General features: G+C 71.2%; 55 protein-coding genes and 2 pseudogenes (1 of these 57 running past the window's edge). 39 read left to right on the top strand and 18 right to left on the bottom strand.

Going from position 1 to position 56,036, the window contains the following annotated elements; genetic code table 11:
• A protein-coding gene (locus ACIG5F_RS42895; protein WP_396525981.1) for an RNA polymerase sigma factor crosses the window boundary here: on the bottom strand, nucleotides 1–533 show its 5' portion. The gene continues 31 nt to the left of window position 1, outside the view; 533 of the gene's 564 nt are visible here — the first part of the coding sequence; it begins with the start codon at nucleotides 531–533; its stop codon lies off the left edge, out of view.
• A gap of 119 nt (nucleotides 534–652) precedes the next feature.
• On the opposite strand from ACIG5F_RS42895, the gene ACIG5F_RS42890 reads away from it, so the two are divergent.
• The 14 genes from ACIG5F_RS42890 (at nucleotide 653) to ACIG5F_RS42825 (ending at nucleotide 15,347) form a co-directional block, all read left to right on the top strand.
• Entirely contained in the window at nucleotides 653–793 is a 141-nt protein-coding gene (locus ACIG5F_RS42890) for a hypothetical protein (RefSeq protein WP_396525980.1), read from the top strand.
• A 45-nt stretch (nucleotides 794–838) separates the two neighbouring features.
• The gene (gene def / locus ACIG5F_RS42885) at nucleotides 839–1,387 is read left to right on the top strand and encodes a peptide deformylase (RefSeq protein WP_396525979.1); all 549 of its coding nucleotides are present in this window, start codon (nucleotides 839–841) and stop codon (nucleotides 1,385–1,387) included.
• Nucleotides 1,387–2,316, top strand: a complete 930-nt coding sequence (fmt, locus tag ACIG5F_RS42880; protein ID WP_396525978.1) for a methionyl-tRNA formyltransferase — start codon at nucleotides 1,387–1,389, stop codon at nucleotides 2,314–2,316. The genes def and fmt overlap by 1 nt, the downstream gene beginning before the upstream one ends.
• Nucleotides 2,313–3,740 (top strand): RsmB/NOP family class I SAM-dependent RNA methyltransferase, encoded by a 1,428-nt coding sequence (locus ACIG5F_RS42875; protein ID WP_396525977.1) that lies wholly within the window; start codon nucleotides 2,313–2,315, stop codon nucleotides 3,738–3,740. The genes fmt and ACIG5F_RS42875 overlap by 4 nt, the downstream gene beginning before the upstream one ends.
• Nucleotides 3,741–3,843: 103 nt before the next feature.
• A complete protein-coding gene (locus ACIG5F_RS42870) occupies nucleotides 3,844–4,413 on the top strand; it encodes a hypothetical protein (RefSeq protein WP_396525976.1) in 570 nt (189 codons plus the stop codon).
• A gap of 21 nt (nucleotides 4,414–4,434) precedes the next feature.
• A complete protein-coding gene (locus ACIG5F_RS42865) occupies nucleotides 4,435–5,361 on the top strand; it encodes an ATP-binding cassette domain-containing protein (RefSeq protein WP_396525975.1) in 927 nt (308 codons plus the stop codon).
• Between the two features lie 4 nt (nucleotides 5,362–5,365).
• A complete protein-coding gene (locus ACIG5F_RS42860) occupies nucleotides 5,366–6,130 on the top strand; it encodes a hypothetical protein (RefSeq protein WP_396525974.1) in 765 nt (254 codons plus the stop codon).
• 94 nt (nucleotides 6,131–6,224) lie between these two features.
• On the top strand, nucleotides 6,225–6,869 hold the full coding sequence (gene rpe, locus ACIG5F_RS42855; RefSeq protein WP_396526015.1) for a ribulose-phosphate 3-epimerase: 645 nt from the start codon (nucleotides 6,225–6,227) through the stop codon (nucleotides 6,867–6,869).
• A complete protein-coding gene (gene ribD / locus ACIG5F_RS42850; RefSeq protein WP_396525973.1) occupies nucleotides 6,866–7,891 on the top strand; it encodes a bifunctional diaminohydroxyphosphoribosylaminopyrimidine deaminase/5-amino-6-(5-phosphoribosylamino)uracil reductase RibD in 1,026 nt (341 codons plus the stop codon). Before rpe ends, ribD begins: the two co-directional genes overlap by 4 nt.
• Nucleotides 7,892–7,904: 13 nt before the next feature.
• Nucleotides 7,905–8,522: a riboflavin synthase gene (locus tag ACIG5F_RS42845; protein ID WP_396525972.1), complete on the top strand. Its 618-nt coding sequence runs from the start codon at nucleotides 7,905–7,907 to the stop codon at nucleotides 8,520–8,522.
• Nucleotides 8,519–9,787 carry a bifunctional 3,4-dihydroxy-2-butanone-4-phosphate synthase/GTP cyclohydrolase II gene (locus ACIG5F_RS42840; RefSeq protein ID WP_396525971.1) on the top strand — a complete coding sequence of 423 codons (1,269 nt, stop codon included), beginning with the start codon at nucleotides 8,519–8,521 and terminating at the stop codon, nucleotides 9,785–9,787. The genes ACIG5F_RS42845 and ACIG5F_RS42840 overlap by 4 nt, the downstream gene beginning before the upstream one ends.
• Nucleotides 9,784–10,284, top strand: a complete 501-nt coding sequence (gene ribH, locus ACIG5F_RS42835; RefSeq protein WP_396525970.1) for a 6,7-dimethyl-8-ribityllumazine synthase — start codon at nucleotides 9,784–9,786, stop codon at nucleotides 10,282–10,284. Before ACIG5F_RS42840 ends, ribH begins: the two co-directional genes overlap by 4 nt.
• Nucleotides 10,281–10,754, top strand: a complete 474-nt coding sequence (locus ACIG5F_RS42830; RefSeq protein ID WP_396525969.1) for a PH domain-containing protein — start codon at nucleotides 10,281–10,283, stop codon at nucleotides 10,752–10,754. The genes ribH and ACIG5F_RS42830 overlap by 4 nt, the downstream gene beginning before the upstream one ends.
• Nucleotides 10,755–10,862: 108 nt before the next feature.
• Complete coding sequence (locus tag ACIG5F_RS42825) at nucleotides 10,863–15,347, top strand: tetratricopeptide repeat protein (protein WP_396525968.1); 4,485 nt, start codon at nucleotides 10,863–10,865, stop codon at nucleotides 15,345–15,347.
• A gap of 71 nt (nucleotides 15,348–15,418) precedes the next feature.
• Here the strand turns inward: ACIG5F_RS42825 and ACIG5F_RS42820 are convergent, their stop codons facing one another.
• Nucleotides 15,419–16,846, bottom strand: coding sequence for a helix-turn-helix domain-containing protein (locus tag ACIG5F_RS42820; RefSeq protein ID WP_396525967.1), 1,428 nt, complete (start codon nucleotides 16,844–16,846; stop codon nucleotides 15,419–15,421).
• A gap of 367 nt (nucleotides 16,847–17,213) precedes the next feature.
• On the opposite strand from ACIG5F_RS42820, the gene ACIG5F_RS42815 reads away from it, so the two are divergent.
• The 14 genes from ACIG5F_RS42815 (at nucleotide 17,214) to ACIG5F_RS42750 (ending at nucleotide 29,656) form a co-directional block, all read left to right on the top strand.
• Complete coding sequence (locus tag ACIG5F_RS42815) at nucleotides 17,214–17,714, top strand: hypothetical protein (RefSeq protein WP_396525966.1); 501 nt, start codon at nucleotides 17,214–17,216, stop codon at nucleotides 17,712–17,714.
• Nucleotides 17,715–17,935: 221 nt separating this feature from the next.
• On the top strand, nucleotides 17,936–18,403 hold the full coding sequence (locus ACIG5F_RS42810; protein ID WP_396525965.1) for a Rieske (2Fe-2S) protein: 468 nt from the start codon (nucleotides 17,936–17,938) through the stop codon (nucleotides 18,401–18,403).
• A gap of 68 nt (nucleotides 18,404–18,471) precedes the next feature.
• Nucleotides 18,472–20,418 (top strand): excinuclease ABC subunit UvrC, encoded by a 1,947-nt coding sequence (uvrC, locus tag ACIG5F_RS42805; protein ID WP_396525964.1) that lies wholly within the window; start codon nucleotides 18,472–18,474, stop codon nucleotides 20,416–20,418.
• A 29-nt stretch (nucleotides 20,419–20,447) separates the two neighbouring features.
• Nucleotides 20,448–21,305, top strand: a complete 858-nt coding sequence (gene rapZ / locus ACIG5F_RS42800) for an RNase adapter RapZ (RefSeq protein ID WP_396526014.1) — start codon at nucleotides 20,448–20,450, stop codon at nucleotides 21,303–21,305.
• Nucleotides 21,306–21,340: 35 nt separating this feature from the next.
• Nucleotides 21,341–22,300 (top strand): uridine diphosphate-N-acetylglucosamine-binding protein YvcK, encoded by a 960-nt coding sequence (yvcK, locus tag ACIG5F_RS42795; RefSeq protein WP_396526013.1) that lies wholly within the window; start codon nucleotides 21,341–21,343, stop codon nucleotides 22,298–22,300.
• A gap of 22 nt (nucleotides 22,301–22,322) precedes the next feature.
• Nucleotides 22,323–23,318, top strand: coding sequence for a DNA-binding protein WhiA (gene whiA, locus ACIG5F_RS42790; protein WP_396525963.1), 996 nt, complete (start codon nucleotides 22,323–22,325; stop codon nucleotides 23,316–23,318).
• 12 nt (nucleotides 23,319–23,330) lie between these two features.
• Nucleotides 23,331–23,843 carry an AAA family ATPase gene (locus ACIG5F_RS42785; protein ID WP_396525962.1) on the top strand — a complete coding sequence of 171 codons (513 nt, stop codon included), beginning with the start codon at nucleotides 23,331–23,333 and terminating at the stop codon, nucleotides 23,841–23,843.
• Nucleotides 23,844–23,926: 83 nt separating this feature from the next.
• Complete coding sequence (locus ACIG5F_RS42780) at nucleotides 23,927–24,670, top strand: Crp/Fnr family transcriptional regulator (protein ID WP_396525961.1); 744 nt, start codon at nucleotides 23,927–23,929, stop codon at nucleotides 24,668–24,670.
• Between the two features lie 23 nt (nucleotides 24,671–24,693).
• Nucleotides 24,694–25,458, top strand: coding sequence for a hypothetical protein (locus ACIG5F_RS42775; RefSeq protein WP_396525960.1), 765 nt, complete (start codon nucleotides 24,694–24,696; stop codon nucleotides 25,456–25,458).
• Between the two features lie 190 nt (nucleotides 25,459–25,648).
• A complete protein-coding gene (gene gap, locus ACIG5F_RS42770) occupies nucleotides 25,649–26,653 on the top strand; it encodes a type I glyceraldehyde-3-phosphate dehydrogenase (RefSeq protein WP_396525959.1) in 1,005 nt (334 codons plus the stop codon).
• A 14-nt stretch (nucleotides 26,654–26,667) separates the two neighbouring features.
• The gene (locus ACIG5F_RS42765; RefSeq protein WP_396525958.1) at nucleotides 26,668–27,873 is read left to right on the top strand and encodes a phosphoglycerate kinase; all 1,206 of its coding nucleotides are present in this window, start codon (nucleotides 26,668–26,670) and stop codon (nucleotides 27,871–27,873) included.
• Nucleotides 27,873–28,658 carry a triose-phosphate isomerase gene (gene tpiA / locus ACIG5F_RS42760; protein WP_396525957.1) on the top strand — a complete coding sequence of 262 codons (786 nt, stop codon included), beginning with the start codon at nucleotides 27,873–27,875 and terminating at the stop codon, nucleotides 28,656–28,658. The genes ACIG5F_RS42765 and tpiA overlap by 1 nt, the downstream gene beginning before the upstream one ends.
• Before the next feature lie 354 nt (nucleotides 28,659–29,012).
• A complete protein-coding gene (secG, locus tag ACIG5F_RS42755; protein WP_184858471.1) occupies nucleotides 29,013–29,249 on the top strand; it encodes a preprotein translocase subunit SecG in 237 nt (78 codons plus the stop codon).
• 59 nt (nucleotides 29,250–29,308) lie between these two features.
• Nucleotides 29,309–29,656 (top strand): RNA polymerase-binding protein RbpA, encoded by a 348-nt coding sequence (locus ACIG5F_RS42750; protein ID WP_396525956.1) that lies wholly within the window; start codon nucleotides 29,309–29,311, stop codon nucleotides 29,654–29,656.
• Nucleotides 29,657–29,916: 260 nt separating this feature from the next.
• Here the strand turns inward: ACIG5F_RS42750 and ACIG5F_RS42745 are convergent, their stop codons facing one another.
• Both ACIG5F_RS42745 and ACIG5F_RS42740 read right to left on the bottom strand, forming a co-directional pair.
• A complete protein-coding gene (locus tag ACIG5F_RS42745) occupies nucleotides 29,917–31,347 on the bottom strand; it encodes a sensor histidine kinase (protein ID WP_396525955.1) in 1,431 nt (476 codons plus the stop codon).
• 248 nt (nucleotides 31,348–31,595) lie between these two features.
• On the bottom strand, nucleotides 31,596–33,032 hold the full coding sequence (locus ACIG5F_RS42740) for an MFS transporter (RefSeq protein ID WP_396525954.1): 1,437 nt from the start codon (nucleotides 33,030–33,032) through the stop codon (nucleotides 31,596–31,598).
• A 54-nt stretch (nucleotides 33,033–33,086) separates the two neighbouring features.
• Here ACIG5F_RS42740 and ACIG5F_RS42735 point away from each other — a divergent pair, with 54 nt between their 5' ends.
• Entirely contained in the window at nucleotides 33,087–33,602 is a 516-nt protein-coding gene (locus tag ACIG5F_RS42735; RefSeq protein WP_396525953.1) for an ArsR/SmtB family transcription factor, read from the top strand.
• A 329-nt stretch (nucleotides 33,603–33,931) separates the two neighbouring features.
• Here the strand turns inward: ACIG5F_RS42735 and ACIG5F_RS42730 are convergent, their stop codons facing one another.
• A complete protein-coding gene (locus tag ACIG5F_RS42730; protein WP_396525952.1) occupies nucleotides 33,932–34,888 on the bottom strand; it encodes a carbon-nitrogen hydrolase family protein in 957 nt (318 codons plus the stop codon).
• Between the two features lie 492 nt (nucleotides 34,889–35,380).
• Nucleotides 35,381–35,464, bottom strand: a pseudogene (locus ACIG5F_RS42725) (helix-turn-helix transcriptional regulator); the annotation flags it as partial.
• 79 nt (nucleotides 35,465–35,543) lie between these two features.
• Between ACIG5F_RS42725 and ACIG5F_RS42720 the strand changes: the two are divergent.
• From ACIG5F_RS42720 to ACIG5F_RS42705, 4 genes and pseudogenes are all read left to right on the top strand, one after another.
• A pseudogene (locus ACIG5F_RS42720) lies at nucleotides 35,544–35,777 on the top strand (hypothetical protein); the annotation flags it as partial.
• A gap of 139 nt (nucleotides 35,778–35,916) precedes the next feature.
• Nucleotides 35,917–36,240: a helix-turn-helix transcriptional regulator gene (locus ACIG5F_RS42715; RefSeq protein WP_396525951.1), complete on the top strand. Its 324-nt coding sequence runs from the start codon at nucleotides 35,917–35,919 to the stop codon at nucleotides 36,238–36,240.
• A 128-nt stretch (nucleotides 36,241–36,368) separates the two neighbouring features.
• A complete protein-coding gene (locus ACIG5F_RS42710; RefSeq protein WP_396526012.1) occupies nucleotides 36,369–36,491 on the top strand; it encodes a hypothetical protein in 123 nt (40 codons plus the stop codon).
• 706 nt (nucleotides 36,492–37,197) lie between these two features.
• Nucleotides 37,198–37,560: an RNA-binding S4 domain-containing protein gene (locus ACIG5F_RS42705; RefSeq protein ID WP_396525950.1), complete on the top strand. Its 363-nt coding sequence runs from the start codon at nucleotides 37,198–37,200 to the stop codon at nucleotides 37,558–37,560.
• Between the two features lie 15 nt (nucleotides 37,561–37,575).
• Here the strand turns inward: ACIG5F_RS42705 and ACIG5F_RS42700 are convergent, their stop codons facing one another.
• A complete protein-coding gene (locus tag ACIG5F_RS42700) occupies nucleotides 37,576–38,325 on the bottom strand; it encodes an alpha/beta fold hydrolase (RefSeq protein ID WP_396525949.1) in 750 nt (249 codons plus the stop codon).
• Between the two features lie 405 nt (nucleotides 38,326–38,730).
• On the bottom strand, nucleotides 38,731–39,573 hold the full coding sequence (locus tag ACIG5F_RS42695) for a GNAT family N-acetyltransferase (protein WP_396525948.1): 843 nt from the start codon (nucleotides 39,571–39,573) through the stop codon (nucleotides 38,731–38,733).
• Nucleotides 39,574–39,641: 68 nt separating this feature from the next.
• On the opposite strand from ACIG5F_RS42695, the gene ACIG5F_RS42690 reads away from it, so the two are divergent.
• The 3 genes from ACIG5F_RS42690 to ACIG5F_RS42680 all read left to right on the top strand — a co-directional run bounded on the left by ACIG5F_RS42690 (nucleotide 39,642) and on the right by ACIG5F_RS42680 (nucleotide 42,789).
• Nucleotides 39,642–40,802, top strand: a complete 1,161-nt coding sequence (locus ACIG5F_RS42690; protein ID WP_396525947.1) for a glycosyltransferase — start codon at nucleotides 39,642–39,644, stop codon at nucleotides 40,800–40,802.
• 167 nt (nucleotides 40,803–40,969) lie between these two features.
• Nucleotides 40,970–41,878, top strand: coding sequence for an acetamidase/formamidase family protein (locus tag ACIG5F_RS42685; RefSeq protein WP_396525946.1), 909 nt, complete (start codon nucleotides 40,970–40,972; stop codon nucleotides 41,876–41,878).
• A gap of 119 nt (nucleotides 41,879–41,997) precedes the next feature.
• Nucleotides 41,998–42,789 carry an SGNH/GDSL hydrolase family protein gene (locus ACIG5F_RS42680; RefSeq protein ID WP_396525945.1) on the top strand — a complete coding sequence of 264 codons (792 nt, stop codon included), beginning with the start codon at nucleotides 41,998–42,000 and terminating at the stop codon, nucleotides 42,787–42,789.
• A gap of 149 nt (nucleotides 42,790–42,938) precedes the next feature.
• On the opposite strand, the gene ACIG5F_RS42675 is transcribed toward ACIG5F_RS42680, so the two are convergent.
• The 8 genes from ACIG5F_RS42675 to tkt all read right to left on the bottom strand — a co-directional run bounded on the left by ACIG5F_RS42675 (nucleotide 42,939) and on the right by tkt (nucleotide 52,517).
• Nucleotides 42,939–43,397, bottom strand: coding sequence for an AAA family ATPase (locus ACIG5F_RS42675; RefSeq protein WP_396525944.1), 459 nt, complete (start codon nucleotides 43,395–43,397; stop codon nucleotides 42,939–42,941).
• A gap of 90 nt (nucleotides 43,398–43,487) precedes the next feature.
• On the bottom strand, nucleotides 43,488–44,288 hold the full coding sequence (locus ACIG5F_RS42670; RefSeq protein ID WP_396525943.1) for an alpha/beta fold hydrolase: 801 nt from the start codon (nucleotides 44,286–44,288) through the stop codon (nucleotides 43,488–43,490).
• 53 nt (nucleotides 44,289–44,341) lie between these two features.
• A complete protein-coding gene (gene pgl / locus ACIG5F_RS42665; RefSeq protein WP_396525942.1) occupies nucleotides 44,342–45,073 on the bottom strand; it encodes a 6-phosphogluconolactonase in 732 nt (243 codons plus the stop codon).
• Nucleotides 45,070–46,164 carry a glucose-6-phosphate dehydrogenase assembly protein OpcA gene (gene opcA, locus ACIG5F_RS42660; protein WP_396525941.1) on the bottom strand — a complete coding sequence of 365 codons (1,095 nt, stop codon included), beginning with the start codon at nucleotides 46,162–46,164 and terminating at the stop codon, nucleotides 45,070–45,072. The genes pgl and opcA overlap by 4 nt, the downstream gene beginning before the upstream one ends.
• Nucleotides 46,161–47,687 carry a glucose-6-phosphate dehydrogenase gene (zwf, locus tag ACIG5F_RS42655; protein WP_396525940.1) on the bottom strand — a complete coding sequence of 509 codons (1,527 nt, stop codon included), beginning with the start codon at nucleotides 47,685–47,687 and terminating at the stop codon, nucleotides 46,161–46,163. The genes opcA and zwf overlap by 4 nt, the downstream gene beginning before the upstream one ends.
• Nucleotides 47,684–49,297 carry a glucose-6-phosphate isomerase gene (locus ACIG5F_RS42650; RefSeq protein ID WP_396525939.1) on the bottom strand — a complete coding sequence of 538 codons (1,614 nt, stop codon included), beginning with the start codon at nucleotides 49,295–49,297 and terminating at the stop codon, nucleotides 47,684–47,686. Before ACIG5F_RS42650 ends, zwf begins: the two co-directional genes overlap by 4 nt.
• A gap of 7 nt (nucleotides 49,298–49,304) precedes the next feature.
• A complete protein-coding gene (gene tal / locus ACIG5F_RS42645) occupies nucleotides 49,305–50,417 on the bottom strand; it encodes a transaldolase (protein WP_396525938.1) in 1,113 nt (370 codons plus the stop codon).
• A gap of 3 nt (nucleotides 50,418–50,420) precedes the next feature.
• Complete coding sequence (gene tkt, locus ACIG5F_RS42640; protein WP_396525937.1) at nucleotides 50,421–52,517, bottom strand: transketolase; 2,097 nt, start codon at nucleotides 52,515–52,517, stop codon at nucleotides 50,421–50,423.
• Between the two features lie 323 nt (nucleotides 52,518–52,840).
• Here tkt and ACIG5F_RS42635 point away from each other — a divergent pair, with 323 nt between their 5' ends.
• A complete protein-coding gene (locus ACIG5F_RS42635; RefSeq protein WP_396526011.1) occupies nucleotides 52,841–53,779 on the top strand; it encodes a heme o synthase in 939 nt (312 codons plus the stop codon).
• A 92-nt stretch (nucleotides 53,780–53,871) separates the two neighbouring features.
• Here ACIG5F_RS42635 and ACIG5F_RS42630 read toward each other — a convergent pair whose 3' ends face one another.
• Nucleotides 53,872–54,330, bottom strand: coding sequence for a hypothetical protein (locus ACIG5F_RS42630; RefSeq protein WP_396525936.1), 459 nt, complete (start codon nucleotides 54,328–54,330; stop codon nucleotides 53,872–53,874).
• Complete coding sequence (locus tag ACIG5F_RS42625; protein WP_396525935.1) at nucleotides 54,327–54,926, bottom strand: RNA polymerase sigma factor; 600 nt, start codon at nucleotides 54,924–54,926, stop codon at nucleotides 54,327–54,329. The genes ACIG5F_RS42630 and ACIG5F_RS42625 overlap by 4 nt, the downstream gene beginning before the upstream one ends.
• A gap of 137 nt (nucleotides 54,927–55,063) precedes the next feature.
• On the opposite strand from ACIG5F_RS42625, the gene ACIG5F_RS42620 reads away from it, so the two are divergent.
• Nucleotides 55,064–55,603, top strand: a complete 540-nt coding sequence (locus ACIG5F_RS42620; protein WP_396525934.1) for an FKBP-type peptidyl-prolyl cis-trans isomerase — start codon at nucleotides 55,064–55,066, stop codon at nucleotides 55,601–55,603.
• A gap of 59 nt (nucleotides 55,604–55,662) precedes the next feature.
• Nucleotides 55,663–55,872, top strand: coding sequence for a hypothetical protein (locus ACIG5F_RS42615; protein ID WP_396525933.1), 210 nt, complete (start codon nucleotides 55,663–55,665; stop codon nucleotides 55,870–55,872).
• Nucleotides 55,873–56,036: the final 164 nt, after the last annotated feature.

Genomic DNA, 56,036 nt, shown 5'->3' with positions numbered 1-56,036 from the left:
CGCGCGCGGGCACGGGACAGCCGGGAGCGGACGCTGACTTCGGTGACGCCGAGCACGGCGGCGGCGTCGGCGGTGGGGATCTCGCCGAGCAGGCACAGGCGCACGGCTTCCTGCTCGGCCCGGGGCAGCAGGTCGACGGCCCGCAGCACCCGGCTCATGCCCTGATCGGAGTCGACCTGGTCGGCGACCCGGTCGGCATGGTCGTCGACGTCCGGCCCCAGCGGCAGCCGCGCGACCAGGGCCTGGAACCGGGTGGCCCGGCGGAACTCGGTGCGGGCCAGGAAGCCGGCAACGGCGTACAGCCACGGCCGGGCGCTGTCGCGGACCAGGGTGAGCTCGGCCCGCCGCCGCCAGGCGGTCAGGAAGGTCATGGAGGTGAGGTCCTCGGCCAGCGTCCACGAGGCGGTGAGCCGGTAGGCGTGGTTCCACACGGCCTCGGCGTGCCGCTCGAACAGCTGGGTGAAGGCCTCATCACCACCGGCGGCCCACAGCTCGCCGTCGCTGGGACCAAGCACCCGTTCCCCCTGCCTCATGCCATGAGGTGGCCGGCACACCGCCGGTTGTTGCACCGGATTCTCATCCTCGGGGATGACCACGGGGACCAGACCGGGCGGCGACGCGGGATGACGGCCGGCGGGACGAACCTTGAGCCATGACCACACTGACCACCGCCACGAACCCGATCACCGTCCGCTGGCCGTCGCCGCTGATCACCGGGGCCCGGTTCGCCGGCCACTTCGTGCTGGCCCTGGCCACGGTGCTGTTCGTGGGCGCTGACCACGCAGAGTACTGATCTCCTAGACTGGGACGGCAAGGCTCGTCCAGCCCAGGGAGACCAGTGACAGTCCAGCCCATCCGCCTGTTCGGGGACCCGGTGCTGCGCACCCGCGCCGCCGAGGTCACCGACTTCGACAAGGAACTCCGCGGCCTGGTCGCCGACCTGTGGGAGACCATGGAGGACAAGGGCGGCGCCGGCCTGGCCGCGCCGCAGCTGGGCGTGGGGCTGCGGGTGTTCACGTATCACTGCGACGGCTTCGCGGGCCACCTGGTCAATCCCACCTTCGACGTCGTGGGCGAGGAGATGCAGGACGGCCCCGAGGGCTGTCTGTCCATCCCCGGCATGTCCTGGGACTGCAAGCGGCACCTGCACGTGGTGGCCAAGGGCTGGAACATGCACGGCGAGCCGATCGAGGTGGAGGGCAGCGAGCTGCTGGCCCGCTGCATCCAGCACGAGTCCGACCACCTGGACGGCGTGCTGTTCCTGGACCGGCTGGACCCGCAGACCCGCAAGGAGGCCATGAAGGCCATCCGCGAGGCGGAGTGGTTCGCCGGTTCGGTGCCCACGATCAAGCAGAGCCCGCACAGCCTGTTCGGCGGTGGCCACTGATGCGGCTGGTCTTCGCCGGCACGCCCGAGGTGGCGCTGCCGTCGCTGCGGGCCCTGATCGCGTCCGAACGGCACGAGGTGGCGGCGGTCGTGACCCGGCCGGACGCCCCGGCCGGCCGCGGCCGGCACCTGGTCCGCAGCCCCGTGGGCGCGCTGGCCGACGAGCACGGGATCGAGGTGCTGACGCCGGAGAAGGCGGGCGCGCCGGAGTTCCTGGAGCGGCTGCGGGAGATCGGCCCCGACTGCTGCCCGGTCGTCGCCTACGGCGCGCTGCTGCCGCAGCGGACGCTGGACGTGCCGCCGCAGGGCTGGGTGAACCTGCACTTCTCGCTGCTGCCGGCCTGGCGTGGCGCGGCCCCGGTGCAGGCCTCGATCCGGGCCGGCGACGAGATCACCGGCGCGAGCACGTTCCGCATCGTCAAGGAGCTGGACGCCGGCCCGGTGTTCGGCGCGCTGACGGTCGAGGTCGGCGAGCACGAGACGGCCGGCGAGCTGCTGGACCGGCTGGCGGTCGCCGGGGCGGACCTGCTGGTCGCGACCCTGGACGGCATCGAGGACGGCACGCTGGTGGCCCGCGAGCAGCCGGCCGACGACAGCGTCAGCTACGCGGGCAAGATCACCGTGGACGACGCGCACCTGGACTTCGCGCACCCCGCGGTCGCGGTGGACCGGCTGGCCCGGGCGGTGACGCCGGAGCCGGGGGCCTGGGCGCTGTTCCGGGGCGAGCGGCTGAAGCTGGGCCCGGTGCGGCCGTCCGATGTGGACGACCTGGCCGCCGGCGAGATCCGGGTGGAGCGCAAGCGCGTGCTGGTCGGCACCTCCACGGTTGCGGTGCAGCTGGGCGAGGTGCAGGCGCAGGGCAAGAAGCGGATGGCCGCGACCGACTGGGCGCGCGGCACCAGGATCGAAGCAGGGGAGCGGTTGGCGTGACGGAGCGAAGCGGCGGACCGGGCAGGCGTCCGTCGAGGCCGCAACGCCAGCACCCGCCGGCGAGGCGGCAGGGTCCGCGCCGGCCGCCGGAGGACGACCCGGCCCGCCAGGCGGCCTGGGACACGCTCAAGGCGATCCGCGAGCGGGACGCCTACGCCAACCTGGTGCTGCCGAAGCTGTTGCGGGAGCGGCGGATCAGCGGCCGGGACGCGGCGCTGGCCACCGAGCTGGCCTACGGCGCGGCCCGGGCCAAGGGGCTGCTGGACGAGATCATCGCCGCCTGCTCGGACCGCCCGCTGTCCGAAATAGACGGACCGTTCCTGGACGCGATGCGGCTGGGCGCCTACCAGCTGCTGCGCACCAGGATTCCCTCGCACGCCGCGGTGGCGTCCACTGTGGACCTGGTGCGGTCGGCGCACGGCTCGGGGCCGGCCGGCTTCGTCAACGCCGTGCTGCGCCGGATCGGCGAGCAGGACGAGGCGGCCTGGGTGGACAAGCTGGCCCCAGAGGACCCGATCGGCCGGCTGGCGCTGGCCAACGCCCACCCCAAGTGGATCGCGCAAGCGTTTGCCGATGCCTTGGGGGACAAGGGAGACGACCTCGCCGCCGCGCTCAAGGCCGACGACGCCCGGCCGGCCGTGCACCTGGCCGCGCGGCCGGGCGAGATCAGCAACGAGGAACTCGCCGCCATCGTCGGCGGCGACGTCGCGCCCTACTCGCCGTACGGCGTGCACCTGGAGGCCGGCTCCGGCGACCCCGGCGACCTGGAGCCCGTGCGCGAGCGGTTCGCCGCCGTGCAGGACGAGGGCAGCCAGCTGTGCGCCCTGGCCCTGACTCGCGCGCCGCTTGAGGGCCGGGACGAGCGGTGGCTGGACCTGTGCGCCGGCCCCGGCGGCAAAGCCGTCCTGCTGGGCGCGCTGGCCCACCTCCAGGGCGCCACCCTCGACGCCGTGGAGAAGGCCCCGCACCGCGCCGAGCTGGTGCGCAAGGCCGCCACCGGCCTCGACATCACCGTGCACGTCGCCGACGGCCGCGACCCCGGCCTGCCCGAGGGCAGCTTCGACCGGGTGTTGGTCGACGCCCCGTGCACCGGCCTGGGCGCGCTGCGCCGCCGCCCCGAGGCCCGCTGGCGTCGCAAGCCCGACGACGTCGCCGAGCTCACCAAGCTCCAGCGTGAGCTGCTGACCTCGGCGCTGCGCCTGGTCCGTCCCGGCGGCATCGTCGCCTACGTCGTCTGCTCGCCCCACCTGCGGGAGACCATCGGCGTCACCAGCGACATCGTCCGCAAGGGACTGGCCGATGCCGTCGACACCAGGGAGCTGTTCCCGGGCGTTCCGCTGCTCGGCGACGGGCCCCACGTGCAGCTCTGGCCGCACCGGCACGGTGCCGACGCCATGTTCTGCCAGCTGCTGCGACGCCCCTGAACAGCGTAAACCGGGCCGCCACACGGCTCGATCGGGTGTCAGATCGCTAACGGCGGCGCTGTTCGGCGGCGGGACCGGCGCGGTCGTCGTAGCGTCGCGCAGCATGACCACACCTCAGGACCCGTACGGGCAGGGCCAGCCCAACCCGTACACGCCGGGACAGCCCAACCCGTACGGACAGAACCAGCCGAGCTACCCGCCGCCGGCGCCACCACTGCACGAGGGTGAGCTGCGTGGCGCGCAGAACCTGCCCGCGCCCCAGCCGGTGCAGATCTCGTTCTGGCTGTGGGTGGCGACCGTCGTGCTGGGCATCGTCAGCGCGGTCGTCGGCTTCGCGCAGCGCGACACGCTGTTGGCCACGCTGCGCGCGGCCAACACCCAGCAGCTGAGTGAAGACGCGTTGCAGACCGTCGCCACGGTGAGCCTGGCCTTCGCGGCCGTCATCGCGGTCGTCTTCGCCGGGTTGTACCTGCTGTTCGCGTTCAAGGCGCGGGCCGGGCGCAACTGGGCCCGGATCGTGCTGACCGTGCTCACCGCTCTCCGGGTGGTGTTCCTGGCGACCGGGTTCTCGGTGTTGAACCTGCTCACGGTGCTGGCGGCCGTGGCCGCCACGGTGCTGCTGTTCCTGCCGGAGGCGAACCAGTTCTACACCGCGTCGAAGCGGGTCCGGTAGCACCAGCCGAGGAGAGTGGCCGTGATCGAAGCCGTTGGCCTCACCAAACGCTACGGGCCGACGCTCGCGGTGGACGACCTGTCGTTCACCGTGAAGCCCGGCCGGGTCACCGGGTTTCTCGGGCCGAACGGCGCCGGCAAGTCCACCACGATGCGACTGATCCTCGGTTTGGACCGGCCATCGGCCGGCGTGGTGCGCATCGACGGCAAGACCTATCACGAGCTGGAGCGGCCGCTGCGCGCGGTCGGCGCGCTGCTGGACGCGAAGTGGACGCATCCCAACCGCTCCGCGTACGCGCATCTGTTGTGGCTGGCCAAGTCCAACGGCCTGCCGACCCGCCGCGTGCACGAGGTCCTGGACCTGGTCGGACTGGCCGCGGTGGCCAAGCGGCGGGCCGGCGGCTACTCACTGGGCATGTCCCAGCGGCTGGGCATCGCCGCCGCGCTGCTGGGCGATCCCGGGGTGCTGCTGTTCGACGAGCCGGTCAACGGCCTGGATCCCGAGGGCATCGTCTGGATCCGCACGTTCATGAAGAGCCTGGCCGCCGAGGGCCGCACCGTGCTGGTGTCCAGCCACCTGCTGTCGGAGATGTCGGTGACCGCCGACGAGCTCATCGTGATCGGCCGGGGCAAGCTGATCACCCAGTGCGGCACCGCCGAGTTCATCGAGCAGGCCTCGGCGGCCCGGGTGTTCGTGCGCAGCCCCCAGCTGCCGGCGCTGCGGACTGCGCTGGCCGGCAAGGGTTTCACCGCCGAGGACGACGGCGAGGGCCTGCGGGTGCACGGCGCGACCACCGAGGAGATCGGCGACATCGCGGCGGCGATCGGCGCGGTGGTGCACGAGCTGAGCCCGCAGCGCGGTTCGCTGGAGGAGGCGTTCATGGCGTTGACCGAGGACGAGGTGGACTACCGCACCACCGAGGCCGACGTCGTCACGGAAGGGGCCTGACGTCATGGCGCTGCTGACCGTGGAGCGCATCAAGCTGTTCTCCACCCGTTCGCCGTGGTGGTGCGTGATCCTGGCCGTCGCCCTGACGGTCGGCTTCACCATCCTGTTGGTGGCCAACAGCGGCGGCCTGCTGCCGCTGACCGTGAGCACCACCCAGCTCGCGCACAACTTCGGGCTGATGGTGATCATGGTCATGGCGACCCTGGCCATCACCACCGAGTACCGGTTCGGCACGATCAAGGCGACCTTCCAGGCGGTGCCCGACCGCACCGCCGTGCTGCTGGCCAAGACCGTCGTGGTCGCGGCGCTGGCCGGCGTGGTCGGCGAGGTCGTGGCGTTCGCGTGCTGGGGCGTGTCCCGGCTGATCAAGCCGGACGCCGACCTGGCGTTGCAGACGGCCGGCGACTGGCGCAACGTCGCCGGGGTCGGGCTGGTCTTCGCCGGCGGGGCGGTGCTGGCGCTGGGCGTTGGCCTGCTGGTCCGGCAGACCGCGGCGGCGGTGGCGGCGATCCTGGTCTGGTCGCTGCTGGTGGAGAGCCTGGTCGGGCTGATCCCGACGATCGGCGTGAAGATCCAGGCCTGGCTGCCGTTCCTGGTCGCCAGCCACTTCCTGAACGGGGACCAGGCCGCCACCACGGCCGGCGGCCCGGGGGCGACCGGCGGCATCGACTACGCCTTCGGCCCGTGGGTGTCCCTGCTGTACTTCGCCGGGGTCGCGGTCGCGGTGCTGGCCGCCGGCGTGGTCACGGCCAACGTGCGGGACGCGTGAGGTGCGGTGTGACCTACGGCCTATCGGGGCGATCGGCGAGGGACCTAATACATGCGGGTCCGGCAACTAGACTCGGTTCGTGCCACAGTCGCCGCTGATCGCCCCGAGCATCCTGTCCGCCGACTTCGCCCGGCTGGGCGAGGAGGCCAACGCCGTGGCCGGCGCGGACTGGCTGCACGTGGACGTGATGGACGCCCACTTCGTGCCCAACCTGACCCTGGGCCTGCCGGTGGTGCAGGCGATCCGCAAGGCCACCGACATCCCGCTGGACTGCCACCTCATGATCGACGACCCGGACCGCTGGGCCATCGGCTACGCGGAGGCCGGGGCCTACAACGTGACGGTGCACGTGGAGGCGGCCAAGGACCCGGTGAAGATCGCCAAGGACCTGCGGGCCGCCGGCGCGAAGGCCGGCCTGTCGGTCAAGCCGGGCACGCCGCTGGAGCCCTATGTGGACGTCCTCAAGCACTACGACACGCTGCTGGTCATGTCGGTGGAGCCGGGCTTCGGCGGCCAGTCGTTCATGCCGGAGGTGCTGGACAAGGTGCGCACGGCCCGCCGGCTGGTCGACACCGGCCACCTGACGCTGGTGGTGGAGATCGACGGCGGCATCAACGACGACACCATCGAGCAGGCGGCCGACGCCGGCGTGGACTGCTTCGTGGCCGGCTCGGCGGTGTACGGCGCCGCGGATCCGGCCGAGGCGGTCCGCAAGCTCCGGGCCAAGGCGGCGCGATGAGCCCCGGGGCAGTCGACACGGCGATGCGCGCGGCGATCGAGGCCAGCGAGCGGACACGGGGCTTCACCAGCCCGAACCCGCCGGTGGGCGCGGTGATCGTGGCCGCCGACGGGACGATCGCCGGCGTCGGCGCGACGCAGCCGCCCGGCGGCCCGCACGCTGAGGTCATGGCCCTGCGCGCGGCGGGGGAGCGCGCCCAAGGCGGCACCGCCTACGTGACCCTGGAGCCGTGCTCGCATTACGGCCGCACGCCGCCGTGCACGCAGGCATTGCTGGCCGCGGGCATCAAGCAGGTGCACTACGCAGTGTCCGACCCCAACCCCCGAGCGGCTGGCGGGGCCGACGTGCTGCGGGCCGCGGGCGTGGCGGTCGAGGGCGGCCTGCTGGCTGAAGACGTGGAGCGGGGGCCGCTGCGGGCGTGGCTGCACTACGCGCGCACGGGCCGTCCACATGTGACATGGAAGTACGCGGCGAGCCTGGACGGCCGGGTCGCGGCCGCCGACGGCACGAGCCGCTGGATCAGCTCCCCGACCTCACGGGCCGAGGTGCACGACATCCGCCGCAAGGTGGACGCCATCGTCGCCGGCGCCGGCACCGTGCGCACCGACGACCCGCAGCTGACCGCCCGCGAGGAGGACGGCACGCTCGCCACGCGGCAGCCGCTGCGCGTGGTCGTCGGCGTCGGCGAAATAGACCCCGCCGCCCGCGTGTTGGACGACGCGGCGGAGACGCTGCACGTGCGGAGCCACGACCCCGACGAGGTGTTGGCCGCACTGGCCGAACGGGGAGTGGTGGACGTGCTGCTGGAGGGCGGGCCGCGACTGGCCGGTGCGTTCCTCCAGGCCCACCGCGTGGACCGCGCCCTCGTCTACGTCGCGCCGATGCTGCTCGGGGCCGGCCCCGCCGCGCTGCTGGACGCCGGCGTGAACACCATCACCCAGGCGCTGCCTTTCGGCATCGAAGACGTCACCATGAGCGGACCCGACGTGCGGATCTCCGCAGTGCCGGTCAAGACCGAGTAAGAGGGAGATCCCCGTGTTCACCGGGATTGTGGAGGAACTGGGCGAGATCGTCGCCGTTGAGCAGCTGCCCAACGCGGCGCGGTTGACCGTGCGGGGCCCGCTGGTCGTGTCCGACGCCAAGCACGGCGACTCGATCGCCGTGAACGGGGTGTGCCTGACGGTGGTGGAGACCACCGAGGACACGTTCACCGTGGACGTCGTGGACGAGTCGTTGCAGCGGTCCAGCCTGGACAAGATCCACGAGGGCGACCGGGTCAACCTGGAGCGCGCGATGGCCGCCGGCCAGCGCCTCGGCGGCCACATCGTGCAGGGCCACGTGGACGGCGTCGGCCTGTTCCTGGAGCACAACGACGGCGGCCTGACCAAGTTCGCCATCCCGGCCTCGCTGTCGCGCTACCTGGTGCGGAAGGGCTCGGTCACCATCGACGGCATCTCGCTGACCGTCGTGGACGTCACCGACGACACCTTCTCGGTCGCGCTGATCCCGACCACACTGGAGCTGACCACGATGGGCCGCCGCCAGCCCGGCGACCGGGTCAACATCGAGGTCGACGTGCTGGCCAAGTACGTGGAGCGACTGGCCACGCCGCATCTCGCCGCGCTCAAGGCGTCGCACGAGGAGGTCCGGTGAGCAACCCCATCAGCGCGAACGCCGCCATCGAGCAGGCCATCGCCGACATCGCCGCCGGCAAGGCGGTCGTGGTGGTCGACGACGAGGACCGTGAGAACGAGGGCGACCTGATCTTCGCGGCCGAGAAGGCCACGCCCGAGCTGATCGCCTTCATGGTCCGCTACACATCCGGCTACATCTGCGTGCCGCTGCCCGAGTCGGTGTGCGACCGGCTGGACCTGCCGCCGATGTTCCACACCAACCAGGACGCCCGCGGCACCGCCTACACGGTGACCGTGGACGCCCGGCAGGGCGTCACCACCGGCATCTCCGCCGCCGACCGCGCGCACACCATCCGGCTGCTGGCCGACCCGCAGTCGGTGCCCGGCGACTTCAACCGGCCCGGCCACGTGGTGCCGCTGCGCGCCCGCGAGGGCGGCGTGCTGCGCCGCGCCGGCCACACCGAGGCGGCGGTGGACCTGGCCCAGCTGGCCGGTCTCCAGCCGGCCGGCGTGCTGTGCGAGATCGTCAGCCAGAAGGACGAGGGCGACATGGCCCGCCGCGACGAGCTGACCGTGTTCGCCGCGGAGCACGAGCTCCAGATGATCACCATCGCCGACCTGATCGCCTACCGCCGCCGTACCGAGCGGCACGTGATCCGGGTGGCCGACGCCCGCATCCCCACCGCGCACGGCGAGTTCACCGCCGTCGGCTACGACTCGAAGCTGGACGGCATCGAGCACATCGCGCTGGTCAAGGGCGAGATCGGCGACGGCGAGGACCTGCTGGTCCGCGTGCACTCCGAGTGCCTGACCGGCGACGTGTTCGGCTCGCTGCGCTGCGACTGCGGCCCGCAGCTGGACGCGGCCATGGAGGCCGTCGCCGCCGAAGGCCGCGGTGTCGTGCTCTACATGCGTGGGCACGAGGGCCGGGGCATCGGCCTGCTGCACAAGCTCCAGGCCTACCAGTTGCAGGACAACGGCGCGGACACCGTGGACGCCAACCTGGCCCAGGGCCTGCCGGCCGACGCCCGCGACTACGGCACCGGCGCGCAGATCCTGGTCGACCTGGGCATCAAGTCGATGCGGCTGCTCACCAACAACCCGGACAAGCGCGTGGGCCTGGAGGGATACGGCCTGAAGGTGGTCGACCGGGTGCCGCTGCCGGTATGGCCGAACCCGGAGAACCTGCGCTACCTGAGGACCAAGCGCGACCGCATGGGACACGACCTGCATCATCTAGAGCAGTACGAATCCTCCAGCGATGATGACGGAGCGCAGCGATGAGTGGCGACGGCCGGCCGACCATCCCGGTGCCGCAGTGGTGTGAGGACCTGCGGCTGGCGGTGGTGGCCACCCGATGGCACGAGACGATCACCAACAACCTGCTGGAGCGGGCCCTGAACGCGGCGGCCAAGGCTGGCGTCAAGGAGCCGACCGTGGTCCGCGTGGCCGGGGCGGTGGAGCTGCCGGTGGTGTGCCAGGCCCTGGCCAAGCACCATGACGCGGTGGTGGCGCTGGGCGTGGTGATCCGCGGCGGCACCCCGCACTTCGAGTACGTGTGCGATGCCGTGACCGCCGGGCTGACCCGGGTGTCGCTGGACGAGGGCACGCCGATCGGCAACGGCGTGCTCACCTGCGCCACCGAGCAGCAGGCGCTGGACCGCTGCGGCATGCCGTCCTCGGCCGAGGACAAGGGTTTCGAGGCGTGTGTCGCCGCCCTGGACACCGCCGTGCAGCTGCGCAACATCCACAAGCCGTGGACGGATCGGGGGCTGGCGTGAGCGAGAATGTGAGCGCTCCGGTCACCTTTCGGCCCCGTCGGGTGCGGTTCGTCGCCGTGCCGGTGGCCGTCGGCCTCGTCGCCGTGTTCGTGGTGATCGCGGTCCTGCTGCGCAACACCCCGACCGGCGCCTACTTCGAGCTGTCCGACCAGATCGCCATGGCGATGGTGGGCGTGCTGCTGGCGTGTGGCGTGCTGCTGCTGACCCGGCCGCGGGTGCGGGCCCGGGCGGAGTGGATCGAGGTCCGCAACCTGCTGGGGGCCACCCGGTACCAGTGGAGCGAGGTGCGGGGGCTCAGCTTCCCCGACGGCGCGGCCTGGGCCCGGCTCGACCTGCCGGCCGACGAGTACATCTCGATCATGGCCGTGCAGGCCGCCGACGGCGCCCGCGCGGTCACCGCCATGCGGGCCCTGCGCGCCCTCTACAAGGACGCGACCGCCTACACCGAGGCCACCACACAACCGCACTGACAAATGTGTGGATGCCTCAAGGGGCAGCGATGTCCCTTTGTGGCGGGTATGCGGCGATATGCGAGGGATGCTGTGGCTCACTGACCACTGAGCCAGGAGACATCCGTGATGCGAGCCGTTCGACGGCGCGCGGTGCTGGGCGGGCTGCTGACGGCCGCCGTTCTGGGCACCACGCTGGTCGTGCCCCCGCAGGCCTCCGCCGCGATCGACCAGAACGCGTTGGCCAACGTCCTTGTCGGCGACTACGTGCGCGTCGCCGACAAGGACCGCGACTACGCCAAGGACCTCGTCACCAGCGCCGAGCTGCTGGACTGGCGGGCCGCTCATCCCGAGAAGGACGAGAAGGCGCAGGCCGACCACGCCGCCATCGTGCTGACGGCGATCGACAAGGCCCTGCCCGACGGCGCCGCCATGGGCCAGGACTACGAGATCGCCGGCGCCGCGCTGATCGCCCTGCACGGCGTGCCCGACGCCATGGTGACCGGGCCCAAGATCGACAAGCTGATGGCCGCGCTGCTGGCCCGGGACACCCGGCCGCTGTCCGGCAAGGTGATGGACCGCCTGTCCAGCTCGTTGCAGGTGTACTCCTGGAACGTCGGCTACGAGACCGCGCAGTCCGAGGTCTGGGCCGGCGTGGCCAGCACCGCCCGGGCCGACGCGAAGTTCGACAACGCCTGGTTCACCGCGCTCGGCTCGCGGGTCGGCGGCGGCTTCCGGGCCAAGAGCTCGGCGGTGCAGATCTCCGCGATCCCCGAGTTCCAGAAGTACTTCGACGCCGGCCAGTTCCTCAAGCTGGAGAACCAGCCCGACCAGCTCAAGCTGTTCACCCTGGACAAGATGCGCGAGCAGATCTCGGCCACCGAGACCGAGATCAAGAACGACATGTCCAAGATGAAGGACGCCAAGCCGGACCCGGGCAAGACCCAGGAGCAGCTCAACAAGGAGCAGCAGGGCCGGCAGGAGATCATCGACGGCGCCAAGAGCGCCTTCGACGGCCTGGCCTGGTTCCTGGGCGCGACCGGCGACCCGGGGGCGGCCAGGGACCTCAAGGCGTTCGCCAACGGCGCGATCCAGGTCGCGACCGCCGTGAACAAGTGCATCACGGCGTTCCAAGCGATCAGCGCCGTGGTCTCACTGGCCACCGTCGCCTTCACCGGCAACGTTATCGGCGCGATCACCACGCTGGTGGGTCTGTTCGGCGGGGCAGGCCCGGACATCAACAAGATGATCCTCGACGAGATCCACAGCCTGCGGCTGGACATCCAGCAGCTGCACTCCGACATGCTCACCCAGTTCGAGCGGATCGACCAGCGCCTGTCCGACATGTACACCCGCATCGACGAGCAGATGACCGCCATCGACGCCAAGGTCGACGTGGTCAAGCACAACATCGACGCGATCGTGGGGCAGCTCGTCTCGCTCGACAGCCGGTTCCGCACCCTGGGGGCCGACACCGCCAAGGGCTTCCAGGGCGTGCTGGTCCAGCCCACCTTGCAGAACGCCGACACCGTGATCGACTACCGGCTGACCCACCCCACCGAGCCGGTGACCGAGAAGATGTACGCCGACGCCGACCAGGTGTTCCACCTGGCCGGGACCCAGACCCCGGCGACGCCGGGCGTGTTCATCGCCGACGCCGCCGCGCTGGACATCCCGACCGCGCTGGACCAGCTGGCCAAGTACGGCCCGCACGGCGCCATGAACTACCTGGCCAACCTGGCCAACGCCAAGTGGGCCGCGAACATCGGGTTGCCGGACCAGACCGGCAACCCCGACATGTGGAAGCTCAGCGCCAACGCCCTCACCCTGATGATGGCCCAGAACCCGGCCCTTGCCCGGAGCAAGGGCAGCCTGACCTGGGCCAAGGAGGTGCTCGGCCAGGGCAGGGACATGGTCGCCGCGGCGCAGAAGTTCGGCCGGCCGGGCCAGGACGGCGGGACCAGCGCGCTGTTCACCGGCCTGGCGGGCGAGTACACCAAGGAACTGGTCGACTACTTCACCAAGCAGATCCAGCCGTTGGAACGCAGCATCACAGTCGACAAGGGCTTCCCCGAGTACAACCTGTGGGCCGGCCCGACCCAGTCCGTCACCCCGATCGACGGCACCGACGCCGACGACCAGGTCAGCATGTGCAACTCCGGCGACCTGAGCAAGCGCATCGACCGGCCGAACACCATGAAGGGCTCGGACCTGCCGACGTCGACCCTGTTGGCGCGCAACATCTTCGGGCCCCGCCCCGGCAACCCCGCCCGCGTCGGCTACCCGAAGCGGCCCGGCTACAGCGTCTGCTGGTACGCGAGCTTCGAGAACGAGCACGAGTCCACCGTGCAGTACGAGTGCCCGGTCGCCGACCACAGCTACACCTGCACGGAGGTCACCACCTACGACGACCTCGAGGTGCAGATCAACCAGACCACCTGCTTCGACGACTGCAGCATCGAGGGTCCGGACCGGGCCTCCCGCTGGGGCAAGGACGTCGTCAAGAAGAGCATCATGCGCAAGCGCTGCGTGACCAGCAGCCAGAACGGTTTCACCACCTGCCACGACTTCGAGACGGATCCGCGCGAGGTGCTGCTGCGGGACTGGAAGTCGACCTACCGGAACCTGTTCGAGCAGAGCGCGACCATCACGGTCTCGGAGCCGACCGAGGCCGAGGCCAAGGCCCGCGTGACCGCCTTCCTCAAGGACCGGCAGGCCGACTACTACCGGCTGGCCGCCAGCGAGACCAACGACAAGAAGCTGGCCGAGCCGATGACCAACGTCGTGCGGCTGATGCGGGCCTACACCGACCTGGCCTTCCCGCGGTCCTCGCTGTCCGACGACCAGCTGCGGGGCCTGCTCTACGGCAATCACCTGCTGATCGCCAACTTCCCTGCCGGGGAGGGCCAGCAGGAGGTGCTGAACCGGACCTTCCTGACCGCCGCGGCCAACGTGGTCAAGGACATCCCGGCGTGGAAGTCCGACCAGTTCGACGGCCCTGACGGCAGGGACTGCGAGCGGCTGCCCGGGCTGACCAGCGCCGACCCGTTCGTGGTGTGCATGGCCTGGAACGCCAAGCTGCGGCTGGACAAGCTGGGCGAGCGGTTGGCGGCGCACTTCAAGCAGCCGACCGACGAGAGCCTGCCCGACACCCAGAACCAGCTGCGGAACCTGTGGCTGGCCATCAAGACCACCTACCCCGACGCCGGCGACCTCGGCGGGCCCATCGACCCGGCGCCGACGACCGTCCAGGTCGACGCCGACTACGACGGCGACCACAAGACCGACAGCGCGTTCTGGCGGCCGGCCGACGGCACCTGGTCGGTGCAGCCGAGGACCGGCGGCCCGACGCAGACCGTCCACTTGGGACAGCCGGGCGACCTGCCGGTGCCGGCCGACTACGACGGCAGCGGCAAGGCCCAGCCGGCGGTGGTCCGGCCGTCGGAGAGCCGGTTCTACGCCCGGCAGCTGTCCGGCGACACCCCGGCCGCCACCCAGGAGTGGCTGCGGCCCGACTACAAGCCCGTGCCCGCCGACTACGGCAAGATGCAGCTGCTCGCGCAGCGGCTGAGCACGCTGGCGTTCCAGTTCGCCAACGGCGGCAAGGGAACCGACGCGCCGACGCCGCAGACCTGGTCCCGCGACATCTACCGCAAGCTCGCGCAGGCGGATCCGGGCTTCCGGTCGTCGCTGGCCCACGAGTCGGTGGTCCTCGGCTCGCTGCTGGACGGCGCCGGCCGCAAGCAGGAGGCGATCGCCCCGTCCCAGGAAGGCGTGGACCTCTATCGGGCGCTCGGCGACAAGCCCAACCTGGCGTGGGCGCTGAACAACCTCGCCTACCGGTTCTCGGCAGCCGGCCGCACCGCCGATGCCCCGGTGGCGCAGCGGGAATCCCGCGACGTCTACCGGGCGCTGGGCGACCCGTACCGGTCGCAGCTGGCCAGCGCGTCGGTGATCCTCGGCTCGTTCGACCAGAGCGCCGGCCTGCACGACGAGGCCGTGACGGTGTCGCGGGAAGGCGCCGACATCTTCCGGGCGCTCGGCGACAAGCCGCAGCTGGCGTGGGCGCTGACCAACCTGGCCTACCGGCTCTCCGCGGCCGGCAAGGCGGCCGACGCCCCGACCCCGGCCCAGGAGGCGCGCGACATCTACCGGTCGCTCGGCTCGGCCTACCGGTCGCAGGCGGCCAACGCGGCGGTGCTGCTCGGCTCGTTCCTGACCACCGCCGGCCGGCATGACGAGGCGATCGCCGCCGCACGTGAAGGCGTGGACGGCTACCGACAGCTCGGCGATCAGGTGCAGCTGGCCTGGGCGCTGAACAACCTCGGCTTCCGGTGCTCCGCCGCCGGCAAGCCCGCCGACGCCGTCACCGCCGAACGGGAGTCGCGGGACATCTACCGCACGCTGGCCAAGGCCGATCTCCGGACCTACCAGCCGTACTGGGCCGAGGCCGCGTTCCTGCTCGGCAGCTGGCTGAAGCAGGCCAACCAGCTCCCGGAGGCCCGCACCGCCGCCCAGGAAGCCGTCGACCAGTTCACCGTCCTGGCCGCCGCCAACCCGGGCTACGCCACCCGCCTCAAGGACGCGCAGACCCTCCGCGCCTCCCTCGGCTAACCGCCTTTGATGTTTGGAAGGGGGCTTTCCTCCACTCCGAGTGGAGGAAAGCCCCCTTCCAAACTTTGGTGCTACGCGGTGCGGACCGCGCGGATGGCGTCCTGGACCTCGCGCACGGCGTTGATCTGGCGGTAGTGCGCCGACTCCGTGACGAAGTCCTGGAGCTTGCGCCGGACCCGGCCCGACCGCAGCCGCACCACCATCGGCAGCACGGACTGGATCAGCTCGCAGGCCGCCTCCGGCTCGCCGGTGGCCAGCCGAGTGCGGGCCAGGCCGATCACGTCGAACACCCGGCTGCGCACCTTGGACGGGTCGCGCAGCGCCAGCGCCCGGCGGATGTGCCGCTCGGCCAGCATGGCCTGGGTGGGATCGTGGCGGGCCAGGTCCCGCAGCCGGGCCCCGATCACCCCCTCCATCTCGGCCTCGTCGAACGACGCGTTCCAGCGCGGCTCCGTCGTCCGGTCCCGGGCGGCGAAGCACTCCTGGGCGTGGCCGACCGCCCGGTGGAACTCGTGCACCCGGCCCATCAGCGCGTACGCCCAGGCCTCGCGGGTGTGCAGCAGCGCCCGCAGCCCCGGCGTGGCCGTGCGGCGGGTGCCGTACTGGCCCAGCTGCACCAGCTCCAGCCCGTCCTCGGGCCGGCCCAGGTCGAACATCTGCCGGGCCATCGAGGCCAGGCACAGCGCGCCGAACGGCTCGTTGCGGCTGGCCTTGGCCATCCGCACCGCCAGCACGTAGTAGCGCTGGGCCGAGTCGTGCAGGCCGGCGTCGAACGACATGCTGGCCGCCATCTTGGCCAGCTCGGCGCCGACCTGGAAGGCCTGCTGCGTGTTGGGCGAGTCCGGCGCCCGGCGCAGCCGCTCGGCCAGCTCGTTGAGCTGCCCCAGCACCGCCTTGCGGGCGATCCCGCCGCCGCCGGACCAGCCGCGCAGGCCGTCGACGACCATCCGCATCGCCGCCAGCTCGTCGGCTCCGATGGCGCCGCCCGCCGCCCACTTGGCCAGCGGTTGCAGCGGCGTCAGCCAGTGCTGCATCGGTTCGACGAGGGCAGGTCCTACCGTCACCGCGGCGCCTGCGGTCAGCGCCGCCCTTCTGCTGAGAGTCAAGTCGCTCCTCGTCACCTCTTCGACGGACCGGGCAGTGCTCAACGCGTCCCAGGACGGCGTGAAGACGTCCTGGGCTCCTGAGCCCTCGGGGTCACGGGGTCGGGGAGGACCCGTGCGGTCGAACCAGAGACGTTCGGGCGGCACCCCGAGCACCTCGGCGAACGCGCGCAGCTTGTCGATCCGGTCGATCGGGTTCTCGCCGTTCTCGTACCGGGACAGCTGCGCCTGGCTGATGCCCAGCCAGCCCGCCATCCGATCCTGGGTGATCCGGTGCGGATGCTGGGGATGGTGGCGGTACGCTCCGATCAGGACGCCCATGTTCTGGTCGGCGAAGGCCTCGGCGAGCACCGGGTGGTCCCAGAAGCCCTCCGGCAGCGGTGGTGGTCCGAACACCTCGGTCCGCGCGCCGCGGCGGCACGCGGTGCACAGGCGATCCGAGTTGTCGGACGCGATGCGGGCGCCACACGGACATGTTCGTCCGGTGCTGGCTTGCCGTAACCCGACCGGTTCCATGGCACCTCGCCCCCGTCACTGAGCGTGTTCACAGTGTAATCGCTGGTAGAGGCGTGTCTATTCACTTCATGCATGAAACCGCCGACCCTTCATCCGGACCGGTGATGCAGCAGCTGGATACAACCCATCCGGGTACGGATTGGAACGGACCGGCGTGTCGGCGCACGCTGCTGGCACACCAGGGCGCCCGGCGACGAACCCGCCGGCCACCGCCGCAGCGACCGCCCCACCCGGGAGGACGTCCGCCATGCGTACCTCGACCCAGCCGCCACGAGCCCCGCAGGCCGTCGTGCAGCCGCCGCAGCCGCCCGAGAGCAGCTTCGGCCGGACCCTTGGCGAGGTCGTCGCCAACTACCGGATGCTCGGCTGGAAGGTCAACGTCACCGAGCAGGGCGTGCTGCTGCCGCTCGGGCCGACCACCACCGCGCTCGTGATGCCGGCCCGCATCGGCTCCGCCGTGCTGGCCGAGCTGCGGGCCCGCATGCTCTCCGGGCCCACCCTGGTCATCCCCAGCCCGCAGGAGAACTGGGTGTTCCTGGCCGAGCTGGTGGCGTTGCTGCCGGCCCAGCTGCGCACCCCGTCCGAGATCCGGTTCGTGCGCTCGCCCAGCAGCATCGTGCTGCCGCCCACCATGACTCCCTACGGGCGGGTCCGGTGGGCCAACGCCCCGTCCTTCAGCCGGCACTGGCTGCCGCCGTTCACCGCCGTGCTGGCCGTGGCCCGCACCATCGCCAGCACCGCCAACTAGGCCCTGTCGCGGGGAAGTCGGCGTCCACCCGCGTTCGGGGCGCGGGCGGGCGCCGACCTTCGCCGGATATGCCGTCGGCATCGCATTCCGTCGGCATTCTGAGCATATTCCGAGCTGCTTATTTCCGGGCGATTCACAGGCAATACGGATGAACCGCTGATCGGGCTGCCACGTGTATCTGGTGGACTGTGTCTTCCCACCACGTCGCACGGAGGCTCGTTTTGAAGACGCCCGAGGTCATCGCCAACCCGAACCGTCGCCAGGTGCTCTGCGGCCTGGTCGCCGCGCTGGTCGCCGGCGGCGCGGTCACGACGGCGTGCAGCACCACCGCCAGCAGCGGCGCTTCGGGCACCAACACCAACGGTGGCCAGCCCCCGGCCGCGGCCGGCACCGAGGTCGCCAAGCTGGCCCAGGTGCCGGTCGGCGGCGGCCTGCTCGTCGACGCCCCCGGCGGCAGCGGCAGCAAGCTCCTGCTGGTCCAGCCGGCCGCCGGCGAGGTCAAGGCGTTCAGCGCCACCTGCCCGCACCAGGGCGTCACCGTCGCCGCCCCGGTCGGCGGCACCATCACCTGCCCCGGCCACGGCAGCCAGTTCGACGCCGCCACCGGCGCCCTCAAGAAGGGCCCGGCCACGACCGGCCTGACCGCGGTCAACGTGAAGGTCGACGGGGCCGCCGTGGTGCTGGCCTGACCGGCCCTCCCGCACGCGGTCGCCGACCGCGTGCGGGAACTGTCGGACCACCGCCGTAGGCTTGACGGGTGGCCGACCCGTCGACCTATCGCCCAGCACCAGGCACGATCCCCGACAACCCTGGCGTGTACAAGTTCCGCGACCAGCACCGCCGGGTGATCTACGTCGGCAAGGCCAAGAGCCTGCGCAGTCGCCTGTCCTCGTACTTCGCCGACGTCACGACGCTGCATCCGCGGACCGCGCAGATGGTGACCACGGCGGCCAGCGTCGAGTGGACGGTGGTGGCGACCGAGGTCGAGGCGCTCCAGCTGGAGTACTCCTGGATCAAGGAGTTCGATCCGCGCTTCAACGTCCGCTATCGGGACGACAAGTCGTACCCGGTGCTGGCGGTGACGCTGAACGAGGAATTCCCGCGCCTGCACGTCTATCGCGGCCCCCGTCGCAAGGGCGTGCGCTATTTCGGCCCGTACTCGCACGCGTGGGCCATCCGCGAGACGCTGGACCTGCTGCTGCGGGTCTTCCCGGCCCGAACCTGCTCCAACGGGGTGTTCAAGCGGCACGGCCAGATCGGCCGGCCGTGCCTGCTCGGCTACATCGACAAGTGCTCGGCCCCGTGCGTGGGCAAGGTGTCGGCGGCCGAGCACCGGGCCATCGTCGAGGACTTCTGCGACTTCCTGGCCGGCCGGACCGACGGCCTGGTCAAGCGGCTGGAGCGGGAGATGCTGGCCGCCTCCGAGCAGTTGGAGTTCGAGCGGGCGGCCCGCCTGCGCGACGACCTGAACGCGGCCAAGATGGCGCTGGAGAAGCAGGCGGTCGTGCTCGGCGACGGCACCGACGCCGACGTCGTGGCCTTCGCCCAGGACGAGCTGGAGGCCTCGGTCCAGGTCTTCCACGTGCGCGGCGGCCGGGTCCGGGGCCAGCGGGGCTGGGTGATCGACAAGGTCGAGGAGACCGACACCGCCGGCCTCGTCGACCAGTTCCTCAGCCAGTTCTACGGCGACCAGGCCGACATGGCCGAGGGCGCGGAGCAGACCGGCAGCGCGGTGCCGCGCGAGGTGCTGGTGCCGGAGCTGCCCGACGACGCCGAGGCCATCGCCGACTGGCTGTCGGGGCTGCGAGGGTCCCGGGTCCAGCTGCGGATCCCGCAGCGGGGCGACAAGCGGGCGCTGATGGAGGTCGTGGAGCGCAACGCCAAGGAGGCGTTCGCCCAGCACAAGCTCCGCCGCGCCGGCGACCTGACCGCGCGGTCGGCGGCGCTCCAGGAGCTCCAGGACGCCCTCGGCCTGGACTCGGCGCCGCTGCGCATCGAGTGCACCGACGTCAGCCACGTGCAGGGCACCGACGTCGTGGCCTCGCTGGTGGTCTTCGAGGACGGCCTGGCCCGCAAGTCCGAGTACCGCCGGTTCGCGATCCGGGAGGGCGCGGAGGGCGGCGACGTGGGCTCGATCGCCGAGGTCGTCCGCCGCCGCTTCGCCCGCTACCAGCAGGAGACCGCCGCCCCGGTCGATCCCGACCGCCCCGGCATCGACCCGGAGACCGGCAAGCCGCGTAGGTTCGCGTATCCGCCGAACCTGCTGGTGGTGGACGGCGGCGCGCCGCAGGTGGCGGTGGCCGCGGACGTGCTGGCCGAGCTCGGCGTCACCGACGTCGCCGTGATCGGCCTGGCCAAGCGCCTGGAGGAGGTGTGGGTGCCCGGCGAACCCGATCCGGTGATCCTGCCCCGCACCAGCGAGGCGCTGTACCTGTTGCAGCGCGTGCGGGACGAGGCGCACCGCTTCGCCATCTCCTACCACCGGCAGAAGCGCGGCCAGCGCATGACGGTCTCGGAGCTGGACCAGGTGCCCGGCCTCGGCCAGAGCCGCAAGGCGGCGCTGCTCAAGCACTTCGGCTCGGTGCGCAAGCTGCGTGAGGCCACCGTGGATGAGATCAGCGGGGTGCCCGGCGTGGGCCGGCGCACCGCGGAAGCCGTACACGCGACCCTGGCGAGTGCCGGGAAGGAAGGGGAGCAACAGTGAACGCACCCGCCGCCACCAACAAGTCCGGCATCGAGGTCGCCGTCGTCACCGGGTTGTCCGGTGCCGGCCGCAGCACCGCCGCCAAATGCCTGGAGGACCTGGGCTGGTTCGTCGTCGACAACCTGCCGCCGGAGCTGATCGCCACCATGGTCGAGCTGGGCGCGCAGGCCCGGGGCGCGATCACCCGGGTCGCGGTCGTGATGGACGTGCGCAGCCGCGCCTTCACCGACGATCTGGCCGCCATCATCAAGGACCTGGACGCCCGCGGCTACAAGCCGCGCGTGCTGTTCCTGGAGGCCACCGACGACGTGCTGGTGCGCCGGTTCGAGTCGGTCCGCCGCGGCCACCCGTTGCAGGCCGACGGCCGGCTGGCCGACGGCATCGCCGCCGAGCGCCTGCTGCTGACCCCGCTGCGGGAGGCGGCCGACCTGGTGCTGGACACCAGCGCCCTGTCGGTGCACCAGCTGCGGGCCAAGATCGAGGACACCTTCGGCAGCGAGACCAGCGCCCGCACCCGGGTCACCGTGCTGTCCTTCGGCTACAAGTACGGCCTGCCGATGGACGCCGACCTGGTGATGGACGTGCGCTTCCTGCCCAACCCGTTCTGGATCCCGGAGCTGCGCGAGCAGACCGGCCTGGACGCCGACGTGCGCAACTACGTGCTCAGCCAGGAGGGCGCGGAGGAGTTCCTGGACCGCTACCACGAGCTGCTCAAGCTGATCGGCGCCGGCTACCGCCGCGAGGGCAAGCGCTACCTGACCTTGGCGGTGGGCTGCACCGGTGGTAAGCACCGAAGTGTGGCGATTTCCGAAGAACTTTCAGCTCTGCTGTCCACGGAGGACGGGATGACCGTCAAGGTCGTGCACCGCGACCTGGGGCGCGAGTGATCCCCGTGCAGCCGTCCGGCGCGCATGACAAACCCCTGCGGGCGGTGGCCCTCGGCGGGGGCCACGGCCTTCAGGCGACGCTGCGCGCCCTGCGGCTGCTCACCCCGGACGTGACGGCCGTGGTCACCGTGGCCGACGACGGCGGCTCCTCGGGCCGCCTGCGCCGCGAGCTCGGCCTGCTGCCGCCCGGCGACCTGCGCAAGGCCCTGGCCGCGCTGGCCGCCGAGGACGACGCCGGCCGCATGTGGTCGGAGGTGTTCCAGCACCGCTTCGGCGGCAACGGGGCGCTGGCCGGCCACGCCGTGGGCAACCTGCTGATCGCCGGCCTGCTGGAGACCCTGGGCGACCCGGTGGCCGTGCTGGACGAGGTGGCCCGGCTGATGGGCCTGCGCGGGCGCGTCTTACCGATGTGCAACGTGCCGCTGGACATCGAGGCGGACGTGACCGGGCTGGACGAGGACGTCACCGCGGTTCGCCGGATCAGGGGACAGGTGGCGGTCGCCACCACACCCGGACAGGTGCAGCGGATCCGGCTGCGGGCCGACCGCAACGGCCCGCCGACCGCCTGCCCGCAGGCGGTCCAGGCGGTGCTCGACGCGGACGTGGTGCTGCTCGGACCTGGATCTTGGTTCACCAGCGTGCTGCCGCACCTGCTGGTGCCGGAGCTGCACGAGGCCCTGGTCGACACCGCCGCGTGCAAGGTGGTTGTGCTCAACCTGGTCCCCCAACCAGGTGAGACCGCCGGTTTCTCCCCCGAACGGCACTTGGACGTACTCTGCCAACACGCACCGAGGCTGCGGGTGGACGCCGTGGTCGCCGACGGGGACTCGGTGCCCACCCCGGAACGGCTGCGCACCGCCGCGGCCTCGCTGGGGGCGACGGCGCACCTGTCCACCGTGACGGCCGGGGGCGCCGCCGACCGGCACGACCCGGCGGCGCTCGCGCTGAGCCTGCGGGACGCGCTGCAACTGCACGGACTGCACGACCGAGTGTGACGAGAAGCGGAGGGCACCACCCGTGGCGATGACCGGCGCGGTCAAGGACGAGCTGAGCCGGCTGGCCGTGGCCAAGACCTGTTGCCGCCGGGCCGAGGTCTCCTCGCTGCTGCGGTTCGCCGGCGGCCTGCACATCGTGGCCGGCCGGGTCGTGGTCGAGGCCGAGCTGGACACCGGCTCGGCCGCGCGCCGGCTGCGCAAGGAGATCCACGACCTGTTCGGGCACCACTCCGACGTGCACGTGCTCACCTCCGGCGGGCTGCGCAAGGGCACCCGCTGGGTGGTGCGCGTGGTCAAGGACGGCGAGGGCCTGGCCCGGCAGACCGGCCTGCTGGACCCGCGCGGCCGCCCGGTGCGGGGGCTGCCCGCGCCGGTGGTGTCCGGCGGCACCTGCGACTCCGAGGCGGCCTGGCGCGGCGCGTTCCTGGCCCACGGCTCGCTGACCGAGCCCGGCCGGTCCAGCGCGCTGGAGGTGACCTGTCCGGGGCCGGAGGCGGCGCTGGCGCTGGTCGGCGCGGCCCGGCGGATGGGCATCCAGGCCAAGTCCCGCGAGGTGCGCGGGGCCGACCGGGTCGTGGTCCGCGACGGCGACGCCATCGGCGCGCTGCTGACCCGGCTGGGGGCGCACGATTCGGTGATGGCCTGGGAGGAGCGGCGGATGCGCCGCGAGGTCCGGGCCACCGCCAACCGGCTGGCCAACTTCGACGACGCCAACCTGCGCCGCTCGGCCCGGGCCGCTGTCGCCGCCGCCGCCCGGGTGGAGCGGGCGCTGGACATCCTCGGGCCGTCCGCGCCCAACCACCTGGTCACCGCCGGCCGGCTGCGGCTGAGCAACCGCCAGGCGTCGTTGGAGGAGCTGGGGCAGCTGTCCGAGCCGCCGATGACCAAGGACGCGGTGGCCGGCCGGATCCGCCGGCTGCTGGCCATGGCCGACAAGCGGGCGCACGAGCTGGGCCTGCCCGACACCGAGTCGGCCGTCACTCCGGAGATGTTGGACGTCGAGGAGGCCGACGTCTGATATCCCTGACCGGTGCTCACAGTGATCGGCGGGCTACCGGCCACGGGTAAGACGACGGTGTCCACCGCCCTGGCCCGGGCGACCCGGGCCTCGTACCTGCGCGTGGACACCGTCGAGGCGACCATCGTGCGGCACTCCGAGCTGACCCACCCGCTCGGCGTCGTCGGCTACGCCGTGGCCCATTCCCTTGCCCTGGAACAACTTCGGCTCGGGCTGGACGTCGTCGTCGAGTGCGTCAACGCCCTGGCCGTGATCCGCGACGGCTGGGTGGACACCGCGAAGGAGGCCGGCGCCGGGCTGCTGGAGGTCGAGCTCGTCTGCTCCGACGTCCCCGCCCACCGGCGCCGGATCGCCACCCGCGAGGTCGACATCCCCGACCTGCCCCTGCCGTCCTGGGCCGAGGTCCAGGCCCGCGCCTACGAGCCCTGGGACCGTGATCACCTGGTCCTCGACACCGCCGTCGTGTCCGTGGACGCCGCCGTCACGACGATTCAGCGCGCGCAAACCGCGCATTCCGGGCGTTGAGGCGGTGCCACCCGATCCAGACCTTGCTGGGCGAGCGCCGCTGCCGAGACCATGGCTGCGCTCGTCGCTGAGGGGAACGTGAGATGACCGAGGACCACCGGTTAGCCGACCAGGTCCGCACCCTGCTGCGAAACTCCGGGCGCTCCCGGCCGTTCCGGCGGGGCGAGGTGCTCATCGCGGAGGGCGCGCCGGCCGACGAGGTGCTGCTGATCGAGGCGGGCAAGGTCAAGGTGGTGCTGCACGGCCCCAACGGCGCGGACTCCATTCTCGGCTTCTACGGCTCGGGCGAGCTGATGGGGGAGATGGGTGTGATGGGGGACCGGCCGCGCAGCGCGGACGTGATCGCCCGGACGCCCGGCGCCGCCGTGCACGTGGACGCGCACACCTTTCGGACCCTGGTGCGCGACCACCCGCCGCTGGCGGCCCACGTCACCGACGTGCTGAGCAAGCGGCTGTTCCAGGCCGACCAGCGCCAACGGCTGCACGCCTCGTTCGAGGTGTCGGTGCGGGTGGCGCGGCAGCTGTTGAGCTGGGCCCAGTCCAGCGGCGAGCCGGCCGGCGCCGGCGGGCTGCGGGTCAGGGGCCTGACCCAGCTGGAGATCGCCCAGTTCGTGACGGCGTCGGCCAAGACCGTGGACCACGTGCTCAAGCAGTTGCGGTCCGACAAGCTGCTGGAGACCGGCCGGCGCAGCTACGTGCTGCCCGACCCGCAGCTGCTGGAGCGGTGCCTGGCCGATCCCGACTGGCGGCCCGGCCGTGGCGATGTCTCCCGCTTTTCCGGGAGACCGGACAACTTCGCGCCCCCAGACTCCACTCGTGCGTGCTGACCATCGGCCATCTGGAGGATTTAGTGGACACTGTCGCGGAATTCCGAGCCCTGCTGGGCGTGGACGTCATCGACTCCGCGAGCACCGCACCGCACCTGCTGCCCCAGGTCCCGACCGTGCTGCAGACGCTGCTCGGGGCGGGCATGGACGTGGTCGGGATCAGCCGTGACGACGCCGTCGACACGCAGTACACCGGGGACGGCTGGCTCTACGCCTTCCCGACCGCGCTGCTGGGCCGGGTCGTGGACCTGGGCCACGCGCTGGACGCGATCGTGGCCGAGCACAACAAATGGAACAAGCTGGAGCTGCGGCTGCGGCTGGCCGTCGAGGTGGGCCCGCTGCCGGACGGGCCGGGCTTCCACCCGTCCAACATCACCCGGGCCCGGCTGCTGGAGGCGCCGGCGTTCAAGGTGCTGGCCCGCCGCTGCATCGCCGCGCGCCCGGACGGCTCGATGAGCACCGCGATGATCGTCTCCGACGCCGTGTACCAGCCGGTCTTCCGCTCCGACTACACCAAGGTCGCCCGCAGGACCGACTACGCCGCGCTGACCGTGACCAACAAGGAGTTCGCCGCCCAGGCCTGGGTCGCCGTGCCCGGCTTCGACGCCCGCACGCTGGCCACCATGATCGCCGAGGACCAGGCGCCGTCGCCGGCCCCGGCAAAGAAGAAGGACAAGCCCGCGCGCTCGGGCGACACCGTCAAGACCGTGGTCAACGGCACGGTGAAGAACAGCATCGTGGCCGGCATCATCAAGGGCAACGTGACCACCAACGAGGGCGGCGCCTGACCTACCGGGTTCTGTAACAATTCAGGGCCTGCACTGGGCCGAACGGAGCAGTCTCAGCTGGCTCGATCAAGAAAGCTGCCATACCACTGTGACCAGCGCTACTTCGTAACGCTAGTGTTGCCGGCAGGCAGCGTCGCCGCATCTACTGGGCTCCGGCATTTGACCGGTTCGAGTTTCGAGGAGACACACCGTGACGGTTCGCGTAGGTGTCAACGGCTTCGGCCGCATCGGCCGCAACTTCTTCAGGGCGGTCAAGGCCAGCGGGCACGACATCGAGATCGTGGCCTTCAACGACCTGGGTGACGTCGCGACCATGGCGCACCTGCTGAAGTACGACTCCATCCTGGGCCGGTTCCCGGGCGAGGTGGCGCTGCACGACGAGGGCATCGAGGTCGACGGCAAGGTCATCAAGGCGCTGGCCGAGCGCGACCCGGGCAAGCTGCCCTGGAAGGACCTCGGCGTGGACGTCGTGGTCGAGTCGACCGGCTTCTTCACCGACGCCGCGGCCGCCCGCAAGCACGTGGACGAGGGCGGCGCCAAGAAGGTCATCATCTCCGCCCCGGCCAAGGGCGAGGACCTGACCGTGGTGCTGGGCGCCAACGACGACCAGTACGACGGCACCCAGACCGTGATCTCGAACGCCTCCTGCACCACCAACTGCCTGGCCCCGCTGGCCAAGGTGCTGCACGACGCGTTCACCATCGAGCGTGGCCTGATGACCACCATCCACGCCTACACGCAGGACCAGAACCTGCAGGACGCGCCGCACAAGGACCTGCGCCGCGCCCGCGCCGCCGCGCTGAACATCGTGCCCACCTCCACCGGCGCGGCCAAGGCCATCGGCCTGGTGCTGCCGGAGCTGAAGGGCAAGCTGGACGGCTACGCGCTGCGCGTGCCGGTGCCGACCGGCTCGGCCACCGACCTGACCGTCACCGTGGGCCGCGAGGTCACCGTGGACGAGGTCAACGCCGCGTACAAGGCGGCCGCCGAGGGCGCGCTGTCCAAGTACCTGCGCTACAACGAGGACCCGATCGTGTCCTCGGACATCGTCACCGACCCGGCTTCGTGCATCTACGACGCGCCGCTGACCAAGGTCATCGGCAACCAGGTCAAGGTCGTCGGCTGGTACGACAACGAGTGGGGCTACTCCAACCGCCTCGCCGACCTGGTGTCGCTGGTCGCCTCGAAGCTCTGAGAGGGCAACCGCAAGTGAAGACTCTCGACGACCTGATCGCCGAGGGCGTCTCGGGTCGGCACGTCCTGGTACGTGCCGACCTCAACGTCCCGCTGGACGGCGACAAGATCACTGACGACGGCCGGATCCGGGCGTTCCTGCCCACCGCCCAGCGCCTCACCGAGGCCGGCGCGCGGGTCGTCGTCACCGCCCACCTGGGCCGCCCCAAGGGCGAGCCCGACCCCAAGTTCTCGCTCGCCCCCGCCGCCGCCCGGCTGGGCGAGCTGCTCGGGGCCGAGGTCGCGCTGGCCGCCGACGTCGTCGGCGACTCGGCCCGGTCCGTGGTGTCCGCGCTGTCCGACGGCGGCGTGGCCATGCTGGAGAACATCCGCTTCGACCCGCGGGAGACCAGCAAGGACGCCGCCGAGCGCGAGGCGCTCGCCGACGACCTGGTGTCCCTGGTCGGTGACAAGGCCGCCTTCGTGTCCGACGGCTTCGGCGTGGTGCACCGCAAGCAGGCCTCGGTCTACGACGTGGCCGCCAAGCTGCCGCACTACGCCGGCGGCCTGGTGCTGGCCGAGGTCGAGGTGCTGCGCAAGCTCACCGACGACACGGCCCGGCCCTACGTCGTCGTGCTCGGCGGGGCGAAGGTGTCCGACAAGCTCGGCGTCATCGAGAACCTGCTGACCAAGGTCGACCGACTGCTCATCGGCGGCGGCATGGCGTACACCTTCCTCAAGGCCCAGGGCCACGAGGTCGGCAACTCGCTGTTGCAGGCCGACCAGCTGGAGAAGGTCGCCGGCTTCCTGGCCGAGGCCGACAAGCGCGGCGTCGAGCTCGTGCTGCCGGTCGACGTGCTGGCCGCCACGACCTTCGCCGAGGACGCGCCGTTCGAGGTCGTGTCCACCGACGCGATCCCGGCCGACCGCGAGGGCCTGGACATCGGCCCGGCCACCCGCGAGCTGTTCGCGGCCAAGCTGGCCGACGCCAAGACGGTGTTCTGGAACGGCCCCATGGGCGTGTTCGAGTTCGCCGCCTTCGCCGGCGGCACCCGAGCCGTCGCGCAGGCGCTCGTCGACTCCGACGCGTTCACCGTGGTCGGCGGCGGCGACTCCGCCGCGGCCGTGCGCCAACTGGGTCTGCCCGAGGACGGCTTCTCGCACATCTCCACCGGCGGCGGCGCGTCGCTGGAGTACCTGGAGGGCAAGGAACTGCCCGGCGTCAAGGTTCTGGAGGACTGATGGCGCGGCTTCCGCTGATCGCCGGCAACTGGAAGATGAACCTCAACCACCTCGAGGCCATCGCCCTGACCCAGAAGATCGCCTTCTCGCTGCCGGAGAAGTACTTCGCCAAGGTCGAGGTGGCGGTGCTGCCGCCGTTCATCTCGCTGCGCAGCGTGCAGACCCTGGTCGACGGGGACAAGCTGCTGCTCAAGTACGGCGCCCAGGACCTGTCCCCGCACGACTCCGGGGCCTACACCGGCGACGTGTCCGGTCCGCAGCTGGCCAAGCTCGGCTGCACCTACGTGGTGGTCGGCCACTCCGAGCGGCGGGAGTACCACCACGAGGACGACGAGCTGGTCAACCGCAAGGTCAAGGCCGCCCTCAAGCACGGGCTCACGCCCATCGTGTGCGTGGGCGAGCAGCTGGAGGTGCGGGAGGCCAACGGCCACCTGGAGCACTGCAACGCCCAGCTGATCGCCGGTCTCAAGGGCCTCAAGGCCGAGCAGGTGGCCAAGCTCGTGATCGCCTACGAGCCCGTGTGGGCGATCGGCACCGGCAAGGTCGCCACCCCGTCCGACGCCCAGGAGGTCTGCGCCTCCATCCGGGCCACCCTGGCCGAGAAGTACGGCCAGGAGGTCGCCGACACCGTCCGTGTCCTCTACGGCGGCTCGGTCAAGTCCGGCAGCATCGCCGACCTGATCAAGCAGCCCGACATCGACGGCGGCCTCGTCGGCGGGGCCAGCCTCGACGGCGACGAGTTCGCCAAGCTCTGCGCCCTCGCCGCCGGCGGTCCGCTCCCGTAGCTCCCGCCGCCGCGCAGCCCGCCAGTGGCCCGCCCGCCGCAGTTCGCCCCCGCGCGCACTGCCGGCCGGCGGGCCACTGCGGTAGCTGGCCGGTGGTGTGCTGCCGGCCTGCGGCTTGCTCGCCGTAGTCCGCCTCGGTTGGTGGTGTCGGCCGGCGGGCTGTTGCGATGGTTCGCTACTGACGTGCTGGTGGCTGCCGGCCTGCCGTAGATCGTTGTCGCAGGTCGGGGCCCTGTCGCGGGCGCGGCGGGGGCCCGGTTCGTTTTCCGTGACTGCTCCTTTCCGGACCGTGCACCGAAGCCGGGGTGGGAGCAGGTAGCCTGTAGCGTCTAAACGCCTTACAGCGAGGGTGAGATGAACCTGTTCCTTCAGATCCTGCTGATCGTCGCCAGCTTGCTGCTGATCCTGCTGGTGCTGCTGCACCGCGGCCGTGGCGGCGGTCTGTCCTCGCTGTTCGGCGGCGGCATGCAGTCGAGCCTGTCCGGGTCGAGCGTCGTCGAGAAGAACCTGGACCGGATCACCCTGTTCGTCGCCGCGATCTGGGTGATCAGCATCATCGGCATCGGCCTGCTGGCCAAGCTCGGCGGCTGAGCGCCGCAATTCACGTCACTGGGGTTGTTCAACCACGTCCTGTGGGAGTGTGAGGGTCGATGACTGGCGGTAACGCGATCCGCGGTACCCGAGTCGGATCGGGCCCGATGGGCGAGTCGGAGCGCGGCGAGTCCGCGCCCCGGCATCGGGTGTCGTACTGGTGCGCCAATGGCCACGAGTCCCGCCCGTCCTTCGCCCTCGAGGCCGAGGAGCCGGAGTCGTGGGACTGCCCGCGCTGCGGGCTGCCCGCCGGCCGGGATGAGAAGGCCCCGCCGGCGCCACCGCGCAACGAGCCGTACAAGACGCATCTGGCCTACGTGAAGGAGCGCCGCTCCGACGCGGACGGCGAGGCGATCCTGGCCGAGGCGCTGGCCAAGCTACGGGCCCAGCGCGAGGGCGACTTCTAGATCCGCGTGCGCGGCGAGGAGCGGTTCCACAAGCTCCCCGTGCGACAGCACAAAGGCCGCCTTGCTCCCGATTCCAGGGGGCAAGGCGGCCTTTGCTGCACTTTCACTTCGCGAAGATCTGCGCCCGAAGAGTCCAGGGCCTGCCACCCAGGAGAGTGCCAGGCGCCGGCTACCCGGGGGCCGAGCCGCGACGCCGAAGGCAGCGCCAAAAACACAGCCGGGAGGGGATGCCCGCGCCGACGTCCCCTCCCGGCTGTTTCCTACGCGTGCTGGGGAGCCTGCGGCGCCGGCACACCGGGCAGGGCGAGCGGGAACCGTGAGGTCACCACGAACCCACCGTCCCGACTCGGCTCGGCATGACAGCTGCCTCCCAGCAACTCGGCCCGTTCGGTGAGTCCGACCAGGCCATGGCCGCCGGAGGGCAGGGCAGGGGTCCGCTGTCCTCGGGGCCGTCCGTTGCGCACCCGCACCTCCACCTCGTCCTCGCCCACCTGGACGAGCACGGAGACGGCGGCCGACGGTGCGTGTTTTCCGACGTTGGTGAGCGCCTCCTGCACGGTCCGGTACGCGGCGGCGGACACCGGCCGCGGGATGTCCTCGATGTCGCCGTCCACGTTGAGCGTGACGGCCAGGCCGCAGTCGGAGACCAGGCGGCGCAGGTCGGTCAGGTCGGGGCGGCCGTCGTCATCGTCGGCGCTGGTGCGCAGCACGCCGACCAGCTGGCGCAGCTCCTCCAGCGTCTTGGTGGACAGCCGGCGGATCGTGTTGGCGATCTCCCGCGAATCGGGGTCGGTGACCGTCATCTTCAGCGCGCCGGCCTGCATGGCGATGAGGGTGACCTGGTGCGAGACCACGTCGTGCATCTCGCGGGCCAGCCGGGTCCGCTCCTCGGCCCGGATGGCCTGCGCCTGGAGGTGCTGCTTGCGCTCGCGGGTGACGGCCAGCTCGGTCAGCTTGTGCACCAGCTCCTTGCGGGTGGTGACCAGCAGGCCCAGCGCCAGCGGCATGCCGGTGTGGATCACCGCCCAGAGCAGGTTGAGCACCTGCTCCTGCCAGCCCAGGCTGAAGAACTTGGTGAGCGGCCAGGCGATGTAGGCGCACAGCATCATCAGCACCGCGCCGGCCATGGTCTGCCAGTTCCAGGTGCGCTTCTTGGCCAGCGTGTACAGCGCGATCATGCCGGCCAGCTGCGACCAGCCGGCGAGGTAGCCGGGCACGGTGGCCAGCAGCACCAGGAACGGGTAGCGGCGGCGCAGCACCAGGGCGAGACAGGCCACGCCGGACAGGATGTGCGAATACAGCTCGGCGTCCTTGGGCGACACCAGCAGCACGTCCATCAGCGCCAGCGCGATGGCCCCGAGGTCGCTGAGGGGGCCGGAGTGCCGCCGCAGGAAGCCGTCCACCCTGCCCCCGACGCCGCGCAGCGGGCCCGCATGCCGGTGCAGGAACCCGCCGACCCGGTTGCCCGCGGTGCGCAGCGGGCCGGCGTGCTTGCTCGGGAATTCGTCGGCCTCGCTGTCTGACTCGCGGGCTCGCTCGGGTGGGTTGACCACGGCGCCGACGATGTCGGCCGCCTGCTCGCCGCCCATCGCCTCGGCGGTCCAGATCCTGTCATCGTTGTCACGCTGGGTCGGCACACCGACCTCGGGCATGTCGGGACCGTTCACGGCGTCGCGCGGCCGGTTCGGCACGGTTCCGTCCTCCTCGGGCAGGGCGAGTTGGTCTTGCGCTCTTAGACAGACCTGACACTCGTTCGGGACGCGCCGCCCGAAACTTGTGTGCAGATGCACACGCCGGGTGCCCGTGTGGTCACCCCATGTGAGCTTTGACCTGCGGTTTTGCGGCGTACGCTAACACGATTTGTCACGCGCAGTGCCGGTCGAACTACCCGTAAACGGCGTTCAACGTTAACCGAAAAGTCCAGACCTTCGACGGTTGCTCAGATCCGGTCGGGGGAGTCCAGGTGTCGATCGCTCAATCGGGCCAGCCCGATCAGGGCCAGCAGCGGCAGGGCCGCGACGACCGCGAACACCGGGCGCACCCCGATCCACACGGCCAGAAACCCGCCGAGCGCCGCGCCCAGTGGCTTCGTGCCCCAGGCGACCAGCCGGTGTGTGCTGTTGAGTCGGCCGAGCAGCCGGTCCGGAGTGATGCGCTGCCGCAGCGAGACCATCACGATGTTGGTCACCATCACGCCGGCGCTGCCGGTGAACAGCCCTATGCCGACCGTAACGGGGTTGGATGTCACCGTCGGCACCGCGATTGTCACGGCACTGATAACAAAGGAAAGCCGCAGTGCGCGGCCCCGCCCCAGCCAGCGCTCGACCCGCTCGGCCAGCACCGACCCCACCAGGCTCCCGACCGCCGCACCGGCCACCAGGACGCCATAGCCCTGCTTGCTCAGCCCCATCGCGCTGCCGGTCCCGACCGCATAGAGCACAAGAATCGTGAACGCCGCGCTCGTGGCCAGGTTGAACAGCGCCGTCGCGATCGTGAAGACCCGCAGCACCGGCTGCCGGACCAGGAACCGCAGGCCCTCCGCGATGTCAGCCCACAACCTCGTCGCCCCCGACGGTTCCCCAGTTGTCCCCGGCGACCGCGCCGGCCCCGACCGCCCAGTTGTCCCTTGTGGCGGCGTCGGGCCTGATCGTCCGGTTGTCGCCTGTGACCGCGCGGGCACCGACCACCCAGTTGTCGCCTGCGGCCGTGACTGCTCTGTTGCCACCTGCGGCAGTTCAGATACCAGCTCCGTCCGTGCTGGCTGCGGCGGTTCGGTAGTCAGCTCCGGCTGCGTCGGCTGTGGTCCCTCGGCCGGCGGCGGCAGCCGCTCGACCTTGAACCGGCCCGGCAGCGTGGCCAGCACCGCGACGGCGGCCGCCCACAGTGCGACGGGCACGCCGAAGGCGGCCGCCGTCCCCATGCCGACCAGCAGCCCGGCCAGCGGCGGTCCGGCGAACTCGTTGGCCATCAGCTCGACCGCATACAGCCGACCGTTGGCGCGGGGGAGCAGGCCCCGCTCCACGATCTGCGGCACGATTGACTGCGCCGCCGTGTCGTAGACCGTTTCCGTCACGCCGACGCACAGCGCCACCGCGTAGAGCGCCCACAGCTCGTGCACGCCGAACAGCACCAGCACCAGTACGCCCCTGGCCGTGTTGGCCGCGAGCATCGCCTGCCGTCGGTCCACCCGGTCCACCAGCGCCCCCGCCGGCAGCGCGCACAGCAACCACGGCAGCGTGAACGCCACGCCCAGGCCCGCGATCGCCGCCGGGTCCCTGGTCAGGCCCACCGCGACCAGCGGCACCGCCACCTTCAGCACCCCATCGGCCAGGTTGGACAGCCCGTCCGAGGTCCACAGTCGCCAGTACGGCTTCACCCGGTGGAGTATCACCCATCGATTGAGAAAACTCCACCGATGTAGCCTTTTCTCATGGCTCTGCCGCACCGTGACGCCTCCGAGCGCGAGGCCAAGGCCTTGGCCCATCCACTGCGGCTGCGCATCCTGCGCCTGTGCTGGCAGGCCGAGCTCACCAACAAGCAGATCGCCGAGCGGGTCGACCGGGATCCCGGCACCGTGCTCTACCACGTGCGCCAGCTTGTCTCCGCCGGCTTGCTCGAGCCTGCCCCTGTCCGCGCCGGCGACTCCGGCGCCCTGGAAAAGCCCTACCGGGCCAAGGCCCGTTCCTGGTGGCTCGACGACCCGCCCGGCACCGGCGCGGAAGCCGCCTTCGCCCCCATCGAGGCCCTACAGGAGGAACTCCGCACCGCCGGCCCGGCCGCGGTCCGTACCTTCGTCCGTTTCGCCCTGCACCTCTCACCCGAGGCCGCCGCCGAGCTCGACCGCCGGCTGATCGCCCTGCTTGACGAGTACACCGCGACCGACGCCGACCGCCTGGACCAACCCGCCCACGGCGGCATCATCGTCCTGCACCGCCTGGCCGAGTGACCCGAAGCAGGGCCGACCATCGCCGTGTCCATCGCCGTGTCCATCGCCCGGCGGACCCGACCCGACGCACGGCCAACTGCGACCGTGTTGCACTGGCAGACCCCGACCGAGGCCGACACGAAGCATCCTGTGCAACTGCCACCGCTTCGCGGCACCGACCCAGCCAAGACCTCGACCTTGCTCATCACCGACTCGGCAGGCCCGCGCGTCCAGCGCGATTTCGCGCCGGTCCGCCAGACCATCGCCGTCCCTGTGGCACCTCCTTCTGGAAGACGCCCGCCGATCTCATGGCCGACGGGCGTCTCCAGCCCGGTTAGAAGCCGGCCCGGTTAGAAGCCGGCGCGGGCCTCGCTGCGCGGGTCGTCCCGAATGAAGTGCGGCTCGTAGATGCCACCGCGGGCGGTCCGCCGCCACGGCCGGGCCAGGTTCTCGGCGTTGCCGTCGAGATCGGCCACGGCGATCGGGCCGTCGTCGGTGCGGGCGACCCACTCCCCGGCGGGCGAGATGATGCTCGAGCCCGCGTCGGAGGCATAGCCGACCCAGTAGCTGTTGGTGGCGGCATGGGCCTGCGCCTCGGTCGCGAACACCGCGCTCGGCGCGGCCGCCGCGTACAGCACGGCATCCACGTCCAGGCGTTCGTATTCCAGGAACAGCTCGGGGAAATGAGCCTCCATGCCCAGCGCCAGGCCGATGCGCACGTCGTCGACCTCGAAGACCACCGGCGCCGCGCCGGGCGTGTACATGAAACTGACCTTGGTGTTGGACAACATCCGCTCGTCGTAGCGGGTGATCACCTCTCCCTTGTCCGACAGCACGTACAGACTGTTGTGCGGGCGGTGTGGCGGAGTCAGCCGGTGCACCGAGCCGAGCACCGTCCACAGCCCCAGTTCCCGGGCCAGGTCGGCGATCCGGCCCAGCTCGTCACGCAGGACCGCCCAGTCGACCAGACTCCAGTCGGCCGGCCCGACCTGGTTCGGGTCCGCCGACATGATTCGCTTGTGCGGCGAGCAGGTCGCCCCCTCGGGGAACACCACCAGCCGCGCGCCGGCGGCGTACGCGTCGCGCATCAGCCGGCGGATCTCCGCCCCGCTGGCGCGCAGCAGGTCGGTGTCTCGTGGATCCTGCCGCAGCGTGGTCCTGGCCGTGGCCAGCCGCAGCGTCTTGGTCTTCGGCATCTCGTCGTCTCCCGGTGTCCGACGGAAGTGCCGAAGCGCGGTCGTGTAGGACTGCCCGGTCTTGGCCGCGCGGGCCCGGACCCGGCGCTTGAAGTTGCCCCTTGCTGTCACGTCTTCGGCCTTCCACGTCCCGAACCGGCGATCCCCCAGCGACGCACGTGTCCGGAACGGACGGCTTCGGACGACGACCCGAGACAGGGAGTCCCTTTGCCTCCGCGGGGAGCCGGGCTGGGGCCGGCTCGTGGAGGTTGGGCGTGGGTCACGCCTTCGGCCACAGTACACCGTCACGACGACCTTGCCGCAAGCGTTGCCCCGCTGCACGTAGGCGATCGCGGAAACGGCCTCGCTCAAAGGGAAAGCTCGGTCCAGCACGGCGGAGGCGGACCTGCTCGAGGTGTTCCCTGAGCGTCGGCAGGTCCTCGGCGCGCTCGGCGGTGGCGACCAGGCCCCTGAGCTGGTGGCCGACGAAGGGCGAGAGCAGGGCGGCGCGCAGGGTGCCGGTGACGCCACCGCCGATGATCTTGCCGCGCCCTCGCCGCCGACCATGACCAGCGCGCCCTTGGGGGTCATGTATTGGCGCAGCAGGGAAAGCGGACGGTTTCCGGCGATCTGGAACGCCATCTCCAGCGATGGCGAGTACTTGCCCTGCTCGATCGCGATCACCGTCTGCCGGGCGACCCCGATCCGTCGACACGACCAGACGTCATGTCACACGTTCTTGACTTCGGTCAGATCCCCCCCGCTCTTCGCCGAGCGCCGTGGACCGATGCTCCATCTCCCGGGCGGTTACCCGGAATTTGACACCGGCGGGTCACCTCTGGCCGAGCCTCGCGATCCGGCCACCGTGATCATCGGCGGGCACGTCGAACTCTCCGGCGCCGGCGAGGATCTCCTGCCCGACGCGCTCCCACCGGTCAGACGCATCGCCGCCGCCGAGGCCTCCGTGCTCCGATGGCTCCTGGATCGCATGCCGGTTGAGATGTCCGCCTCTGCCCCGGGGGCCGAAGTCGTTGTCCACCACCATTCTCAGCTTCTGTTCGTCGAAGTCCTCCGGGCCGGCCTTGCTGACACGTCCTCGTTCCCCGCTGGCTGGCTCCGAGCCCTCGCCGACGACCGGCTCGCCCCGGCCCTGCGGCCTCATGCACGCGCAACCAGGGCGGCCTTGGCGGCCTCCAGAGCTAGCAAGGGCCGCCTTCATGTCACGAGCGTCGTTCATCGACCGCTTCGACGCCGTCGCCGGCATGCCCCCGCTCACGTACCTCTCGCGTTGGCGGATGCGCCTGGCTGAACGTTCCCTGCGTGAGGACGACATCCCCGTCACCCGCCTCGCCCCGGCCCTCGGCTACACGTCGGAAAGCGCGTTCAGCAACGCCTTCAAGCGGGCCTTCGGCGTGGCCCCGCGGCGGTATCGGGACGAGGCTCACCGAAAACTGTCAGACCCCGCGGGCACGATGGCGCAGTGATCGTTGAAGTGGTGAACAAGCGGCGAAGATCGCCGTTCCCGGACGATGCCGTGGTGGTCGACGCGACCTCGCGTGGGTGTTGGACAACCGCGTGTCCGGCGTGCTGACGAGCTACACGAGCTCGGCGCCTGATTCTGTTGGACTGCAAGACAAATGGCGACGTGGCGGACCTGACCACTCCGTTGTCGCACGCCGCACTGGTCGCGCGGCACCTGTCGGGAGAGTGGGTTGCGGACCGAGAATTCTTGTGAAATGCCTGTGCGACAAGGGCTTTCGGGCCTTGTGGGGTCGGTCCGGCGGTGTGTCTCGTAGGTGTTGCTTGATCGCCCGACAAGCGTCGGGCCGGAGGTGTTGAATCGAGCGCATGGAGAAGACCACCGATCGCTCACGTCGAGCGGTGACGCCAGGCCTGGGCCGAACTGCTCGTCGCGGCGAAGGAAGTGACCCGGGTCCCGGGCACGATCGCGGGCCGCCCTGGACCGCTTGACACGCGGGCCGCTTGCCGTGCGAATCGCCCGGCACCTGGCCTCTGATCGCCTTGCCCCTGGGCGGTCGGAGATCTGGGACCGCCCGGTTCGGGACGCCGGCCGGCTCGCGACGGTGCTTTGTGATCGAGGGTGCCTGGCCGTTCGGCCGGCCCGCCATCGACTATCCGGCTCCGGACCGTCCGTCCTCGACTATCTGCTCGCGGTTGCTCGACCCAGACCTCCCGGTGCGCAACTGCTGGTTGTCGACTTGTCCTTGGTTGTTCGGACCGGACTGCCCACCCCGCGATCGCCTGGCTGACGAACGCTTGGTTCCGCTCGTCGGAGCATCAGTGCCTTGGTCACTTGCATCCGGCCGGCCGCTCAACGATGCCTGGCCCGGACTGCTCGTCCACCGACTGCTCGGCGGTGGACGGTCGGGCGAGAGCCGCGTCGGCACGAAATCCGTTGGACCCGATGACATGATGAGGAGGTGGAGTCCACCCGAGTGGACCGCTGGCTCTGGGCGGTCCGGCTGACCAAGACCCGTCCGGACGCTGCGGCGGCCTGCCGGGGAGGGCACGTGCGCATCAACGACAAGCCGGCCAAGCCGGCGAGCACGGTGTCGCCGGGTGACGAGGTGCGTGCCCGAATCGGTGACCGGACCCGGGTCATCGAGGTGGTGCGGGTGATCCAGAAGCGGGTGGGCGCGGCCGACGCGGCGACCTGCTTCATCGACCGCACGCCCGCGCCCCCGCCGGAGGCCGCGATCCCGGTCGCACGTCGCGAGCGGGGCGCCGGTCGGCCCACCAAGCGGGAGCGCCGGGTGCTGGACAAGTTCCGTTTCGGCCAGTAGCGGTCGGGACGGCGGCTAGTCCAGGAACCCGGCCAGCATCGGCAGCAGCAGCTCGGGCCGCCGGGTCACGTCCATGTGCGTGGTGTTCGGCAGCACCGCCAGGTGCGAGCCGGGGATCAGGCGCTTCATCAGCGCACCGTGCTCGATGGTGACGAAGTCGTGGTCACCCATCACCAGCAGCGTCGGCGCGGTGATGCCGGCCAACTGCTCGTCGTTCCAGCCCTTCAGGTCGGCGTTGGACGCGGACAGCGTGGCCAGGAACTGGGTGAAGTGCTCCGGGTGCGGGGACAGCCGCTGGTAGGCCTCCTGCATGTCGGCGAAGTCCCGCGCCGACGGCATCCGGGTGGAGGTGGCGTGTCGCGACGGGTCGGCCAGGTCCTCGTGCATGCCGTCCGGTCGGACGCTGGCGGAGATCGGCACCGCCGAGCGGACCCGGCTCGGGTGGCTGACGGCCAGCTCGAGCGCGACCGCCGCGCCCATGCTGTGCCCGAGCACGTGGGCCCGGTCGACGCCGAGGTGGTCCAGCAGGGCCACCACGTCGCCGGCCAGGGCGGCCGGGGTGATCTCCCGGTCGATGTCGGCGGTGCGGCCGTGGCCCTGGAGTTCCACGGCGATCACCTGGTGGTCGTGGGCCAGCGAGGGGATCAGGCCGGCGAAGTTCAGGTCGATGGTCAGCATGCCGCCGTGCAGCAGCACCAGCGGGGTGCCGGCCTCGCCGTGCCGCTCGTAGTACATGTGCAGGCCGTTCACGTCCGCGTAGCCCATGGCGGTTCCTCTCGCTGGTCGGGTGCCGTCACCCCTGCGTCGAATGGAGGTTCATCGCAATCGACACCGCCCTAGAGTTTTTTCGTGACGACTTTTCGTTTCGACGATGTGACGCCTGCAAGCGAGCCGCTGCCCACGTACGGCTGGCCGAGGTCTACAGCGACGTGATCGCGTTGGGCGGCGATCCGGACACGGCGGTGATCGAGCCGGACGGGGTGCACCCGCTGTTCGACGCGGTGGCCCGGGCGTTCGCCGACCACCGGCCGCTGGTGCTGACGGTTCCGGCACTGCCGGGTGATGCCGGACGACGGGGTTCGGGATGTTGTGGGGACGTTGCGGCGTGGACGCGGAGGTCTGTGGCGTGGGATCGGGACGGTCGCGTGGACGCGGGACGTCGGTGGCGATTCAGGAGGACTGGAGCAGCGCGCGGGTGTAGAGGAGGTCGAAGCCGCGGCGTTGGACGTTCTGCTGTGACTTGGTGCCGGGCGCGGTGGTGACGGTGGCGATGTCGCAGCCGGCGGCGATGGCGTCGGCCAGGCGGGTGGCGATCAGGGCGGTTTGCACGCCGCGGCGGCGGTGCTGCACGGAGGTGGCGGCGCCGGCGAAATAGGCGGTGCCGTCGGCGATGCGCAGGCTGCCGGTGCCGACCGGGACGTCGTCGATCAGGGCGAGGTAGCGGCGCGTGCCGGTGGAGTCCATGTCACGGATGGCGTTGCCGAGAACGTCGCGTGGGAAGTCCTCGGCCGAGGCCACGCCTTCGGTGTCGGGGTTGAGCACGGCCTCGACCAGGAGGTCGAGCGCGGTGTCGGTCTCGTCGGCGCGGCAGAGGCGGACTTCGACACCGGGTGGTGGCTCCGGGGCGGACAGGCCGTCGAGGGACAGGCCGAGCACGTTCTCGTAGCCGGTCAGCCGGTAGCCGCGGCCGGTCAGCAGCTCGCCGACGGCCGGGTCGGCCAGGTTGGCCAGCTCGACCGGCACCGGGGACCCGAGGGTGCGGAAGGCCTGCTCCACCTCGACCAGCTCGGCCTCGGTGGGCACGCCGCCGAAGCCGAGGCCGGCGATCTTGTTGAACGGCGAGTCGGCCTCGGCGTAGCTGGCGACGCCGCCGGCGATCTCGCGGGCGAAGCCGAGGGTGTCGGCGCGGCGGGCCCGGGCGGCGGCGCTGGCTTGGGCGACGAGCTGGGCCTCGACCCGCTCGATGCGTTGGGCCAGGGCCGTGCCGCAGAACAGTGGTGTCCGAATCGTCATGGTGGCTCGCAGTGTCGTGAGCGGTGTGGCCGCGCGGCAACCGGTTTTCGTGTGGGAGTCTGCTGCCTGTGCGAGTGGCCGTCGTTGCCGGACCGGATGCCGGCCACGTGTTTCCCTCGGTCGCGCTGTGCCTGCGGTTGGCGGCGGCCGGCGACGAGCCGGTGCTGCTGACCACCGACGGGTGGCGTGACGCCGCCGTGGCGGCCGGGATCGACGCGCCGCCGCTGGAGTGGCTGGCGCTGCGGTACGAGGCCGACATCGGGCGTTGGCTGCACGATCGGGCGGCCGAGCTGGCCCGAGATCTCGTGCCGACCCTGGGTCTGCTCAAGCCGGATCTGGTGGTGTCGGATGTGCTGGCGACTTGCGGCGGCATGGCCGCTGAGTTGTCCGGGTTGCCGTGGGTGGAGCTGTCGCCGCATCCGCTGTATCTGCCGTCCCGTGGCCTGCCGCCGATCGGCAGCGGACTCGCGCCGGGCGTCGGGGTCGGGGGTCGCCTTCGGGATGCCCTGCTGCGCCGGGCGACCGCTCGTTCGCTGCGGCAGGGCCATCGGCAGCGAGCCGCCGCACGGCGGGGAATCGGTTTGCCCGCAACGGATCCGGGGCCTGCTGCACGGTTGATCGCCACGCTGCCGGCCCTGGAGGTGCCCCGCCCGGACTGGCCGGCGCAAGCGCACGTCGTCGGGCCGCTGCTGTGGGATCCCGTGCCCGCCGGCCTCACGCCGCCGCCCGGGGACCAGCCATTGGTGATGATCGCGCCGTCCACCGCGGTCAATGGCGCCACCGACATGCTCTCCGCAACCCTCGCCGCGCTGGCCGGCCTGGACGTCCGGGCGGCGATTTCCACCTTCCAGCCACCGGACCGGCTGCCCGACTGGGCCCGTGCCGGCGCCGGTGGGCAGGACGAGTTGCTGCGCCAGGCCGATGTTGTCGTCTGCGGCGCCGGGCACGGCTTGCTGGCCAAGGCTTTGCTCGCCGGCGTGCCCGTTGTGGCGGTGCCGGGCGGCGGCGATCAGTGGGAGCTGGCCAACCGCGCCGCCCGGCAGGGCAGTGCCGTCGTCGTCCGCCCGCCCACGGCCGACGCCGTGCGGGCTGCGGTGGTGAAAGTGTTGGGGGATCAGCGTTTCGCCGCCTCCGCCGCCGAAGCCGCGAAGACCGTCGCAGAGGTGGCCGATCCGGTCACTGTATGCCGGTCGGTGGTATGGACGCGACGCGCTCCGAACGGCCTGTGATGCCACAGTGGTGAACGGCGGGAGCCCAGGGCGATGACGGGTGCCGCCGCTACGGCATGGCGACGGAAAGCGTGACGGCAAGACGGCGGGGTAGCGGGCGGGATGGCTTGGCGGGCGGCGATTGCGTGGGTGTGGCCGGGGGTATGGGATGGCGGCAGGATGGGGTGGTGGCTGAACATCGACTTGAAGCGACTGCCGAGACCGTCACGGATGTCTTCGATCCGGAGCGGGCGCCGGTGTTGACGGTGGAGCCGGGGGACAGGCTGACTGTGCGCAGCATGAACGCGTCGGGGCTGCTGGAGAAGGACATCTTCGGCCCGAAGCTGATACCGGAGCCGAGGGGGCACTGCCTGACCGGGCCGATCGCGGTGCGCGGGGCGAGGCCGGGGATGATGCTGGCGGTGCGGCTGGAGGCGTTGGAGCCGGACGACTGGGGCTTCACGGTCGCGGCGGTGCGGGACAACGCGCTGAACCGGCGGCTGGGCGTGGTGCCGGGCAGGACTGTCGAGCTGACATGGGACATAGCGGGCGGGAAGGCGGTCAACCAGCTCGGGTTCGAGGTGACGCTGGCGCCGTTCCTGGGCGTGATCGGGCTGCCGCCGCAGGAGCCGGGACAGCACTCGACGGTGCCGCCGAGGCCGTGCGGCGGCAACATCGACTGCCGGGAGCTGGTGGCCGGCTCGACGCTGTTCCTGCCGGTCACGGTGCCGGAAGCGTTGCTGTGCCTGGGCGACGGCCACGGGGCGCAGGGTGACGGCGAGGTGAGCGGCACGGCGGTGGAGTGCGGCATGACCACACGGCTGACGGTGGATCTGGTCGAGCAGCCACCGATCCGCACGGCGCACGCCATCACCCCGGCGGGCCGGGTGACGTTCGGCTTTGATTCGGACCTGAACGAGGCGTCGGCGCAAGCCCTGTCGGCGATGTTGGACTGGATGGCGGTCGGGTACGGCGTCGACCGGACGACCGCCCTTGCCCTGGCCAGCCCGGTGGTGGACCTGCGGATCACCCAGGTGGCCAACCAGGTCTGGGGCGTGCACGCCGTCCTGCCCGACGGCGCGCTGAACAGGGCGTGAAGGAAAGCCAGGCAGACGTGCCAACGATACCGGCGGGCCTACCGGAGTCACGTTCCAGCTGCTACTCGTAGTGGTCGCGTCAGCATCGTCCGCTATGCCTTCGAAAACGGAGACATTCCATGCGCCGTCTGGCCCTGCTGCTGGTCCCGCTCATCGCGATCCTGTTACCCGCAACGGCTGCCGCTGCCCCGGCGGCGGCGGGCAAGTATGTCGCCCTGGGCGACTCCTACGCCGTGGGCGTGGGCACGTACACATACGACAACGCCAACGACCCGTGCCGGCGGGGGCCGCTGGCCTACAGCCGGCTGTGGGAGGCGGCGCACCCGACGGTCACCTACGTCGAGGAATCCTGCTCGGGAGCGGAGGTCGCCGACGTCGTCAACCAGGCGGCGGCGGGCCTGACGCCGGACACGACGCTGGTCACCGTGCAGGTGGGCGGCAACGACGTGGGCTTCGTGAGCGTGTTGGAGACCTGCATCCTCAACCTCGCCGACCAGACGTGCATCAACGCGGTGAACGCGGCGGTGGCGACGGGCCAGTCGGTGCTGCCGGGCGCGCTGGCCAGCCTGTACCAGGGGATCCGGGCCAAGGTGCCGTCGGCGCAGGTGGTGGTGGTCGGCTACCCGCGCTTCTACAAGATCGGCGGCAGCTGCTGGGTCGGGCTGAGCGACACCAAGCGGTCGGCCCTGAACAACGGAACGGACGTCCTGGACAACCTCCTGCAGCAGGCGGCGGCGAACGCCGGGTTCCGGTTCCTGGACGCCCGCACGGCGTTCGCGGGCCACGAGCTCTGCTCCGGCAACCCGGAGTGGATGACCAGCCTGCAGTGGGACAAGCTCAACGAGTCCTACCACCCGAACGCCCTGGGGCACCAGGCGTACTTCGGTGCGCTGAAGGCGATCACCGGCTGATCTCCTTGCGGTGGAGGGCGGTCCGCGCCCTCCACCGTGCACGAACTGCGATGCCGACTTCGAATGGGCCCTGCGCCGTTTTCTCGCCGGCCTGCGGTGAAACGTGAACGCGGACCCCGGCGGTTGGCGAGTGCCGCGGTCGACCGCGATCACTTCGGTGAGCTGATCAAGGTCTCCAATTGCCGGACGACGTGGTCGGGCGGGGCGGTGGCGTCGAGCTCAAGCGTGCAGGTTGCTCTGAGCAGGGGTTCGACGGCAGTCAGGTTGGCGAGGATCTCGGCACGTTCGGCGGGGAGCTTGCCGTACGGGTTGTCGGTGCGGGCGGCGATGCGGGCCAGCAGGACGTCGGCCGGGGCGCTGAGCAGGACGATGTGGTCGAAAAGGGGATAGAAGCGGCCCTGGTTGGACTTGCAGCCGGCGACGAACAGGGGACCGGGCGTGGCGAGCAGGGCGGACATGGCGTCCTCACGCCAGATCCAGTCGGCGCCCTCCCAGCGGCTCCAGCGGGACGAGTCGGTGTCGACGGTCCGGTGTCCGCGGACGGACAGCGCCCGCAAGGCGCTGGACTTGCCGGTGCCGGACATGCCGGTGACGAGGACCTTGGTCAAGCTGCGGTCCGGTCGGTGATGGTGTGGATGCCGGCTTGGTGGGCAGGGCGGTGGTGGTCAAGCTGCACGTCCATGATCAGCAGGGCGGCCCTAGGCATGGAGGAAGTCAACCACGTCGATGGTGCGGTCCAGGATGGAGATGTGACCGTCCGAAGAGGACGTCAGCAGGGTGTGGTCGGGCAGGTGGCGGGCGAGCCATTCGGCGTGGGAGAGGGGGATGATGCGATCCGAGCCGCCGTGCAGGAGGAGCACGGGGCAGGCGATCTGCTGGACCTCGAAGCCCCAAGGTGACACGTAGGCGAGGTCGTCGTCGATCATGCCGTCGAGGCCGTTGGCGGTGGCGAGACCGGCATTGCGGCCCAGATCGGACCAAGTGTCGGAAACGGCGGCGTGATCGGTGGGAGTGAAGGAGTTCTCGTCGAACGGGACGGTGGCGAGCTGGGTGGCCAGCGCCGCCCGGCCGGTGACGGCGGCGCGGAGTTCGTCGGGGGCGACCATGCCCTGCCACCAGTCCAGCAGCGGCGGCTCGAACGGGGCCATGGCGGCGACGGTCACGCAGCCGATCACCCGCTCGGGCAGCAACGCGGCGCAGGCCAGGGCGTGATTGCCGCCGCCGGAGTGGCCGAGTACGGAAAAGCGGCCGATGCCAAGGGAATCGGCGATGAAGGCGACGTCAGCGGCGGCCGAGGCGATGGTGCGGCCGGGCCGCGCGGTGGAGCCGCCGTAGCCGGGACGGTCGTAGGACAGCCAGCGAATCCCCGACAGGGCAAGCAAAGGAGCGGGCACGGCGCCGATCTGGGGCGTGCCGTGGTGCCAGAACACGGGAAGGCCCGAGCCGGTGTCGTAGACGTGCAGGGTGTGGCCGTCGGGGAGGGTGAGATCGGTCTCCACGGGACGAGCCTAGAGGGTGACGGCCTCCGACCGGGGTCGAAGGCCGTCGACTCTCAGGAGAGCTTTGCGGCGGCGGAGGAATCCAAAAGCCACAGGGTGCGGTGGGTGCCGCGGGCGCCGGCGGCGGGGATGTCCACGGGGGACGCGCCGGCCAGGGCCTGGGCGACGGGGTCGGCCTTGGCCTCGCCGGTGGTCATCAGCCACACCTCGGCGGCGCGACGGATGGCCGGCAGGGTAAGGGAAACCCGCGTCGGCGGAGGCTTGGGGCAGTCGCGCACGGCGACGACCGTCAAGGACTCCTCGTGCACGGCGGGGGAGTCGGGGAAGATCGAGGCGGTGTGCCCCTCCTCGCCGACGCCCAGCAGCAGCACGTCGAAAGCCGGCACGGGAGAGCCCAGCACCCGGGCGTAGTCGGCAGCGGCGGCGTCGGGGTCGTCGCCGAAGCGGCCGTCCGACGCCTCCATCACGTGCACCCGGGACGGGTCCAGGGCAATGTGGTCCAGCAGCGCCGCCCGGGCCTGGGTCTCGTTGCGGTCGGCGTGTCCCGAAGGCAGGAAACGCTCGTCGCCCCAGTAGAAATCGACCCGGGACCAGTCGACGGCGTCACGGGCGGGACTGTCCCGCACGTGCTCCATCACGGCGTTGCCGGTGCGGCCGCCGGTGAGCACCAGGGACGCCAGGCCGCGAGCGGCCTGGGCGTCCACGAGCTTGGTGATCAGGCGGGCCGCAGCGGCGGCGGCCAGGAGGTCGCCGCCGCTGTGCACCACGACATCGGGTCCGGTCACGAGTCGGCCTTGGCGGAGGCCTTCTTCGAGGCGGACCGCTTGGGCTTCTCCTCGGCCGCCGGCGCCTCGGCCTTCGCCTTCGCGGACGAAGCCTTCGCCGAAGCCTTGGGCGCGGCCGGCTTGGGCGCGGCCGCCGCCGGCTTGGGCGCCGGCGCCGGGGTGACGGCGTGGCGGGCCTTGGAGACCTTCGGGACGGCCATCAGGGCGTCCTTGTAGATCTCGTCCGGGTCCAGCCGCCGCAGCTCCTCGGCCAGGCAGTCGCGAACCGACCGGCGCTGCAACGCGATCCGGCGGTCGGGCTGGCCCGGCTGGGTGAGGGTGCCGGTCTTGGCGTCCGGCCGGAGCAGGTCCACGGCCCCGGACCGGCGCTGCAGCGTCACCTGGACGATGCCCTCGCCGGCGGTGGCCTTGGCCCGGCTCACCGGCACGTTCAGCCGCGAGGCGAACCAGCCGGCCAGCAGCTCCGAGGACGGCGAGTCGGCCTCGCCGATCACCGAGGCCCCGGTGACCTTCTCGTACGGCGGCAGGTCCAGCGCGGCCGCCAGCTGGGCCCGCCAGTTGGTCAGCCGGGTCCAGGCCAGGTCGGTGTCACCGTCCACATAGGACTTGCGACGCTGCTCCAACGCCTTGATCGGGTTCTTCTCGGCGGCGGAGTCGGTGATCCGGCGGGTGGCCAGCTGGCCGATGGCGTCCTCGGCCGGCACGTCGGGCGCCTCGGACGGCCACCACGCCACCACCGGGGCGTCGGGCAGCAGCAGCGGCACCACGCAGCTGGCGGCCTGGTCGGCCAGCGGCCCGTAGAGCCGCAGCACCACCACGTCGCTGGCCCCGGCGTCGCCGCCGACCCGGATCTGGGCGTCCAGCCGGGCGGCGGCCTTGCGGGCCCCGCGGGCCAGCACGATCACCCGGCACGGGTGCTCGCGGCTGGCCTCGTTGGCGGCCTGGATGGCCTCCTCGGTCTTGGCGCTGTCGTCGGTGACGATCACCAGCGTCAGCACCCGGCCAAGGGCCACCGCGCCGCCGGTCTCGCGGACCTCCACGATCTTGGCGTTGACCTGGGCGGTCGTGGTGGACGGCAGGTCGATGATCACGGGCGCCTCCAATGACGACCGGTGCGGGTGAGCATCTCGTCGGCCGAGGGCGGACCCCAGCTGCCGGGGGCGTAGCCCTCGGGCATGCCCTGCTTGGCCCAGTGCTCCAGCACCGGGTCCAGGATCTGCCAGGACAGCTCGACCTCTTCGTTCATCGGGAACAGCGACGGCTCACCCAGCAGCACGTCCAGGATGAGCCGCTCGTAGGCCTCGGGCGAGGACTCGGTGAAGGCGTGGCCGTACCCGAAGTCCATCGTGACGTCCCGGACCTCCATGGTGTTGCCCGGCACCTTGGAGCCGAACCGCATGGTCACGCCCTCGTCCGGCTGCACCCGGATGACCAGGGCGTTCTGCCCCAGCTCCTCGGTGGCCGTGGAGTCGAACGGCAGGTGCGGGGCCCGCTTGAAGACCACGGCGATCTCGGTGACCTTGCGGCCCAGCCGCTTGCCGTGCCGCAGGTAGAACGGCACGCCGGCCCAGCGGCGGGTGTTGACCTCCAGCGTGATGCCGGCGTAGGTCTCGGTCTTGGAGTCCGGCGCGAAGCCGCCCTCCTCCAGCAGGCCGAGCACCTTCTGCCCGCCCTGCCACCCGCCGACGTACTGGCCGCGCGCGCAGGTCTGGTCGTACGGCGTGGGAATCCGCGCCGCCGACAGCACCTTGATCTTCTCCGCCCGCAGCGCCCGCGGGTGGAAGGAGACGGGCTCCTCCATCGCGGTCAGCGCCATCAGCTGGAGCAGGTGGTTCTGGATCACGTCGCGGGCCGCGCCGATGCCGTCGTAGTAGCCCGCGCGACCGCCGAGGCCGATGTCCTCGGCCATGGTGATCTGCACGTGGTCCACGTAGTTGGCGTTCCAGATCGGCTCGAACATCTGGTTGGCGAAGCGCAGCGCCAGGATGTTCTGCACCGTCTCCTTGCCGAGGTAGTGGTCGATGCGGAACACCGACTCCTCGGGGAAGACGTCGTTGACGACGTTGTTGAGCTCCTTGGCCGACTTCAGGTCGTGGCCGAAGGGCTTCTCGATGACGACCCGGCGCCACTGCTCGGCGTCCTGCTCGGCCAGGCCGGCCCGGGACAGCTGCTTGGTCACCACCGGGAACGCGCCGGGCGGGATCGACAGGTAGAACGCGTGGTTGCCGCCGGTGCCGCGCTGCTCGTCGAGCTCGCGGACCGTCTTGGCCAGGTTGTCGAACGCGTTGTCGTCGTCGAAGGTGCCCTGCACGAACCGGATGCCCTCGGACAGCTGGTTCCAGACCTCGGCCCGGTAGGGCGTGCGGGCGTGCTCCTTGACCGCCTGGTGCACGACCTCGCCGAAGTCCTCGTTGGCCCAGTCGCGCCGGGCGAACCCGGTCAGCGCGAAGCCCGGCGGCAGCAGGCCCCGGTTGGCCAGGTCGTAGATGGCGGGCATGAGCTTCTTGCGGGACAGGTCGCCGGTCACGCCGAAGATCACCAGGCCGCACGGGCCGGCGATCCGGGGAAGGCGCTTGTCGCGCTCGTCCCGCAGCGGGTTGCGCCAGCTGCTCACCTCTTGACCTCCTGGACGGCCTTGGTCAGCTCGACCAGGCCGGCGGCCCGGTCGGTCAGGTGCAGACGGAGCACCGGGCGGCCGTGCTCGGCGAGCACCGAGCCGTCGCCCAGCGCCTGCGCGTGCTGGAGCACGCCCAGCGTGTACGGGCGGTCCGGCACCGCGAGGTCTTCCACGACCGCGCCGGTGACCTGGAGGAACACGCCGTTCTGGTGACCGCCCTTGTGGTACTGGCCGGTCGAGTGCAGAAACCGCGGGCCCCAGCCGAAGGTGGTCTGCAGGCGGCTGGCCCGCGCGACGGCCGGCCGCAGCACGGCGGCGGAGGCGTCGTCGAGGCGGTCCAGGTAGGCCTGCACGGCCACGTAGCCGTGGTCGGGCGCGGCGGCGAGGAAGGCGTTGAGCACGTCGACCAGGGTCGACGCGGTCGGCGGCAGCCACTCGCCGCTCTCGTACACCTCGACCGAACCGATGGTCAGGTTCGGCGCGGCCTCGTCGCCGCCGACCGGCTTGTCGAGCAGAGCGCGGGCGGCGGCCTTGGCCGCCTCCACGTCGGGCTGGTCGAACGGGTTGATGCCGATCAGACGGCCGGCGATCGCGGTGGCGAACTCCCACAGCAGGAACAGGCCGCCGAGCTCGCCCGCGGTGCTCATGAACGCCGCGTCCACGTCCGGGCCGATGGCGATCGGGGTGGCGTCGGTGCCGGCCGTGACGAAGCCCGGCGCGTCCGCGTTCTCCACGGCCACCGGGAGAAGGCCGACGCCCTGCTTGCCGGTGGACTCGGCGATCAGCTGCTCCGCCCAGTCGGGGAAGCCCTTCACGCCCGAACCAGTGTCGGCCAGGATGACCTTCTCGGCGCCCTGCGCGTGCGCCGCGCCCCAGGCCGCACCCAGCCACAGGGCCGGGTTGGTGTCGTCGTCCAGCGACAGCAGCTTGAACGCCGCCGCGGCCTCGTCCAGCAGCTGGCCGATGTCCGCGCCGGCCAGACCGGCCGGCACCAGGCCGAACGCGGTCAGCGCCGAGTAGCGGCCGCCGACGTGCGGGTCGGCGGTGAACACCTTGCGGTAGCCCGCCTCCGTGGCCATCTTCTCCAGCGGCGAGCCCGGGTCGGTGACGACGATGATGCGGCTTTTGGCGTCGATGCCGGCGTCGGTGAAGGCCTTCTCGAAGATGCGCCGGTGGCTGTCGGTCTCGACGGTGCCGCCGGACTTGGACGACACCACGATCGCGGTGCGCGTCAGGTCACCGGCCAGCGCGTCGGCCACCTGGCCCGGGTCGGTGGTGTCCAGCACGACCAGCGGCACGCCGGCGGTCGCGGTGATCACCTCCGGGGCCAGCGACGAGCCACCCATGCCGGCCAGCACGATCCGGTCGATGCCCTCGCCGGCCAGCTCGGCCTGCAACGCCTCGATCTCCCCGACCAGCGGCCGGGAGCTGTCGTGCAGCGTGGTCCAGGACAGTCGGATGGACGCCTCGGGCTCGGCGTCCGGCCCCCACAGCGTCGGGTCCTGCGCGGCCAGCTTGGACGCGATCTTGTCCGCGATCAGCTGGTCGACCAGCGGGCGCGCCTGTTCGGCCAGCCCGTCGTGGACGATGTCGACGGAAATCCCCACGTTGATCTCAGCCCTTCGCCTTGTCGAGCTGGCCCTGCACCGTCTCGAGCAGCTCGGCCCAGGACTTGACGAACTTGTCGACGCCCTCGGTCTCCAGCACGTCGTAGACGTCGTCGATGTCGATGCCGGCCTGCTCCAGCGCGTCGAACAGCTCCTGGGCCTGCTCCTCGGTGTTGCTCACCGTGTCGCCGCGCAGGTTGGCGTGGTCGGCCACCGCGTCCAGGGTCTTCTCCGGCATGGTGTTCACCACGTTGTCGACGACGAGCTCGTCGACGTAGCGGGTGTCGGAGTAGTTCGGGTCCTTCACGCCGGTGGACGCCCACAGCGGACGCTGCGCGTGCGCGCCGGCCGAGGCCAGCTCCTGCCAGCGCGGGGTGCTGAACGCGCCGACGTAGGCGGCGTAGGCCAGGCGGGCGTTGGCGATCGCGGCCTCGCCCAGCAGCGCCTCGGCCTCGGCGGTGCCGATGGCCTTGAGGCGCTTGTCGACCTCGGTGTCCACCCGGGACACGAAGAACGACGCCACCGAGTGGATCTTCGAGATGTCGTGGCCGTTGGCCTTCGCCTGCTCGATGCCGGCGATGAAGGCGTCCATGACGTCCAGGTAGCGCTGCACCGAGAAGATCAGCGTCACGTTCACGCTGACGCCCTCGGCCAGGGTGCGGGTGATCGCCGGCAGGCCCTCGACGGTGGCCGGGATCTTCACCATCAGGTTCGGGCGGTCGACCGTCTTCCACAGGTCGAGCGCCTGGGCGACGGTGGCGTCGGTGTCGTGGGCCAGGCCCGGCTCGACCTCGATCGAGACCCGGCCGTCCTTGCCGCCGGAGGCCTCGTAGGTCGCGCGGAACACGTCGCACGCGTTGCGCACGTCGGTGGTGGTCAGCTCGCGCACCACCGCGTCCACGTCGGCGCCGCGGGCGGCCAGCTCGCGCACCTGCTCGTCATAGGCCTCGCCGTGCGAGAGCGCGCCGGCGAAGATCGTCGGGTTGGTGGTCACCCCGACGACGTGCTTGTCCTTGATCAGCGACACGAGGTTGCCGCTGGTGAGCCGGCTCCGCGACAGGTCGTCGAGCCAGATCGACACGCCGGCCTCGCTGAGCGCGGCCAAGTTGTTGGCGCTCATCTTCTACTTTCCCTCCACCTTGGCGATGCTTCGGCGCGCGGCCTCGACGACCTTCTCGGGCGTGAAGCCGAACTCGCGGAACAACGTCTGATAGTCAGCGGATGCCCCGAAGTGTTCAATCGAGACGATCTCGCCGGCGTCGCCGGCGAACCGGTACCACGGCTGGGCGATGCCCGCCTCGACGGTCACGCGCGCCTTCACGGACGGCGGGAGCACCTGGTCGCGGTAGGCCTGGTCCTGCTCGTCGAACCACTCGACACACGGCATGGACACCACACGAGTGGCAACGCCGTCGGCCTCGAGAGCCTTCCGCGCCTCGACCGCCAGCTGCAGCTCCGAGCCCGTGGCGATGATCACTACCTGCGGGTCGCCGTTGCCGGCGTCGGCCAGCACGTAGCCGCCCTTGGCCACGCCGTCGGCGTCGGTGCCCTCCAGGACCGGCAGGTTCTGCCGGCTCAGGGCCAGACCGGTCGGGTGGTCGTGCCGGGCGATCAGCGCCTTCCAGGCGAAGGCCGTCTCGTTGGCGTCGCCGGGGCGCACGAAGGACAGGCCCGGGATGGCCCGCAGCGCGGCGTAGTGCTCGACCGGCTGGTGGGTGGGGCCGTCCTCGCCGAGGCCGACCGAGTCGTGCGTCCACACGTAGGTGACCGGGATCCCCATCAGCGCGGCCAGCCGCACCGCCGGGCGCATGTAGTCGCTGAAGACGAGGAAGGTGCCGCCGTAGGGGCGGGTCGGGCCGTGCAGGGCGATGCCGTTGAGGATCATGCCCATGGCGTGCTCGCGGATGCCGAAGTGCAGCGTCCGGCCGTACGGCGTGGCCTTCCACTCCTTGGTGGCGATCGAGGTCGGGCCGAACGAGTCGGCGCCCTTGATCGTGGTGAGGTTGCTCTCGGCCAGGTCGGCCGAGCCGCCCCACAGCTCCGGCAGCGACTCGCCCAGCGCCGACAGCACCTCGTTGGACGCCTTGCGGGTGGCCACGCCCTTGGGGTCGGGGCTCCAGGTCGGCAGCTTCTCGGCCCAGCCGGCCGGCAGCTCGCGGGCGATGAGCCGGTCCAGCAGCGCCTTGCGCTCCGGGTTGGCCGCCGCCCACACGTCGAAGGACTTCTGCCACTCCACGTGGGCGGCGTTGCCGCGCTCGACGGCCTTGCGGGCGTGCGCGAGGACCTCGTCCTCGACCGGGAAGGCGACCTCGGGGTCGAAGCCGAGGATCTTCTTGATCTCGACGATCTCGTCGGCGCCCAGGGCGGCGCCGTGGGCCTTGCCCGAGTTCATCTTGGTCGGGGCCGGGAAGCCGATGATCGTGCGCAGCACGATGATCGAGGGGCGCTCCGTCTCGGCCTTGGCCGCCTCGATCGCCTCCAGCAGGCCCTGCACGTTCTCGCCGCTGTCGACGTGCTGCACGTGCCAGCCGTAGGCCTCGTAGCGCTTGCCGGTGTCCTCGGACAACGCGATCGTGGTGTCGTCCTCGATCGAGATCTTGTTGTCGTCGTAGATCAGCGTGAGGTTGCCCAGCTGCTGGGTGCCGGCCAGCGAGCAGGCCTCGGAGGTGACGCCCTCCTCGATGTCGCCGTCCGACGCGATCACGTAGACGTGGTGGTCGAACGGGCTCTGGCCGGGGGCGGCGTCCGGGTCGAACAGGCCGCGCTCGCGGCGGGCGGCCATGGCCATGCCGACCGCGGAGGCCAGGCCGCTGCCCAGCGGGCCGGTGGTGATCTCCACGCCGGCGGTGTGGTGCACCTCGGGGTGGCCCGGGGTCTTGGAGCCCCAGGTCCGCAGCGCCTTGATGTCGTCGAGCTCCAGGCCGTAGCCGGACAGGAACAGCTGGAGGTACAGCGTCAGGCTGGAGTGCCCGGCGGACAGCACGAACCGGTCCCGGCCCAGCCAGTTCGGGTCGGTCGGGTCGTGCCGCATCACGCGCTGGAACAGGGCGTAGGCGGTCGGCGCCAGGCTCATCGCGGTGCCGGGGTGGCCGTTGCCCGCCTTCTGGACGGCGTCGGCGGCCAGCACCCGGATGGTGTCGACCGCGCGCTTGTCCAGCTCGGTCCAGTCCTGGGGCAGATGGGCGGTGGTCAGCCGGGTGACTTCGTCGGTGTCGGACACGGACCTGAGCTCCCACTCTTCACGTCACGCGGAACAGGCCGTGACGGCGCTGGTCGGCGGAGCTCTGGATCGATCCCGAGAGCCGACCGTGCCCAGCCCGTTCCGCTCGCTTGGCTCGTCGCGGCCAAGCCTAGTCCCGAGCTGTCGAAAATGTGATCTCAACAGGGGTGGGTGAGTCGTGACGGACCTCGCAACGACCCCACAAGAGCGCGCCGGCGGCACGCGGTTACGATTCAAACGATCGACGGCCCGACGTCGGTCCCCATTCTTGTCAACTGTCCGATTCGAGGAGCGAGATGCCGCCGGTGAGCCCCGCCAAGGGAATGCCTGGCAGCACCGCCGTCGACGCCACCACCACATCCGGTCGCTCCGTGCGCGCCGTGCTCGGGGCCTACATCGCCCTGACGAAACCGCGCGTGATCGAACTGCTGCTGGTGACGACGATCCCAGCGATGTTGCTCGCACAGCGTGGAATTCCGTCCCTGTGGCTGGTGCTGGCCACCCTGTTCGGCGGCACCATGGCCGCCGGCAGCGCCAACGCGCTCAACTGCGTCTGGGACGCCGACATCGACGCGGTGATGAAGCGGACCAAGGCCCGCCCGCTGGCCAAGCACACCGTGCCGGTGCGCAGCGCCCTGATCTTCGGCCTGGCCCTGGGCGTGGCCTCGTTCGTGTTCCTGTGGCTGACCACGAACCTGCTGTCCGCGGTGCTGGCCGTGGCCACCATCCTGTTCTACGTCCTGATCTACACGATGGTGCTCAAGCGGCGGACCGCCCAGAACATCGTGTGGGGCGGGGCCGCCGGCTGCATGCCGGTGGTGATCGGCTGGTCCGCGGTGACCGGCACGGTCGGCTGGCAGCCGCTGGTCATGTTCGGCGTCATCTTCTGCTGGACGCCCCCGCATTTCTGGGCGCTGGCAATGAAGTTCAAGGACGACTACGCCGCGGTGAACGTGCCCATGCTGCCGGTGGTGGCCACTCGGGTAGAGGTTTCGCGACAGATTGTCGTCTACTCCTGGGCGATGGTCGTGCTCTCGCTGCTGTTGCTGCCGGCGACCAGCTGGATCTACGGAGTGTTCGCCGTCGTGTTCGGCGCCTGGTTCCTGGTGTTCGCCCACCGTTTGCACAATGAGGTGCGGCGGGGCCAGGAGGGCAACCCGATGAAGCTGTTCCACCTCTCCAACACCTATCTGATGCTGGTGTTCGTGGCCTTGGCCGCCGACGCCGTGGTGGGCCTGCCCGTCTTCGGCCTCCCCTTCTGAGCGAATCTCGATCGCGCGCCTCCTTCCCGCTTGGAAGGGGGCTTTCCTCCACTCCGAGTGGAGGAAAGCCCCCTTCCACGCAGTGGGGGGTGTCAGAGCGTGATGGACGGCGTGGTGAGCGACACGGTGGTGGCGCTCACGATCAGGTGAGCGGGGCCGTGGCGCAGGCCGTTGATGGTGAATCGGCCGTGCACGTCCGAGCGGGTGCACAGGCGCTGGTCGTCGGTGCGCAGCTCCACGTCGTGGCTGCCGGGCGGGGACAGGCGGCCGTCCATCCGCACCGTGCCGTCCAGGTTGACGCCGACCGACAGGCTGATGGTCAGCGCGTCGCTGTCGAAGGTGATGCGGCCGACATCGTCGGAGCCGGTGCGCTGCCGGCAGACCGCGACCGTCGGCGCCCCCAGGAACGCGCCGGCCAGCGCGACCGCGCCCCGGATCCGGTCGACCAGGTCGGCCGGCGGCGGGTCGGCGGCCGACCACAGGTCGCGCACGGCGGCCAGGATGCGCAGGTCCAGCTCGTCGAGCGGCTCGTCCGGACGCACCGTTGTCATCCCCACTCTCCTTCCGGGTCGGAGATCAGCAGTTCGCGCAGCTTGGCCAGGCACCGGCCCCTGGTCGGGCCGATGCTGCCTCTCGGCATGCCCAGTCGGTTCGCGACCAGGCCGTAGTCCGGGCGGGGCGTGAACGCGACCACCCGCAGCAGCTGCTGGCAGCGGGCGGACAGCTGGTCGACGGCCTTCCACAGGCGGCGGCGCTGGTCGGCGACCAGCGCCTGGTCCACCGGTCCGGCCGAGCCGTCCAGCAGGTCGGCGAAGGTCTCGTCGCCGGCCAGGGTCTCGTTGCGGTGCGCGTCCTTGGCCCGCCAGGCCTCCCGCTTGGTCGCGGTGACCAGCCACGCGGTCAGCGCGGCCGGGGTGTGGATGTCGGCCAGCGAGCGCAGCAGGTTCAGCCACGTGGTCTGCACCACGTCGGCGCAGCTGCCGGCGTCCAGGCCCTGGGCCCGGGCCACGTGCCAGAGCAGCGGCGTCAGCTCGATGATCAGCGGGTCCATGCCGCCGCGCGGATCGGCGCGGGCGGCTTCCAGCAGGACGGCGATGTGTTCGTAGCGATTGTCGGTGTCCCCGTCACCCATGTCGGTCGGTGGCATCGGTCCGTGCCGCGGGCCTCCCACCATTACCCCCTCCGCTCCCTCGTCCTGGTAATCAGGGACGGGTCGGCCGGATGGGGATACCAAGCCGTAGGTCACGAACAGGTAACGCGGCGGGCCCGTTAGGCTCGCGTGCCATGCGCACAGCCGGCCTCGCGGCCCTGACTCTTGCCACCCTGCTCGGCGCGGCCGCCTGCGGCGGCTCCAGCACCGGCAGCAGCCCCGACACCACCTCCGCGGCGCCCAAGAAGCCCTGCACCGTGGACGACGTGCAGGTCAGTGGGGCCTTCGGCAGCAAGCCGACGATCACCGTCCCGGACACCTGCACGGCTCCCACTCAGGAGCTGACCAAGGACCTCACGCCCGGCACCGGCGCCGCGGTGAAGGCCGGCGACTCGGTGGCTGTGTACTACGACCTCGCCACCTGGTCGGACAGGAAGGACGTCCAGTCTTCCTGGGACCAGCAGCCGCTGCAGCCGTTCACCGTGTCGCCGGTCGGGCAGGCCCAGGTCATCCAGGGCTGGAACGACGGCCTGGTCGGCATCAAGCAGGGCGGCCGCCGGCTGCTGGTCATCCCGCCGGACAAGGGCTACGGCCCTGGGGGTAACCGCGGCATCAAGGGCAACGAGACGCTCGTGTTCGTCGTCGACGCCGTCACCGTCACTCCAGCTGGCTGACCTGCGCAAACGGCACCTGCGGTCCGGCCCGTCCGGGTCGGACCGTATGGTGGGCGCTCGTGACGGGTGACGATGAGGAGGCCGAGTTCGTCGCGGACTCGGTGGCCGACAAGATGTACACGGTGTGCCACCAGTGCGGCGGCATCGGCGAGGTGCCGATCCCGGTGATCGCGGTGGTCGGCGGCGTCGGCCGGACCGCCACGGCCAACCGCACTTGCCATGTGTGCGACACCAACGGCCGCCTCACGGGCATGGTCCCGCCGATCTGAGTCGTCTGGCCGGCGCATGGGGGGTTGGTGGCGGCTTTGGGGCGGGAGCCGGTTGATTGCTGGCTCAGGGGTGGGTGTGGTTGTGGTTCTGGTGCCCGCGCCGCGCGGTTGCCGGGGGTGGGGTTTGCGGTGAGGGGTTGGGCGTTGTTCGGCTGAGGGGTGGG

Origin of the sequence: Kutzneria sp. NPDC052558 (genome assembly GCF_044547355.1) — a bacterium.
In the GTDB taxonomy this organism is placed as follows: domain Bacteria; phylum Actinomycetota; class Actinomycetes; order Mycobacteriales; family Pseudonocardiaceae; genus Kutzneria.
Note: the sequence above shows the minus strand (reverse complement) of the source record. Positions and strands in the feature narration are given on the sequence as shown.

What these genes read in the sequence shown, in the direction of transcription:
- ACIG5F_RS42890 (WP_396525980.1), top strand. Translation starts at nt 653, where the DNA reads ATGACCACACTGACCACCGCCACGAACCCGATCACCGTCCGCTGGCCG.
- fmt (WP_396525978.1), top strand. Translation starts at nt 1,387, where the DNA reads ATGCGGCTGGTCTTCGCCGGCACGCCCGAGGTGGCGCTGCCGTCGCTG.
- ACIG5F_RS42870 (WP_396525976.1), top strand. Translation starts at nt 3,844, where the DNA reads ATGACCACACCTCAGGACCCGTACGGGCAGGGCCAGCCCAACCCGTAC.
- ACIG5F_RS42860 (WP_396525974.1), top strand. Translation starts at nt 5,366, where the DNA reads ATGGCGCTGCTGACCGTGGAGCGCATCAAGCTGTTCTCCACCCGTTCG.
- ribD (WP_396525973.1), top strand. Translation starts at nt 6,866, where the DNA reads ATGAGCCCCGGGGCAGTCGACACGGCGATGCGCGCGGCGATCGAGGCC.
- ribH (WP_396525970.1), top strand. Translation starts at nt 9,784, where the DNA reads ATGAGTGGCGACGGCCGGCCGACCATCCCGGTGCCGCAGTGGTGTGAG.
- ACIG5F_RS42825 (WP_396525968.1), top strand. Translation starts at nt 10,863, where the DNA reads ATGCGAGCCGTTCGACGGCGCGCGGTGCTGGGCGGGCTGCTGACGGCC.
- ACIG5F_RS42815 (WP_396525966.1), top strand. Translation starts at nt 17,214, where the DNA reads ATGCGTACCTCGACCCAGCCGCCACGAGCCCCGCAGGCCGTCGTGCAG.
- ACIG5F_RS42780 (WP_396525961.1), top strand. Translation starts at nt 23,927, where the DNA reads ATGACCGAGGACCACCGGTTAGCCGACCAGGTCCGCACCCTGCTGCGA.
- tpiA (WP_396525957.1), top strand. Translation starts at nt 27,873, where the DNA reads ATGGCGCGGCTTCCGCTGATCGCCGGCAACTGGAAGATGAACCTCAAC.
- secG (WP_184858471.1), top strand. Translation starts at nt 29,013, where the DNA reads ATGAACCTGTTCCTTCAGATCCTGCTGATCGTCGCCAGCTTGCTGCTG.
- ACIG5F_RS42750 (WP_396525956.1), top strand. Translation starts at nt 29,309, where the DNA reads ATGACTGGCGGTAACGCGATCCGCGGTACCCGAGTCGGATCGGGCCCG.
- ACIG5F_RS42735 (WP_396525953.1), top strand. Translation starts at nt 33,087, where the DNA reads ATGGCTCTGCCGCACCGTGACGCCTCCGAGCGCGAGGCCAAGGCCTTG.
- ACIG5F_RS42715 (WP_396525951.1), top strand. Translation starts at nt 35,917, where the DNA reads ATGCACGCGCAACCAGGGCGGCCTTGGCGGCCTCCAGAGCTAGCAAGG.
- ACIG5F_RS42700 (WP_396525949.1), bottom strand. Translation starts at nt 38,325, where the DNA reads ATGGGCTACGCGGACGTGAACGGCCTGCACATGTACTACGAGCGGCAC.
- ACIG5F_RS42695 (WP_396525948.1), bottom strand. Translation starts at nt 39,573, where the DNA reads ATGACGATTCGGACACCACTGTTCTGCGGCACGGCCCTGGCCCAACGC.
- ACIG5F_RS42680 (WP_396525945.1), top strand. Translation starts at nt 41,998, where the DNA reads ATGCGCCGTCTGGCCCTGCTGCTGGTCCCGCTCATCGCGATCCTGTTA.
- tal (WP_396525938.1), bottom strand. Translation starts at nt 50,417, where the DNA reads ATGAGCGCCAACAACTTGGCCGCGCTCAGCGAGGCCGGCGTGTCGATC.
- ACIG5F_RS42635 (WP_396526011.1), top strand. Translation starts at nt 52,841, where the DNA reads ATGCCTGGCAGCACCGCCGTCGACGCCACCACCACATCCGGTCGCTCC.
- ACIG5F_RS42630 (WP_396525936.1), bottom strand. Translation starts at nt 54,330, where the DNA reads ATGACAACGGTGCGTCCGGACGAGCCGCTCGACGAGCTGGACCTGCGC.
- ACIG5F_RS42625 (WP_396525935.1), bottom strand. Translation starts at nt 54,926, where the DNA reads ATGCCACCGACCGACATGGGTGACGGGGACACCGACAATCGCTACGAA.
- ACIG5F_RS42620 (WP_396525934.1), top strand. Translation starts at nt 55,064, where the DNA reads ATGCGCACAGCCGGCCTCGCGGCCCTGACTCTTGCCACCCTGCTCGGC.